Annotated in this window: 66 protein-coding genes (2 of these 66 only partly in view); 7 read left to right on the top strand and 59 right to left on the bottom strand. The window is 39.5% G+C overall.

Annotated features, from left to right (window positions below):
* The 13 genes from ED652_RS04515 to ED652_RS04575 all read right to left on the bottom strand — a co-directional run.
* On the bottom strand, positions 1 to 581 hold the 5' portion of the coding sequence (locus ED652_RS04515) for a hypothetical protein (RefSeq protein ID WP_122053626.1). It extends 793 nt beyond the left edge of the window; the window shows 581 of its 1374 coding nt (coding positions 1-581); it begins with the start codon at positions 579 to 581; its stop codon lies beyond the left edge, outside the window.
* Between the two features lie 624 nt (positions 582 to 1205).
* On the bottom strand, positions 1206 to 1466 hold the full coding sequence (locus ED652_RS04520) for a hypothetical protein (RefSeq protein ID WP_122053627.1): 261 nt from the start codon (positions 1464 to 1466) through the stop codon (positions 1206 to 1208).
* Positions 1467 to 1480: 14 nt separating this feature from the next.
* Positions 1481 to 2617, bottom strand: a complete 1137-nt coding sequence (gene dnaN, locus ED652_RS04525) for a DNA polymerase III subunit beta (protein WP_122053628.1) — start codon at positions 2615 to 2617, stop codon at positions 1481 to 1483.
* A gap of 183 nt (positions 2618 to 2800) precedes the next feature.
* Positions 2801 to 3889, bottom strand: coding sequence for a DUF3150 domain-containing protein (locus ED652_RS04530; RefSeq protein ID WP_122053629.1), 1089 nt, complete (start codon positions 3887 to 3889; stop codon positions 2801 to 2803).
* A gap of 71 nt (positions 3890 to 3960) precedes the next feature.
* Complete coding sequence (locus ED652_RS04535; RefSeq protein ID WP_162929901.1) at positions 3961 to 5178, bottom strand: AAA family ATPase; 1218 nt, start codon at positions 5176 to 5178, stop codon at positions 3961 to 3963.
* 235 nt (positions 5179 to 5413) lie between these two features.
* Positions 5414 to 5872 (bottom strand): hypothetical protein, encoded by a 459-nt coding sequence (locus ED652_RS23865; protein ID WP_174214615.1) that lies wholly within the window; start codon positions 5870 to 5872, stop codon positions 5414 to 5416.
* 28 nt (positions 5873 to 5900) lie between these two features.
* Positions 5901 to 6371 (bottom strand): hypothetical protein, encoded by a 471-nt coding sequence (locus tag ED652_RS04545; protein ID WP_162929902.1) that lies wholly within the window; start codon positions 6369 to 6371, stop codon positions 5901 to 5903.
* 28 nt (positions 6372 to 6399) lie between these two features.
* Positions 6400 to 6555 carry a hypothetical protein gene (locus ED652_RS23665; RefSeq protein WP_162929903.1) on the bottom strand — a complete coding sequence of 52 codons (156 nt, stop codon included), beginning with the start codon at positions 6553 to 6555 and terminating at the stop codon, positions 6400 to 6402.
* Positions 6552 to 6881, bottom strand: coding sequence for a hypothetical protein (locus tag ED652_RS04550; RefSeq protein ID WP_122053632.1), 330 nt, complete (start codon positions 6879 to 6881; stop codon positions 6552 to 6554). The genes ED652_RS23665 and ED652_RS04550 overlap by 4 nt, the downstream gene beginning before the upstream one ends.
* Before the next feature lie 126 nt (positions 6882 to 7007).
* Positions 7008 to 7343 carry a hypothetical protein gene (locus ED652_RS04555; RefSeq protein WP_122053633.1) on the bottom strand — a complete coding sequence of 112 codons (336 nt, stop codon included), beginning with the start codon at positions 7341 to 7343 and terminating at the stop codon, positions 7008 to 7010.
* A gap of 11 nt (positions 7344 to 7354) precedes the next feature.
* Positions 7355 to 7888, bottom strand: coding sequence for a Dna2/Cas4 domain-containing protein (locus tag ED652_RS04560; RefSeq protein ID WP_122053634.1), 534 nt, complete (start codon positions 7886 to 7888; stop codon positions 7355 to 7357).
* 231 nt (positions 7889 to 8119) lie between these two features.
* The gene (locus ED652_RS04570) at positions 8120 to 8854 is read right to left on the bottom strand and encodes a hypothetical protein (protein WP_122053636.1); all 735 of its coding nucleotides are present in this window, start codon (positions 8852 to 8854) and stop codon (positions 8120 to 8122) included.
* Positions 8851 to 9198, bottom strand: a complete 348-nt coding sequence (locus ED652_RS04575; protein ID WP_122053637.1) for a hypothetical protein — start codon at positions 9196 to 9198, stop codon at positions 8851 to 8853. Before ED652_RS04575 ends, ED652_RS04570 begins: the two co-directional genes overlap by 4 nt.
* A gap of 316 nt (positions 9199 to 9514) precedes the next feature.
* Here ED652_RS04575 and ED652_RS04580 point away from each other — a divergent pair, with 316 nt between their 5' ends.
* The gene (locus ED652_RS04580) at positions 9515 to 10237 is read left to right on the top strand and encodes a hypothetical protein (RefSeq protein WP_122053638.1); all 723 of its coding nucleotides are present in this window, start codon (positions 9515 to 9517) and stop codon (positions 10235 to 10237) included.
* Between the two features lie 72 nt (positions 10238 to 10309).
* Here ED652_RS04580 and ED652_RS04585 read toward each other — a convergent pair whose 3' ends face one another.
* Positions 10310 to 10612 carry a DNA-binding transcriptional regulator gene (locus tag ED652_RS04585; RefSeq protein ID WP_122053639.1) on the bottom strand — a complete coding sequence of 101 codons (303 nt, stop codon included), beginning with the start codon at positions 10610 to 10612 and terminating at the stop codon, positions 10310 to 10312.
* A gap of 2 nt (positions 10613 to 10614) precedes the next feature.
* Positions 10615 to 11001 (bottom strand): type II toxin-antitoxin system RelE/ParE family toxin, encoded by a 387-nt coding sequence (locus tag ED652_RS04590; RefSeq protein WP_122053640.1) that lies wholly within the window; start codon positions 10999 to 11001, stop codon positions 10615 to 10617.
* Positions 11002 to 11483: 482 nt separating this feature from the next.
* On the opposite strand from ED652_RS04590, the gene ED652_RS04595 reads away from it, so the two are divergent.
* Positions 11484 to 12179 (top strand): S24 family peptidase, encoded by a 696-nt coding sequence (locus ED652_RS04595; RefSeq protein WP_254051681.1) that lies wholly within the window; start codon positions 11484 to 11486, stop codon positions 12177 to 12179.
* 62 nt (positions 12180 to 12241) lie between these two features.
* Here the strand turns inward: ED652_RS04595 and ED652_RS04600 are convergent, their stop codons facing one another.
* The 3 genes from ED652_RS04600 to ED652_RS23670 all read right to left on the bottom strand — a co-directional run bounded on the left by ED652_RS04600 (position 12242) and on the right by ED652_RS23670 (position 13708).
* Positions 12242 to 12454, bottom strand: coding sequence for a hypothetical protein (locus ED652_RS04600; RefSeq protein WP_122053642.1), 213 nt, complete (start codon positions 12452 to 12454; stop codon positions 12242 to 12244).
* 324 nt (positions 12455 to 12778) lie between these two features.
* Positions 12779 to 13270 carry a hypothetical protein gene (locus ED652_RS04605; protein ID WP_122053643.1) on the bottom strand — a complete coding sequence of 164 codons (492 nt, stop codon included), beginning with the start codon at positions 13268 to 13270 and terminating at the stop codon, positions 12779 to 12781.
* A 267-nt stretch (positions 13271 to 13537) separates the two neighbouring features.
* Positions 13538 to 13708 (bottom strand): hypothetical protein, encoded by a 171-nt coding sequence (locus ED652_RS23670; RefSeq protein ID WP_162929904.1) that lies wholly within the window; start codon positions 13706 to 13708, stop codon positions 13538 to 13540.
* A 450-nt stretch (positions 13709 to 14158) separates the two neighbouring features.
* Between ED652_RS23670 and ED652_RS04610 the strand changes: the two genes are divergently transcribed.
* Positions 14159 to 15439, top strand: a complete 1281-nt coding sequence (locus tag ED652_RS04610) for a nucleotidyltransferase (RefSeq protein ID WP_122053644.1) — start codon at positions 14159 to 14161, stop codon at positions 15437 to 15439.
* A gap of 799 nt (positions 15440 to 16238) precedes the next feature.
* Here ED652_RS04610 and ED652_RS04620 read toward each other — a convergent pair.
* Positions 16239 to 17369: a DNA-binding protein gene (locus ED652_RS04620; protein WP_122053646.1), complete on the bottom strand. Its 1131-nt coding sequence runs from the start codon at positions 17367 to 17369 to the stop codon at positions 16239 to 16241.
* A 344-nt stretch (positions 17370 to 17713) separates the two neighbouring features.
* Between ED652_RS04620 and ED652_RS04625 the strand changes: the two genes are divergently transcribed.
* Positions 17714 to 18562, top strand: a complete 849-nt coding sequence (locus tag ED652_RS04625; protein ID WP_122053647.1) for a site-specific integrase — start codon at positions 17714 to 17716, stop codon at positions 18560 to 18562.
* Between the two features lie 34 nt (positions 18563 to 18596).
* Here the strand turns inward: ED652_RS04625 and ED652_RS04630 are convergent, their stop codons facing one another.
* From ED652_RS04630 to ED652_RS23675, 4 genes are all read right to left on the bottom strand, one after another.
* The gene (locus ED652_RS04630) at positions 18597 to 19313 is read right to left on the bottom strand and encodes a hypothetical protein (RefSeq protein WP_122053648.1); all 717 of its coding nucleotides are present in this window, start codon (positions 19311 to 19313) and stop codon (positions 18597 to 18599) included.
* A gap of 282 nt (positions 19314 to 19595) precedes the next feature.
* A complete protein-coding gene (locus tag ED652_RS04635) occupies positions 19596 to 21281 on the bottom strand; it encodes a DUF6884 domain-containing protein (protein ID WP_122053649.1) in 1686 nt (561 codons plus the stop codon).
* Positions 21282 to 21353: 72 nt separating this feature from the next.
* Entirely contained in the window at positions 21354 to 22076 is a 723-nt protein-coding gene (locus tag ED652_RS04640) for an HNH endonuclease family protein (protein WP_122053650.1), read from the bottom strand.
* 9 nt (positions 22077 to 22085) lie between these two features.
* Positions 22086 to 22262, bottom strand: a complete 177-nt coding sequence (locus tag ED652_RS23675; protein WP_162929905.1) for a hypothetical protein — start codon at positions 22260 to 22262, stop codon at positions 22086 to 22088.
* Positions 22263 to 22498: 236 nt separating this feature from the next.
* Between ED652_RS23675 and ED652_RS04645 the strand changes: the two genes are divergently transcribed.
* Positions 22499 to 22726: a hypothetical protein gene (locus ED652_RS04645; RefSeq protein WP_162929906.1), complete on the top strand. Its 228-nt coding sequence runs from the start codon at positions 22499 to 22501 to the stop codon at positions 22724 to 22726.
* Between the two features lie 233 nt (positions 22727 to 22959).
* Here the strand turns inward: ED652_RS04645 and ED652_RS04650 are convergent, their stop codons facing one another.
* The 12 genes from ED652_RS04650 to ED652_RS04705 all read right to left on the bottom strand — a co-directional run bounded on the left by ED652_RS04650 (position 22960) and on the right by ED652_RS04705 (position 33051).
* On the bottom strand, positions 22960 to 23196 hold the full coding sequence (locus ED652_RS04650) for a hypothetical protein (RefSeq protein ID WP_122053652.1): 237 nt from the start codon (positions 23194 to 23196) through the stop codon (positions 22960 to 22962).
* 49 nt (positions 23197 to 23245) lie between these two features.
* Positions 23246 to 23770, bottom strand: coding sequence for a hypothetical protein (locus tag ED652_RS04655; protein WP_122053653.1), 525 nt, complete (start codon positions 23768 to 23770; stop codon positions 23246 to 23248).
* Positions 23771 to 24210: 440 nt separating this feature from the next.
* On the bottom strand, positions 24211 to 24711 hold the full coding sequence (locus ED652_RS04665) for a hypothetical protein (protein ID WP_122053655.1): 501 nt from the start codon (positions 24709 to 24711) through the stop codon (positions 24211 to 24213).
* A 157-nt stretch (positions 24712 to 24868) separates the two neighbouring features.
* Positions 24869 to 25021 carry a hypothetical protein gene (locus ED652_RS23680; RefSeq protein WP_162929907.1) on the bottom strand — a complete coding sequence of 51 codons (153 nt, stop codon included), beginning with the start codon at positions 25019 to 25021 and terminating at the stop codon, positions 24869 to 24871.
* A 14-nt stretch (positions 25022 to 25035) separates the two neighbouring features.
* On the bottom strand, positions 25036 to 25401 hold the full coding sequence (locus tag ED652_RS04670) for a hypothetical protein (protein ID WP_122053656.1): 366 nt from the start codon (positions 25399 to 25401) through the stop codon (positions 25036 to 25038).
* Between the two features lie 121 nt (positions 25402 to 25522).
* Positions 25523 to 25786 (bottom strand): hypothetical protein, encoded by a 264-nt coding sequence (locus tag ED652_RS04675; RefSeq protein WP_122053657.1) that lies wholly within the window; start codon positions 25784 to 25786, stop codon positions 25523 to 25525.
* A gap of 160 nt (positions 25787 to 25946) precedes the next feature.
* Entirely contained in the window at positions 25947 to 26273 is a 327-nt protein-coding gene (locus ED652_RS04680; protein WP_122053658.1) for a hypothetical protein, read from the bottom strand.
* 10 nt (positions 26274 to 26283) lie between these two features.
* Complete coding sequence (locus ED652_RS04685) at positions 26284 to 26484, bottom strand: hypothetical protein (protein WP_122053659.1); 201 nt, start codon at positions 26482 to 26484, stop codon at positions 26284 to 26286.
* 647 nt (positions 26485 to 27131) lie between these two features.
* Positions 27132 to 29084 carry a hypothetical protein gene (locus ED652_RS04690; RefSeq protein ID WP_162929908.1) on the bottom strand — a complete coding sequence of 651 codons (1953 nt, stop codon included), beginning with the start codon at positions 29082 to 29084 and terminating at the stop codon, positions 27132 to 27134.
* A 945-nt stretch (positions 29085 to 30029) separates the two neighbouring features.
* Positions 30030 to 30902, bottom strand: coding sequence for an A24 family peptidase (locus tag ED652_RS04695; protein WP_122053661.1), 873 nt, complete (start codon positions 30900 to 30902; stop codon positions 30030 to 30032).
* On the bottom strand, positions 30896 to 31330 hold the full coding sequence (locus ED652_RS04700; RefSeq protein ID WP_122053662.1) for a hypothetical protein: 435 nt from the start codon (positions 31328 to 31330) through the stop codon (positions 30896 to 30898). Before ED652_RS04700 ends, ED652_RS04695 begins: the two co-directional genes overlap by 7 nt.
* A gap of 131 nt (positions 31331 to 31461) precedes the next feature.
* Positions 31462 to 33051, bottom strand: coding sequence for a DUF4942 domain-containing protein (locus ED652_RS04705; protein ID WP_122053663.1), 1590 nt, complete (start codon positions 33049 to 33051; stop codon positions 31462 to 31464).
* Positions 33052 to 33165: 114 nt separating this feature from the next.
* Between ED652_RS04705 and rdgC the strand changes: the two genes are divergently transcribed.
* Positions 33166 to 34080: a recombination-associated protein RdgC gene (gene rdgC, locus ED652_RS04710; protein ID WP_122053664.1), complete on the top strand. Its 915-nt coding sequence runs from the start codon at positions 33166 to 33168 to the stop codon at positions 34078 to 34080.
* 391 nt (positions 34081 to 34471) lie between these two features.
* Positions 34472 to 36124 carry a helicase C-terminal domain-containing protein gene (locus ED652_RS04720; protein ID WP_162929909.1) on the top strand — a complete coding sequence of 551 codons (1653 nt, stop codon included), beginning with the start codon at positions 34472 to 34474 and terminating at the stop codon, positions 36122 to 36124.
* Between the two features lie 339 nt (positions 36125 to 36463).
* Here ED652_RS04720 and ED652_RS04730 read toward each other — a convergent pair whose 3' ends face one another.
* The 24 genes from ED652_RS04730 to ED652_RS04845 all read right to left on the bottom strand — a co-directional run.
* Positions 36464 to 37318: a DNA replication terminus site-binding protein gene (locus ED652_RS04730; RefSeq protein ID WP_162929910.1), complete on the bottom strand. Its 855-nt coding sequence runs from the start codon at positions 37316 to 37318 to the stop codon at positions 36464 to 36466.
* 40 nt (positions 37319 to 37358) lie between these two features.
* A complete protein-coding gene (locus ED652_RS04735) occupies positions 37359 to 38144 on the bottom strand; it encodes an EAL domain-containing protein (protein ID WP_122053669.1) in 786 nt (261 codons plus the stop codon).
* A 61-nt stretch (positions 38145 to 38205) separates the two neighbouring features.
* Positions 38206 to 39606: a trypsin-like serine protease gene (locus tag ED652_RS04740; RefSeq protein ID WP_122053670.1), complete on the bottom strand. Its 1401-nt coding sequence runs from the start codon at positions 39604 to 39606 to the stop codon at positions 38206 to 38208.
* Between the two features lie 201 nt (positions 39607 to 39807).
* Positions 39808 to 40248, bottom strand: a complete 441-nt coding sequence (locus ED652_RS04745) for a hypothetical protein (RefSeq protein ID WP_122053671.1) — start codon at positions 40246 to 40248, stop codon at positions 39808 to 39810.
* Between the two features lie 358 nt (positions 40249 to 40606).
* On the bottom strand, positions 40607 to 40990 hold the full coding sequence (locus ED652_RS04750) for a hypothetical protein (RefSeq protein WP_162929911.1): 384 nt from the start codon (positions 40988 to 40990) through the stop codon (positions 40607 to 40609).
* Positions 40991 to 41001: 11 nt separating this feature from the next.
* A complete protein-coding gene (locus ED652_RS04755; protein WP_122053673.1) occupies positions 41002 to 41214 on the bottom strand; it encodes a hypothetical protein in 213 nt (70 codons plus the stop codon).
* Positions 41211 to 41570 carry a hypothetical protein gene (locus tag ED652_RS04760; RefSeq protein WP_122053674.1) on the bottom strand — a complete coding sequence of 120 codons (360 nt, stop codon included), beginning with the start codon at positions 41568 to 41570 and terminating at the stop codon, positions 41211 to 41213. The genes ED652_RS04755 and ED652_RS04760 overlap by 4 nt, the downstream gene beginning before the upstream one ends.
* Positions 41571 to 41634: 64 nt before the next feature.
* A complete protein-coding gene (locus tag ED652_RS04765; RefSeq protein WP_122053675.1) occupies positions 41635 to 42585 on the bottom strand; it encodes a hypothetical protein in 951 nt (316 codons plus the stop codon).
* A gap of 109 nt (positions 42586 to 42694) precedes the next feature.
* Positions 42695 to 43357, bottom strand: a complete 663-nt coding sequence (locus ED652_RS04770) for a TfoX/Sxy family protein (protein WP_122053676.1) — start codon at positions 43355 to 43357, stop codon at positions 42695 to 42697.
* A gap of 245 nt (positions 43358 to 43602) precedes the next feature.
* Entirely contained in the window at positions 43603 to 43938 is a 336-nt protein-coding gene (locus ED652_RS23685; protein ID WP_162929912.1) for a hypothetical protein, read from the bottom strand.
* A 7-nt stretch (positions 43939 to 43945) separates the two neighbouring features.
* Entirely contained in the window at positions 43946 to 44716 is a 771-nt protein-coding gene (locus ED652_RS04780) for a sigma-70 family RNA polymerase sigma factor (protein ID WP_122053678.1), read from the bottom strand.
* Positions 44717 to 44945: 229 nt separating this feature from the next.
* The gene (locus ED652_RS04785; RefSeq protein ID WP_122053679.1) at positions 44946 to 45704 is read right to left on the bottom strand and encodes a hypothetical protein; all 759 of its coding nucleotides are present in this window, start codon (positions 45702 to 45704) and stop codon (positions 44946 to 44948) included.
* Positions 45705 to 45784: 80 nt separating this feature from the next.
* Entirely contained in the window at positions 45785 to 46495 is a 711-nt protein-coding gene (locus ED652_RS04790; protein WP_122053680.1) for a hypothetical protein, read from the bottom strand.
* 20 nt (positions 46496 to 46515) lie between these two features.
* On the bottom strand, positions 46516 to 48150 hold the full coding sequence (locus ED652_RS04795; protein WP_122053681.1) for a phosphoadenosine phosphosulfate reductase family protein: 1635 nt from the start codon (positions 48148 to 48150) through the stop codon (positions 46516 to 46518).
* A gap of 207 nt (positions 48151 to 48357) precedes the next feature.
* On the bottom strand, positions 48358 to 48858 hold the full coding sequence (locus ED652_RS04800) for a hypothetical protein (protein WP_122053682.1): 501 nt from the start codon (positions 48856 to 48858) through the stop codon (positions 48358 to 48360).
* A gap of 77 nt (positions 48859 to 48935) precedes the next feature.
* Complete coding sequence (locus ED652_RS04805; protein ID WP_122053683.1) at positions 48936 to 49271, bottom strand: hypothetical protein; 336 nt, start codon at positions 49269 to 49271, stop codon at positions 48936 to 48938.
* A 78-nt stretch (positions 49272 to 49349) separates the two neighbouring features.
* Positions 49350 to 50984, bottom strand: coding sequence for an ATP-binding protein (locus ED652_RS04810; RefSeq protein ID WP_122053684.1), 1635 nt, complete (start codon positions 50982 to 50984; stop codon positions 49350 to 49352).
* 124 nt (positions 50985 to 51108) lie between these two features.
* Positions 51109 to 53181, bottom strand: coding sequence for a BRCT domain-containing protein (locus tag ED652_RS04815; RefSeq protein ID WP_162929913.1), 2073 nt, complete (start codon positions 53179 to 53181; stop codon positions 51109 to 51111).
* A 186-nt stretch (positions 53182 to 53367) separates the two neighbouring features.
* A complete protein-coding gene (locus ED652_RS04820; RefSeq protein WP_122053686.1) occupies positions 53368 to 53805 on the bottom strand; it encodes a hypothetical protein in 438 nt (145 codons plus the stop codon).
* 446 nt (positions 53806 to 54251) lie between these two features.
* On the bottom strand, positions 54252 to 55187 hold the full coding sequence (locus tag ED652_RS04825) for a hypothetical protein (protein ID WP_122053687.1): 936 nt from the start codon (positions 55185 to 55187) through the stop codon (positions 54252 to 54254).
* A 123-nt stretch (positions 55188 to 55310) separates the two neighbouring features.
* The gene (locus ED652_RS04830; protein WP_122053688.1) at positions 55311 to 55538 is read right to left on the bottom strand and encodes a hypothetical protein; all 228 of its coding nucleotides are present in this window, start codon (positions 55536 to 55538) and stop codon (positions 55311 to 55313) included.
* A 123-nt stretch (positions 55539 to 55661) separates the two neighbouring features.
* Positions 55662 to 55859 carry a hypothetical protein gene (locus tag ED652_RS04835; protein WP_122053689.1) on the bottom strand — a complete coding sequence of 66 codons (198 nt, stop codon included), beginning with the start codon at positions 55857 to 55859 and terminating at the stop codon, positions 55662 to 55664.
* 152 nt (positions 55860 to 56011) lie between these two features.
* A complete protein-coding gene (locus ED652_RS04840) occupies positions 56012 to 56641 on the bottom strand; it encodes a hypothetical protein (RefSeq protein ID WP_122053690.1) in 630 nt (209 codons plus the stop codon).
* A 118-nt stretch (positions 56642 to 56759) separates the two neighbouring features.
* Positions 56760 to 56863, bottom strand: partial view of a hypothetical protein gene (locus ED652_RS04845; protein ID WP_122053691.1) — the 3' portion only. Its footprint extends 604 nt past the window's final position; 104 of the gene's 708 nt are visible here — the last part of the coding sequence; its start codon lies off the right edge, out of view — the gene reads right to left on this strand; its stop codon occupies positions 56760 to 56762.

The raw sequence follows: 56863 nt of genomic DNA on the forward strand, positions 1-56863 counted from the left end.
TTAAATACATCATCAACACTGATATTATTCCAATCTTTATCAATGGCTTTTTGGGCATTCTGTTCAATTATTTGGTTTAGAGCCGTGCTACGTTGCATTTCAATCACTGTATCGTCAGCAACGTTTTCAATAATGGAGTTTGCCATTGCTTCACAAGAGCCAATACTACTTAGTAGGTCCGTTATCGAAAGATCAATACCTTCAGTTATAAGTTGATACAACGCAGGGTTAGATTTTGAAACATATAAGGAAGACAGGTAAATCAGTCCTTCTTTACTAGCCAACTGCTTCAAAATGGCATCGAAATTATCGTAGATTTTTTGAATTGTCCCGTCAGTAAACGCATTGCTCATGGCAAATGAAACCGAACCATTACAGGTCGTTGGAGCAACAACTTTAGCACTCATAAGTGACAAGTTTGGAAGAGGTGGAATATAAGAAGCATTTTGACTGATCTTTGAGGCGCCAAAAAACAAGTTTAGTTGAGCTTTATCATTTGCTGATGTGACAACAGCATTAGCATTTGAAGCCGCAAAAACCGCCGCGCTTACTAATAATGCTTTGTACAAATTCTTCATCATTTGGGTCCAGTGTGTCCTTTCCTTATATCACTGGTACGCGCCATTTACATATCCCCGCTTTCAACTTACGCCAAAAATGCGGATTTCGAAATTGAGATAATCAGCAACTTCGATCTTCTTTGCTTGAGTCGATATAGTCTCGCATTCATTTTTAAGGTGATTTTTTTGTGCCACCGTTTCAGTGTGGCCTCGCTATCAACTTATACAGCGCCATAGCTCTTTGAAATTGGCATTTCTATGATGCTTTCGATTAGTAAACCATTCTCTATAAAGAACTCCCTCTTCGACACCTATACATCCTTGATTTCCCGCTAGCCATGCTCGGTGCATTTCGCTTTTGGCAATGGTTTTCCTAAATTTTCTTGATAGAAAAAGCTGTTCATACCCAATGAAATAGAATCGTTTGCAGATTAATGTGTATAGAGTAAACACAAATCCCCCTACTTTTAGTTGTTAAAAGTCATTCGTTTTTATCGTATCTTGCAAATATGAAGAGCCCAAGACGATTAATCGTCTTGGGCTCTTAGGGTGTGTTACTTATTACGACTTCTAAGTTTTCCGTAAATCACTTTTGCAGTGGTTTTCGATACATAGAACCTCTTATGAGTAAACATAATTTCCTTCTTAATCTCGGTAGAGATGAATACTGTTTTTATCACCTTTTAGAAATTCATACTCATCGGTCACCCAATTATGAATATCTGGTAGGCTATTTAACCCCAACTTATTTAATTCACTAGTGACATGGTTTCGAGCAATTCCTTGCCCCCAATATTCTAGAGTTAAGTCAGTCTTCGGGATAAGTATTGTAAGCTGTATCCAATCGCGTGAATGACGGGAACGAGCTGACACATGAGCTGCTATAGCATATGTGGGTTTAATCATTTCGATTCACCTTCTTATAAGCGAGTGGGCATTACAACGTGGAAAGTTGATGTATTATCACTGTTATCACCGTGAATCACGGCAGACCCATTTGAGCCATTTAAACGAATGACAATTGAATCGTCTTCTATAACATTGAGTGCGCTTAAAACGTACTCTAAGTTGAAGCCAATTTCACAATCATCACCTTCATACCCTTGCACCTCGATTACTTCTTCGTAACTACCAATCTGCGATGTCGAATACAAATCGCAACCACTTGGCTTGAAGTTAAATCTTCCCCCTTTGAATTTAGGGTTGGCTAAAGTTATCGCTGAACGGATGCTCTCAGTAAAGTTAGCTCTGTCCAAATTAACTATGCCAGTGTGGGTACAAGGAACAACACGTTTCCAATCAGGAAAACGACCATCAATAATCTTCATTCTTATACTTGTACCATCATCAAGCGTTATGCTCATGAATGACGAAGTTAAATGAAGAACAACTTGTTTATCCGAAGTATCTTTCAAAATATTGTCTAAATAAGAGACACATTCATTGGACACTATTACGCTTCTTTCTTTCTCATATTCATGAGCTAGAAATTCACATTCACCTTTAGCCATTCTATGGCCATCAGTTGCAATAGCGTGGAGTAAGTTGTTTGCTAGGTTGTCAGTTTGAAAGCAAATACCGTTCAAGTAATAACGGACATCGCCTTTCGCGCTAGACGCTCGAACTTGGCCAATTAGACTCAAGAAATCTGCAGTCTGGACACAAATTTCGTCTTGAGCTGTAGAGTCATCTTCAATCACTGGCTTACTTAGCTCGGTAACACTAAGCTGAGTTTTTATTCGACCTGCATTTATCTTGAGTTCATCACCTTTCAGAACGATATTAACTTGGTCAAACCGCGTAGCAACCTTACCAATTACGGCTTTAAACGCGCTGTAATCAACCTGAAAAGAGAAGTCCTTACCATCACCATCAACAGCAAGTGCTTTACTCTTTTTAGCCGCGTGTAACCCGATACGCTCTAATGTCAAAGTGTTGTTTTGAACCGTTACAAATACCTTATCAATGTATTTATCAGAATCAGCTTTTGATCGCTCTGATAAAGCCGCGAAGTTGGTTAATTTGTTTAGTTCAGAAGTGCTTACATTAATTTCCATTATAATTTTCCTTAAATTGACCCTTTCGGGTTCATCTGTTTAGTAACCCGCATCTTCACAATTGAAGTGTCACATGAGCGGTAGTGACTTTTTGCTGTTATAGCAAAAACAGAAAAACACTCACTGAATGCTCTTTTGTTTTTGCAAACAAGCCCTCACGATGGAGGGCTAAGTTTGAATTAATTAATTGCAGTAATAATCATCGTCGTCACCTACGTCGCCCAATAAATCAAGAACACTCGCTGGTTCAGCGGAGGGCTCAGAAATTGGAGATTCGCTTATGCTTTCGTAAGCGTCGGTTTCCTGAACCTTACTTTCGATTGCATTAGTGATAGGTGATGAGTTTGAACCCTGTAATTCAGACTCAGACTCAGAATCTAAATAATCATCGAATACAACAGTTGAATCATTAACTGGCACTGAAACAACACCTTCTAATTCATCAGCCGTTTGAAGCAATTTAAGGGCAGTTAAAACCTTACTAGTTTCATCTAGATAGGACTCTCCCTTTACTACTGTAGCGGGTAACTCAGCGATTGTTTTTTTAATCAAAACAGACGCGTCGTTAAGAACACTCGTTAAGAACATGAATCTCATGCAGTACTCTTCCATTTCTTGTAGCTTGCTTCTTGTAAATCGAGTTATCACAGGACGAGTATTCGCCTTTTTTGCGGCTTTCAAGATAGATTGTTCATACTCTCTTGCTATGCGGCCTAAGCCTTGCACGGCACCAGTAGCAATCCCTCCCATAATGTCTTCTTGTGCTGAAATATTCATCGATATTTGTTCAATGATATGATCTTTGTCGAAGGCATTTTTTCGAACAATTTCACCAAAACCGGGACGAAGTGCCTCGGCAGCATCAGCAAACTTATCAAGCTCTTGCTGATAGTTTTGGACTAATGCATCTTTGATAATATTTCGTTCGTCTTGTTTAGCTTTAAGCTGTACATGAACTTCATTGTAGATGTCCAATGGCACAGCCCAAGTACCAAAAGAGCCAAAGCGTACACCCATCTTATCCATGTAGGTGTATACCTGTTCTTTGTTTTTACGTAGTTGTAAAGGGTACTCTTTTCCTAAAACAGCCTTACGGCCTAGTGTAGCTAGCTCACGTTCAACATCTTTGCTCAATCCAAGGTCTTTGTAGGACAAAGAACGCTTGAAGTCAGAACCATTAATATCGATGTTGATCAAAGCCATACCTTGAGCTTTAAGCGCGTCAGCAACAGCTAGAACGTCATTAGGGTTTTTCTTCTCTGTATTACTCATGAAATTTACCTTCTAATAGACCCTTTCGGGTTCAATGTGCCCTCTAACTATATGTTAGAGGGCTATCTTGTTTACTTACCGCCAAGCGAATCATCAAAAATCTGTTCTACCAATTGCTTTTCATCTTCGGAAATACCGTTAATAAAAGTTAATCGTAAAGCAGTTTTGAAAATATCCTCATTTAGCTTAGGTGCTGCATTTACGTAGAAACTCATAAGCTCCAACGTTTTCATACACCATTGCTTCAATGCACGCGTTGACATAACTGAATCCAGTGACACACCGTTAGCACTCATAGTCTTACGACTATTAATATGCGCCTTACGAATGCGTTCACATACAAGTAGCATTTGATCGATCAAACATGGCAGTGGTGCACCATTTTTATCGTCAGTTCCACATATCAGTTTTGTTAGTTGCTCAATCTTCTCTTTCTTCTGTGCTTCATCTGCTAGGGCTCTAACCTCCGGGTTAGAGTCGATGTAGGGTTTAGCAACATTCACTAAAATTCGCTTTTCAGCATCTTTTGGCAAATATGTTTTTTCGAAGAAGAAAAATCGTTCGTTCACAGAAGCATCACCACCACCACTAGATACAAACATACTTGAACCTGTTCCGGTGTTGTTGCTGTTTCCACAAACGCATACGCGCCAGTTCTTATGTGCGATAACTTTTTGACCAGTAACTTCAATTGTGAATCGTTTATTCTCTAGTACATCGTTCAACATTTTTTGTTGTCGAACTGGTAGTAGATCATATTCATCAATTTGAAGTGTCCAGCCGTTACGCATCGTTTGAACTAGAAGTCCCTCATGAAACTTCATACCGCCTTTTTCTGTTGGCAGCATTTGACCACCTAAATCAATTACCTCTGAGTCTTCACCCAAGATAATTTCGACTTTTGGTAAGCCTAGACGAGCATGTAACTGATCAAAGAAGCTTGTTTTACCTGTTCCGTGCAGACCATAAAAAAACGGCGGAAAGCCGGTACCTTTAAGGAAGTAATCTAAGCAGATCGCAACCTCTAACACATCAAATTGATGCATCAGGTCTAGCGTTGGAACGTGTGGGTGTGCGAATGCTTCATCCGTACCCGGAATAAGATACACACGCACTGGTACTTTGCGGTTAAGCGCCGGAATAGACTTAGCTTCCGACTCTGCAAAGCCAAAAAGCTTCCAGATTTGAGCATAACGAATTACATACTCAAGAGTCATACCATCGACTTCTTCAATATGGCGATTGCCTTGTGTAATTGGCGTTACTTTAGCAGCAGTTTGATTAGACATAATCATATTTCCTTGTTTATAGACCCTTTCGGGTTTTGGTTGCCAGAGCTGGCGAGGTAGGTTAATTGAGCCGAATCCTTACAATTAAGGGGTCACGTAATCGGCAGTGACGTTTTGCTACATGAGCAAAATTTGGGAAATATGATGTGTTAGATTCAATATAGAGTAAAAATAAACCGCTTTCCAGAGATTTTGTCCAATAAAAAAGGCTATTTAGTTCTCAATAGCCTTTTATTTAGTAGCGAGTTTTCCGGCTGTCCCGGACAGTACTAAAGCTTATATTTCCTGCGGGTTCTATTCTTCCTTCAAACAACGCCGCCGCTTCGTCTTGCTCTTGTCGTTCAAGCAGCCTTTCTTTAATTGATTTATCGCACTTTTTCCACTTGATAGAAATTTCGGATAATAGGTCTAGATCTAGACCTTCGTTCCAACTTCCTTTTTCTTGTATCCAGTAGCAGTAGGATAAAAAATCTTCATTGCGCTTGTCTAAGCCCCAATGCATCCAACTGACTAAATAAACGTCTTGGGAAAAATCACCCCAAGCACATCCTAAAGCCAGTTCTCCCCAGTGTTCTAACTCAGGATAGTGGCATTTTATTTTGGCAAGGTCGTTTAGTACTGAATCTGACCATTCGCCTTTACTGGTTTCATAACCATTTTGAAGGAATGTACTTGCATCAAATTTAAAAGACATAACAGTTTCTCTTCAATCGTCGATGTATTTAGATTCTTGGCTGCAGTGCTGCAATTGTCGTTTCGTTTTCGACCTCTAGCCCTAACCCCCAACGCGCTTTTTGATCTACTTCATTACGTAAATATCCGCTTTCGTAAACATAATTTAGAGCATCAAATAGACGTTTGTTTTTTTCGGTCAGGACTTCAATATCACCTTTGGTTACTAGTTTGATTTTTATAATTTCATAGTCGGGTGAATCTTCATGTTTAGCTACACCAAGCACTTCAACTATAAATGATCCACACACATCAAGGTCAACGCCAACACATTCAAGTACAGCTGTTGCACCTTCATCTATTAAGTCATTTTCAAACACATCACAGACTTCAATTGAGTTTAACCAACGTTCTTCAACAAGTGTTATCGCTACACTTTTCTTTATACCAACAGTGAAATGAATAGTTACTGCAAAGTTCGGCTTTGCTACGTGCATAGATTTATCCTCAATACTTTTCATACCCTAACTTGACAATTTCTTACCCACTTCATTCACGTTCCAATGAATCACGTTCATTTATCAAATCACGTAAGTATGAACGTTCATTGTGAGTCGATGAACCCGCCTCAACCTTTTCAGATAGTTCCTGAATCTTTGAGTCAAGCATATCTAACGCGGCTTTAATGGCTACTTCAAACGTCATGTTTTTCCATAGCCTTCACGTACAACTGAATCAATACAGTGGCTCAATTCACTCCCTGCACTTTGCTCAATCAAGTGAGTGGCCAAGCTGATCCAACCCGGTCGGCTAAAATGGGTAATATTGAACCCTTCTGCAAGAAGAATCGGTGCATCATTATCTGACGGACTTTGTCGGCGTAGAACTTCGCTAAGTTCTAATAGTGCTTTAATGCGCTTATCGCACATATTTTGGATTTTAATTTCACCACTAATCAAACGGTTAGCAATACCATGAACCAGTTCACCAGCTTCTAAACTAAACTTACTTTCTTCATTAATTTTTGACATTTATGTACCCTGATATTCAGTTTTTGGAAAATTACGAACAAATGCGATGTATTGATGTTATGAACAAACGGTCATTTTCAACCTCAACGCCATACCATGCTATGAGCATGAAAACTAATAAGCCCATTAGGACCAATCAATATCCAAGTAGCGTCTTAGATCCTCATTCTTTACTTCATCAGATAATTTATAAAGCATCGCTTCAATCTCTACACACAGGCTCGTAATAAGTGAACCAAGAACTTCCGATTCCTGCTCATTCAACCCCGTTACTTTATGTGGGTCTACTTGTTTGAGGTCCACTATAATTCGCTCAAAACCCGCAGAATCTATTCGATTTCCCCACTCGATACCGTTATCTAAAACAATATCTTTTAGTACTGAACTGCGTAGTGAGTGATAAAGACCACTATCATAGTGACCAATATATGTATCTGACCTAGATGTTAACGTTCCTTCCATTCATCCATCCTTTAGCTTTTAAAACAATGTTCTCTGTAGCCACAACGCTCACATTTGTAACTGTTAATAATCTTCTTGGGCATTTTATTGAAGTGTTTTACTAACTTCGCTTGCTTGTGTAGTTCTTTTATATCCCTATACAAAGCTGCAGAACTTTTGGCAATTACTTGCTTTTGTTCAGTTGCAGTAACCACAAGAGCTTTCGTCACGTTGTACTTACTACGAACAGCTATGATCGTCGCTTTTACTTGGACAATATCAGAGTCCTTTACTGCGCCGTTTCGCGACTTGTACTCAACAGTAGTGTATTTAAACAAAGAGGTTCGAAATACGAAATCAGGCTTCGCACTAAGCTTGTATTTGTGGTTAACGAAGACTTTTGAAGTCGGAAGGTCGTCGGTATACACCAACGCCCCTCGAAACCCGAATTTAGTTTCCGGCAGCGACGATTCATAAGCTTTGTTCGCGACATACATCAATAATTTCAGTAACAATAAAACTACAAATAATGAACCGCTAATTGTGATCAGGGAATCTACACTCATTTAAACAACCTCAATATCCAAAGTAGGATTCTTCGTAGCAAACCTGATTTATTTTGCTGAACCTTAACCTCTTCACTTAGCTGTTCATGTGCGATCTCACCCCGAAGACGTTGGTGTTTGTTGATGTATGTAGTCGGAACGTTATTCTTATTAAAATAGAATGACCTTGCGCAATAATGTACAGATCCTAGCTCTGACGCGGAGACATAACGCTTTCGCTTATTCATGTATTCACCAGTAGCGATTAATATCGTCAATTAGCTCACTTTCGTCTTGCTCGTAGTTGACTACTGACGCATCAAAGACCCCAAGATATTTGTCACTATCCACCTCGACCCCGAACACTTGAAGGTCAATGTTCGATTCGTTTGAGCAACCCGTGTCAGTTGTAATTGTCCCATCGTCATTCCAAGAACAGTCGAATTGATTTGAGTTTGGATTGAATCGTTTTCTTTTAAACAACTTCCCATTTTCAATTACGACTTCTCTAATGCCATCACCATCAAAGTTATCTACCGTTATCACTGAATCAAAGAGCGCTTCGCTATTCCAGAGCTGTCGTGTAATAACATCTGCTTCTACTACTTGTTCTTGCCATTGCCCTTCTAGACTTAATTTCTCGGACTCAGAAGACAGCTGGCCACTAGCATTCGTAAAATACTTAATGCTGTGTACGCCGTCCTCATTTTCGATTTTTTGACCAAATTCAAACCATGAATACTTTGAGATCGAATTGTCTACGTGTGCAGCTGAACATTCAGAGTGCGCCACAAGTGACCCGTTGCGCATGTAACCAATAGTGTCTTCGTTTCCGTTGCTAACTAAAACAACATCGCGGAAGCCGGTTCCATCGGTTTCAATTTTACTATTTTCAACGTTTACGCATAAAGCTAACGACTTCTCGTTGTCAGAGTCGCACCCCGCAAGGGTTAACACAGTGAATACGATAGAAATGAGTTTGTTCATACAAATTCTTCCTCAATAAGAATGAAATAGGGAATTTCTAGACCACTACAGTTAGGGCCAGCTTTACTCACGCGTTTAGAACGAACACCGCGACCATCACGTATGATCTCGTACCATTGTTTATCTGTGTCTTTATACGCGAGTACTTTTGTTCCTTTCGGGTCAACATGCTTGCAAACCTCTTTTAAACAATCGCTAAGTTGTACGTAGTGGCCATCTTCTGATTCATCGATAAACACCATGCACTCACGGCCTTTCGCTACCACTTCGATCACCGAAGCATTCGTAATGCCATCACACACAGAAAATCGAAATGGTTTTACTTCAACTGATACACTAGACATGACGTTTAATTCTCGTGTTTTCCTAAAATTTCCTAGTTCCTAAATTAGTTTATGCCTAATTATCCGTTACTAGCCCATACCTTTATGCTAATCGACGTTTCTACTCCCGCCAGTTAATCTCAACATTAAGTTGGTTGCAGAATCTCTTAAACAATTCACATATTAATCAGTAAGGTTTGTAAGCCTATCTTTCAAACGCTATATTAAAACTTTGCTTACTAGCAAAACGTCACTACCGCTAAAGTGACACTCCAATCGTGGGGCTGCGGGAAATTTAACTCTGAACCCGAAAGGGTCTACAAATAAGGAAAATTCCATGACAGAACAAATGTCTTTAACACTTGATACCGATTCAAACCCAACCTTACGTACCATTCGCGAGGACGAACTTTCTTCGAAGGTCAGCGCCTTACACTCGGACTCTGTAGGCTATATTTCAAATCGTTTCGTAACTTTCAATAACTGCGAACATTCTGACGGTAGCAAGCAGTCTTTTTCGATAATCGCCGGACACCGTGTATTTCACGGCGTACCGATTACCCGCGATTATTTGAAGTGGGGAGTGGTGCCGGAATTTCAGTTTGAGCTTGTAACAGTAGAGGGATACGCACAGGTATTTTTGGTCTTTTCAGGCAAAAATCGTAAATACCATTTGCTTGAAAAGTTCAACCGGGAAGAACTAGTAGGCTTGATGAAACATGTTGATTCTTCGGGCTTAACTCGACGCAATAAAGTTTTTCGATTCTGCATTACCGATGCTTTTAAAACGATTGAGTTCAGCAATGTCCTTGAGCATTCAACTACTCCACAAATAAACGTTGGTAGATTCAGTAAACGCGTTCCATTTCGTTTAACTGAATCGCTCATAGCGTTAGTGGAAAAAGCTGCTGTGGATAGTTCGTATTTTCTTGAATTACAAGAATGTGACGATGTGTTTAGGCTTGTTGTTAAGTATGAACGACTAGGTGGTGGTTTTACCGTCTGCTTCATCGACCCAAAATCCAAACCAGGAAATTTTGGTATATCGATAGAAGACTAGACCTTGAATTTATTAAGTGACACATAGCAAAAAGCCTCACTCTTCGGTGAGGCTTTTTCATTAGTGGTGACCCTAAGCTATCGCGTCAATGCCGTTCTTTTGTGCTAACAAAAGTAATTTAAGCGCAGCTCCTTTTGGATGGCTAGCGTTTTGTTCCCACTTTTGTACAAGTTTCTTACTCACATTTAGGTATTGAGCAAATACACTTTGGCTTAACTGGAAGCTTTCTCGGATACCTTGGACTTCAACACCATCTAGTTCATGCAAAGGTGTTAAACACATTGAATCGAACTGACGTAAAGTTGTTTTATCAACAGCACCAGAACCATGTAAATCACTTACTGTTTCATGCACTGAACTCAAAATATCACTCATTGTTACTCTCTCTCTTCTGGTTCAACCTCAACTAGAATCAATTGACCGTCTTCTAGTCTTTCATCCAACCAATCTTGTGCTTTGTTGAGGTATAATTCAGCAAGTTTTTTAAGCGCCGCTTCTTCTTTCTCGTCAATATTGCCTTTTGAGCCTTTATCAAAAAGATAAAGGAAGAAGTATTTGTCGCCTAGTTTCGCGCCGATCATGGTGCGGTATCCGCCGGATTTACCTTGCCCTTCCCGTGCAATACGCTGCTTGTAAAGGTGACCACCATAGTCGGCACTCACTAAACCTTTTTCCATGTCTTTACACGCGTCTACAAGGTTTGCGTCGCTTAAACCGGACTTTTTAAACTTTCTCTGAAATACTTTCGTTTTGTAAATTATCATTAGTTAACTTTTTTTATTTGAAAGAAGTGTACTCCCGCAGGGTACAGTTGTCAAATGTATACCCCAACAGGGTACATTATTGAGCAAATGAGTTAACTTTGGTTTCACTACCCGTTAATCTTGAAGCCATACAACGCCGAAATTCCCAACGTCACCATACCCTTTATACGGTAGTTTATTTTTACAACTGCATATTAAAGAGTGGTCTTCTTGCCAAGCCAAACTATCTGCTTGAGACTCAGTCAATTTCTCATTTCTACCACATTTACATTTGATGAATAATACACTCATTAGAAATCCCTCAACATTTAATATCAGTGACTTACATAAAGACTACCGTTCAAATGTTTACTTGCAAGCCACCAGCTACAGTGCTTGTTAGTTGTTCGTTACCACCGACCACAAGGCTAAACAATGAACACTTAGCATTTCGACCATTGCTACACTGTATATAACAACAGTACAATGTGAGTATGATAAGTATGAATAAATCAAGTGGCGGTATTACAGGTTTCGAAAACCCGTGCGCCGCTTTTCAACAAAAAACTCTCAACTTGAATGAGTTGTTCGTTTACTCAAAATCTTCAATGAAATTGTACACTAGCGAAAGTGAGTATTTTAATTTTGGAATTTCTAAGGACGATTGGCTTTTAGTAGATGCGTCGAGACAACCGTTACCGCAAGACCTCGTCCTGATTGAAAAGTATGATGAACAATTCGTAGCGATGTTTTCAACGCTTTCAACTCAAACTATCGATAGTGACGATTTCTTTGAGCCAATAACAGTTCTAGGTGTTCTTATCACCTCAATTCATCACTTTAGAAAGCCAAGAGAACTACCGGAGCACGAAAGCTTAAATGACCTAGATCTACACCATTTGCTGATAACTCAAGAGCACTCTACAATCCTCTGTCGAGCCGTTGGCGACTCAATGCTACCCTTTGTGTTCAATAATGATTTATTGCTCTTAGAGCGCCATCTAGAAGTAGAGCGTCATGATGTGTGTGTATTGAGTTGGAATGATAAATTGGTTTGTAAGCGAGTCGATAAGATTCGTCGCGTTTTGTGGTCAGATAATCCAAATTACAGCCCTTACCGTTTAACCAGTACTGATTATCTTAAAATGCATGGTGTTGTAAGTCGCAGCTTCCGATTACATAGAAAAATGTCTAATTAATATGGTCCTCTAAAACTCACAGGAAGTTAGGAATACTCCCCTACGGGAGTATTCCTAATTCGTTATTTATTAAATTCATCATAAAGTTCGTAAAACTCACCTTCTGTTGTTTCACAGTAAATGTGATCATCGCTTTTTGATGAAATATGTCTGTGATCAGTCAATATCAGCCCTAATTTACCTTCTGACGAAGCAATAAAAACAGTGTCTTTTTCACTGCGTTGATCTACGTGAAAAAATGCCAAGTCTTGAACGCTTGCGGCGATAGTTATCATAATCTGTTTCCTTCTGAATGCCCTTTCGAGCCTATGTTAGATTGGGCTAAACCGAACTACTTCGGCATCACCTAAGCCCGGTGATTTTCACTCATAACGAGTAAATCGGTATGTGGCTTGCCTATGTTACAGACAAGCAAAGACCCGTAGAAAACTTACATTCTCAACGAATTAATATTTGTGAGGTGGAGTGATCGCTTGTTGCGAGAGTGATTGGGAAGTCGAACGTTTCTTAAAACATATCAACTAGAATGATATTCTTCAATACATGGATAGTTGCTTTCGCTTACAACGAAAACAACTCCGGGGCAGACTTAGTTGAAACTAGGCGAAGTCTGTATGTTTCTTTCCAGAAACAAAATCTGCAATAACTTGTCTTCTATCACCGATACAGAGCTTATTGATACCAGCCAGATTTCGCTGATAAAAAGCTATTGCTTCATTCTGAACTCCGACAGTGTAAAACCCACCCGCTCGGTCAAGGCCACAGCCAACAACACTTGCTATGTCTGAGTCGTAATACTCATTTAAAATGTCTCTGTAACAACTTTTTTTCATACTAATAGCGCCTTGGTCATTAGAAATTAGACTGGTCATAGATGCAATGCTTGTGCAATCTGGATGCCGCTTTTGAAGTGCAGTTATTTTTTCACAAGTCATTTTTTCAGTGAACGAATTTTCACTGCCGGAAAGGTTATGTAATGCCTCTGCAACATCTTTTGCCAACTCGACCCCACCTTCAACTCTACCTTCGAGTAAGTTTCGAATCAGGGTAAACCCCTCTTGTGCTAATTGAACTTTATCAGTGATTATCATTGGTTTCCTACTCTTGATAGATGGATGTTCTTGTTGGTTTACAGAATTGTGACCAAATTCATTTACGACTCCGACTTATCACGGTTAACACGCCGACGATAAGAAGAAACCAGAAAGCTTCTTGATACGGACTAAAGGGCTCGGTTGCTTCCGTAAGTGTTCGAGCGTGTTTATTCGGTTCAACTAGTAGAAGTTTTATCGCACAAAACAAAGTTAAAACTAACCATACAAGCAGACCTAACTTAGCGTGTCTTTTCCTTAAATAACTCAAAACGCCCCCCACAAACCACCAGCAGCTAGAAAAAATATTACTGCACAGAAGGCATTGGCTATACGCTTGAAGGGGCTAGATGAAGAATTTAGAGCAATTATACTTGATACACCACCCATTAAAATCAAAATTACACTCAATCCCCACATGGCAGTTTGTTGTTCCATTTTCAGATTATCCCTTATCTCAATTTACATTCAGGCACTAAACAATAGCTTATGCCTTTTAAGCCCACTTGTACGAGAGTATTAAAGTTTCATACTCAGTTGAATCTAACTCATTGATTTGTAGTTGTTGAATTGGAGTGAGACATAAATAAAGTATCATACTGATATAGGCGTCTTACAATCAAATGAGTTATAAGTTATTGATTTATATTGCCAGTATGATTCTTTATTCCTCGGTATGAGACTTAATTACTCAAACACACCACTTTGAGCTAATTACACACTAAAGGATCAATTTAGACTCGCGACCCCGAAGCAATGAATCTAGGAATCAGAAATACTCAATAGAGATCGACTTCAATCTAACACAACACTATACTGTTATTATATACAGTGCCATAAATGAAAGATTGCGCTTTCACGTAACTCTAAACCTATTCGAGAATCCAATTGTTTTGCATCATCGACGGAACGCGTTTTTATTCAGAGTCGTCCGTAATATACAAACCACAGCACAGAAATGTTCCTATCCTCGTTAGCGCTGGACAAGGCATATCAATAGCAGCTAACCGCGCTTGCTCGCTACTTCAAATTTCGAAATTCACCCCGATTTGGGAAGAACTAGACAAACTGAGATTACACAATGGTCTGATTTACAGAGCTAATTTCAATTCCCTCTCACACATATCAGACAGGTTTATGTCTTGCATTGAACTCAATGCAATGGGCACTCGAACATATCGATATTCTGTCGATGAAATTTTTCTCGATTTTAGTCATTTGCACAGCATCAAAGTCCCACTTGATGAGTTTGCTATGGGACTAAGGAAACGGACGTACCGAGAAACTGGCGTTGCGACGGGATGTGGGATTGGGCCAACGTTGACGCTTTGTAAAGCTGCAAGTTGGGCCGCAAAAAACCTCGATGGATTCGCTGGCCAATGCTGGCTTGAAAGTGAGGAACAGATCGATGCGGTACTAGAAGCTATGCCGATTGATAAAGTTTGGAATATAGGCAGTAGCTACACGAAACATTTGAAGGCCGAAGGGGTGTTTACGGCACTACAACTCAAACGCTGTAATGCAGTCGATTATCAGAAGCGATATTCAATCAATATTGCCAACGTTATACACGAACTCAACTCAATATCGGTTCTTAACTTTTCGACGATCAGAGAGAAGAAAAAACAAATTTGGTCTACAGCTTCATACCGTGACAGGCTGAAAACACAAGAGAGCCTTTTTGCAGAAATAGCCTCTCACTGTAGTAATGTCATGCTAAAGGTACGAGGCCAACAGAGTGAAGCATTAAAGTTGAGTGTATTTGTCAGTACATCTAGGTTTGACTCATGCCCCCCCTTTTATAAACGTGTCGATATTGAACTAGAAGAAGGGTTAACAGATACCGGCTATGCTCTAAAACAGCTGAGAAAAATCTATTCAAAGTTGTTACCTCACTCTCTCTATCAACAACCAATTTACAAATTAGGTGTAGGGACGACACAGCTAAACGACGCGGAGAGAAAGCAATTTGAGCTATTTAACAACTTCGACAATAAGACGCCACTCAATTCAGCTCTTGATAGCCTTAATTTGAGATTTGGGAAAGGTGCGATCGGGTATGCCTCTCAGTCAAGAGGTTACCGGGAGAAAGACGGTGATATTGAGTTTGAAGAGTTAGAAAATTACTACACCGACATTAACGAAATTCTGACCGTGCAATGTATATAGATTGTTCGGCCCTAGCTTAAAACTAAATTGGTTTATCAAAAAGCCGCGTCCTCTTGGTTCTGTGTCAGGGTCAAGCGTTCCTTTCTATGTTACCTTAACTAAACTTGTTCATTTCCAAGTACCTAGAAAGTAAAAAGCCCCAACGTATTCCGTTAGGGCTTAGATAACAGACTGAATTAACAGTGAGCTATCGCGTGAGAACTTTAGCCTATCACCAGCTTGATTCGGTGTAACGACATAATTTATGAAAAAGGGCTAATTATGAAGCGATATTCAAACCCGTGGGAGCTGACTCATGCAGTTTACTATGTGCTTTACTAGCCCGTATTCGGGCCACCTCCAATGATACTTTATGCTCAATATACGACTTATTTTCAGCCTTATACGAAAAAGACCTTCGCTTTCTTTTTGGTTCTAATTGCCCAAGGTGATTTGAAACATACTCTGTATATGAAATATCGAAACAAGGGTAGCGAACTCCCCGAGATACCTTGAATGTATCTCGATATGAGACGCCACACCCTAGCTTCATTGTATGGACAAACTGTGGAATCGATACAATGAAATCTGCTCGTTCTTCGCCGTAGTAAGCTTTGAGCTCTCTTATTACGTATGACTGTGCCGCTAATTTTGGAGCGCGGTATGAAGCAGTACCAAATATCTTCTGGTGTACCTTTACGCGATCCCAAACTTTTGGGATGGATACCAGGTATGAACCATTGTCATTAGTTGGGGTGACATACATAAAACCTTTATTGATTCGTTTTGGCAAAACAACATCCTTACAGCTAATGAAGTCCTAAGATTCTAACTTGGCATTTTCTCGTTGCAGCAAGATATTAGCTTTACTCAAATCATCGTATTGCTCCACTAACTTGTTGTTTGTTTCCTTCAATCGGTTATTTTCATTGCTTAGGCTCGTTTTAAAACTAAGGGCTGAGTTTAGTTTCGTCTCTAACTCATTAAGTCGCTTGTTGTTGTCGTTGATGACCGTTTTCTGAGTGGCTACCTCACCTTGTAGCTGACCGTTTGATGAGGTCAGAACAGTATTCGTTTCGTTAGCAGCTTTCACTTCATCTTTGAGCTCTTTTATCGTGGCTTTGGACTCATTAAGCATTCTAAGATTCGCATTACCTTGACTAGTTGCTTCAATCAAGTCACGTTCTAGCTCAGTTCTTTTATCTGACACTTCAACTAGCTCGTCCTTCTTCTGAGACAAATCAGCTTCTAGCTTAGAGATAGTTCCCTTTTGTTCATTAGCCGACTTTTTAAGCGTCGTAACCTCTAAGCGCGAGTTAGACAACTCATTGGACTGCTCAGAGTTTTCTTTTCGTAGCGTTTTAATAGCATTCTTCTCTTCGTCCAGCTCTTCACTTAAACGACTGTTATCGAGCTCAAGGCGTTCTTGGGTAGAAGTTAAAGCTACGATCTTGTGTTTTGCTTTTTCCAGTTCATTTCGTAGGTCTTCATTAGTTTGTTGGAAAGATTCATTGTTCTCTTTTAGGTCCTCTATTTCGTTATAAGCATCTGACATTTCACCTTCAACGGAAGAAAGACGTTCGGATGCGGCGCTAGCCATATCCTTTGCTTGCTGTACTGCAGAGTTCAAGCGTTTTTCAGCAATACCATTCGCTAAGTTATTAATACGAAAAAATATTGTCTCCATATCTCCAAGCATCAAGTCTTTAGCTTCCGCTATCTCCGGCGGCAACTCGTATTGAGGCTCATCCTCACTTTCAACAAGAGCTGGTCGATATGTGTCTAAAACCCCGCGATGCAACAACTCTTCATAGGTAGCAAAAATATTCGCAGGTCTACCAGTACCGATGATGGCACGAAGACTAGAGCCGTTGATGTTTCGGCCTTTTTCATCAAGTTCGCGTACTGCGTTAATCACTTGTTCTTCTGTAAAACCTTTGCTTCTTGCCATTTTGGTCACCGTTACTGTCGAAAGTTATTTGTTATTTGTTATGTTAGAACAGAACATAACAAATAACAAAACATATGAGCATCTATGTGAACTAGACAAACCACACACCCAATGAAGTGACACTGTGACACTTTCACAGAATGGACAAATCCGCCCTGTCATGACCATTAAGTGATGTTTTATTACTCCGCAAATGTTATCATTTGCGGAGTAGTTTAATCACAAAAACAAAAAGGTATTAGTAATCAACCACTTAGGATAGTCACTTGCGCTCTCCAAAACGTCATTAAAATCATAGGAATGGCACTATATTTAATGAACGTTCAGGTAAGGTGGTTTGCTATATGTATTTTATGTCTGATATAAAAAATGGTGGCAAGACTATTTCATTCGCGCCAGAGAGCGAAATGGAGACAAGTATTATTATTGATGAAGTAAGAGCGTTAAATCCCATGGCTAGCTTTATACTAGATGCACAGCGTTTAACGGGATTAAGGTATTCAGACTGTACACGCATAAACCTTGCTCATATTAGAAAGGGAGCAAATCAAATTAAGTCAGAGTTTGTGATCACGCAGAAGAAGATCTACAGCAGCACGATGACTTGGCTAAAAACTGCAGATAAAGCCGCTAAATGGTCTGACCAAGAAAAGCATCAATACGCCATTAATAACGCTCAGTTACGCGTGTATATCAGCTCTCGCCTTGAAGACGTTTTTCTATCAGTACTAAAGATGCAAGAGAGTAATCCCTACTTCGATGCTACAAACCCGCAGACTTACGTATTCGCCAACTCACACCACAACTCGCAAGGTCGAGCTATGACAAAAGAGGTTGTGAACCGCTTGTTGAAGTCCGAAGAACTCGGCGCGATTTTGAAGAAACGGGGAATTTCTAATGCTAATTTAGGTACTCACTCTTTTAGAAAAGACTTTGGCCAACGTTTACTTGATGCTGATGCCAACGTTGTTGATATAAAGGAATTAATGGGGCAGTCGAGTCTTGAATCCACCATTAAGTACCTTAGTACTAGTGACAAAAAGAAACGCGACTTGATTGACAGTATCGGCAGCAGGTCGGTGCAACCGGAAATTAAAGGTGGTAATGACAGGATACTTGAGCTCGTTGATAAAGCACTAGAAACCGGTGCTAACGATTTGGTAATTGAAAGGTTATTAGCTCAACTTAAATAATAAAAAAGCCGCTGTTGATTAGCGGCTTTTTTGATTAATACATAACTTCTATTAACCTGAATTGAAAAGAGTTACGGTATACATGACTATTATATCCGCAGCCTCGATTACTCTGAACAGCTGTGTAGTAGATAGCTTGATTTCCAGTACACCCGGTTACGTATGATGTTCCAGTGATTTTCATACTGCAATACGAGCCCTTTGTTGATGAAGGGCCACATTGGGTAGTGCTACTCCTTACGCCACCGACTGTATAAGTCTTTGAACCACCATTGTAGGCATACTCTGAACGACCATCGAATCTCATTTTCTTTGGACGCATTTTGGATGTGGCGATTGGCAACTTAAAGTTCAAACGTGAGGTAGAAGTTGAGCTGCGAACCGCAACTTGCATCCAAACCCCTCTCGGCGGTTGGTACTCGATAGGCTTACTCGCGTTGTTCCTATCATTTATCTCTTTGTTAGTCCCTTGTGTATTAGCAAGGTGTATGCCTGGTGATCCATTGACTGAACTCCCCAAAGTGACATTATTCAATGTTCCTTTAATTTGAGAAGCGTCAACGCTAGGCTTGTAGTTCTGTCCCAAATCGTTAGTAATAAAGCCGGGATTGGTAGATGTTGAATTAACCGAATCCTCGAGCAAACTAGAGCGGTTTGAAGTTTTTTTAATACTGTCTACACTAGCTGAAACAGCCATGCTGCCTAGTGCTAAAGCTAAAAATATAGAAACCTTACTTTTAGTTAAAATCATATTTGCGATCCTCCGCCATTATGCACACGAAAAAAGCCCTATAAAAAAATAGAGCTGGAAGTCAATGTTAAATGAGCAAAGAAATGCATGTTTAGTAAACTTAATAGGCTATCTATAAACATTCAAGCCATATACAGCCTCTATCGAAATCACTAACTGTTTCAGAGGATAAATGCAACTGTATTCACATTTGGTCAGCTCATACAGAAGTCAAATATCTTAATTATATCTGATAGATTTAAATAGAGAATGCATAACGCGAAGCGTTTGTGATAGGAACACTTAAAACAAAGGTAATTGAACTGCCTGTCTGCTAGCATGATAACCTTCAATTGCCGTACACATAGCAATCGTTTCAGCGCGTTTTTCCAAAGAAGTAGGCTCATGGCATTGCTTACTAAAATGCTCAATGAACATCTTCTTTAGAGTGTTTACCAATTCATCTTCACCGATCATTGGATAATCAATCAAAAGGTTATTTAAATAGTCCTTTTTCTCTAATTCACTATCAAACGATGTATACCCTACGCTCATATTGATTTGGTTCTTATCCCACAGTTCAATGAATTTATCCGGGTCTTCCTCGATTAGATCTGTCGCGTACCCATGAAGTACAGGATCATCCCATTCGTCTGTATTTTTGTAATCTCGATATTGGGCACTTTGTTGCGTTTTGGTAGCCTTAATTTGGGGCGAAAGCATGTTTAAAATTCTAGTTCCTTTTGCAGCTTTTCTTGTTTTCGACTCGATGGTAAACAAAGCACTTGTTCTACAGCAATCAATTTGAATGGTTACATTGTAGGCCAACGCCAAGCCAAATCTTTCCTGCAAATGACCGCCCCTAGTAACCTCTGACATACCCAAGCAATGCATTTTAGTAAAATATGGCTTGTTGCCATTTTTTAACGACAAAAGCTTTTCAATTTCACACGTTGATAGTCTTGGCTTTATTTTCAGACCAGTGGCTTTATCTGTGATTGTTGATTTACAAGGAACCCCCAAGATCAACTTAGCCCCTTTTAATTCAGTCAAAATAGAAGTCGCTACATCTTCAATTTTTATAGAGTTGGTTTCATGAGCATAGTGGTGAATCGGTACTATCAAGTTTGTTTTTCTCGCGATATATCTAATCGCTTCACTATGTTTTTTAGCAATAGCGATACTTGTTTGGCTACAAAACGGACTATCTGGCATAACCAAGTACAATGACTTTAATAATTTTCTTGGTAGCGAATCAACGATCTTTCTGTATTCAGAAAAAACGTCTTTTGGTTCTATCTCAACCCCATCATTAAGCGCGGTCACTATTCCATTATCGAGGAAAACAGGTAGCCCCTCTTTCAAATCATTCACTAGCAGTGAATACAATTTCGGGTACTTGCTTGGCCCTACGTTAGCTAAAGAGTACCCCTTACTTTGTCTGTTTAAGTGGTATCCAACCTGATCCGATACACTACTGACCCCGGATCTAAAAATTGTCATATCATGCATACTGCTGACTACCGGCTTTTTCGCGCTGATTAGCAATCGTTTTAATCTTGATGCCATTTGAGTAGAACCCCGATGACCACGACATACATAGCGACTAGGAAATACTGACAACTCATTTTGAGTAAACATAATGTCAAAAATGTTTAAGTATTTGTTCGGCATTACAACAAACAAATTAGTACCAGCATATTGCTTCAATAGCTTTCTTGCTTCCGTTCTATGCTGCGATACGTAGGCGGCAACACCGTCAATATCATTTATGCCCGGAACTTCTTGGTTGTATGGTTCAATCAGCTCAGTGGCTTCAAGAAGACCATGCTTACCAGATAGGATTAATATGTTCCAATCTTCCAACGGGTTACTGTCTGTGTTTCGCTTTAAGGTCTGGAAAACGTTACCAGTATACAAATCAATAGCTCTGGCAACGTGCGGCAGTTTGCTGTTCGAACAAGCAATTATCAATGTGTTTTTCTTCATGATTACTCTTAAAATAACGTCAGATTTATTAAAAGAGTAATCCCGAAAGTAAGTGGCGCAATCCTATCTAAATCAGTACTTCGCTCCACATTGAGTAAGAACTTTTTTCATGAATCTTTCTTCGTTCGGGAAATATACTAGGCCATACTTTTTTACAAGTCGGTGTGCACGGATATTAAACTGGCAACGATATGAGTGAAGCGGCGGTTGCCACTCAGTAAATGATTTAGCACCTTTTGATCTATTTACACTACTTTGTGTCAAGATTAGGTTTGCGGGGTCATTTGCAAATTGTTCTCGTTTTAAAGCTGAGAAGTTATTAGAGCCTCTTGGCCATGACCAGCCTAAGCTTAAAATGTGGTCTACATCCAACTCTTTTGAAGAGTAAAGTGTTTTACCTGTATATGGGTCATACCATTTACCTGTCAACACTCTCGTTCCTGATGCAGAATAAGTAATTATTGAAGTCGATCGTTCCTTTAGAAGTTCATGTCTAGTATTTAACCCGTCACCATTACTATCGACCCAATGATTAAAAAGGCTTCTGTCATAAGAGCCTTCATCAATCGAATTTTTGGACTCACCTTGGATAAAGCCCTTCGGTAACCTACCAACTTCAAGGCACTCATCAAGTGTATCGAACGGCTTATAATTGTTGGTCTTTAAGTACCATTTACTAGTTCGGTCGTGACAAATTCCTGATTTACTCAGTTTTACGTTATCTGCATAAGATGAATGAGTAACAACAGCAGTTAAAAGAGTACAAAAAGCATTCCTAAGAGTCAGGCCAACCATCTTTAGCTCCTAAATATTCAATTTAGAGTTGTTAAGTAAAACTTCTAACACATCAATTTCTATTGTTACTTGCGTGTATCCAGTTTCCTTCGCATATTTTACCGCTTCACGCAGTATTCCAACTTGCGTTTGTAAGTGTGCCGCGTCTAGAGGCCACTCTTTAGCGTTCAAATCTTCCTTATCCATATTCGTATTTCTCCTTGGCCATGAAATGTGCCCTTAACTCTTTACGAGATTCAGAGATCTCTACTTTAACCGCTACTAGTTAGCGCGTAAGGGCAGCGAGTGTTGATGAATTGCGCACTGTAAACATCATGAGATATTGGTTGTTGAGTATCACCAACCATACATGAGCTAATGCTAGTTACTATAGAGCTTCGTATACCTTGGCTGTGGCTATCAATCAGAACTTTGAGGTTTTTATGTTATTTATGATCAAACAGTTCATTTTCTATTATTTTCTAAAGCCAGTGGTCGCGTATTGTGGATTGATTGCAATATATGGCTACTTAACCGGTAACCAGATCGAACCCATAATTGGGAATACGTTAGATCTTGCATTACAGATAGGTTTTGCGGGTTTCAATGCTGCTCAAGAAGCATTCCCATTGCTTTTAACTAAGCTACAAGAATTGGGTAACCCCAAGTAAATATCAGCAATGAGCCTTAAATTATGATAAAAAAAGCCGATCATGAATGATCGGCTTTTTAGTTAAGATTGCTTACAAGTAATTAATTTATAAACAATTGTTGCTATAGAGATGATAAACAAGCCTACAAACTCATAGTGTCGCACTAGAAGGTGGAGGATTGTTGAAAATCTAATTTCACCATTAACGATCAATTCAAGCATTGACTGTTCTCCTATTCATTTGGCGACCACCTAAGCAGCCTCTTTCTCCATAAAACGTAAAACAACAAAACCTTGCTCTAGGCGTTTCATTGATTTAAACGCGGCTTTCGCTGCAGGGTTAAGATTGTCGATCATCTTAGTCCGGGTTTCGTCTACTAATGACAAATGACTATTCATCCAAGGTTCGCAGTTACCACAAACAGCTAAATAGTCAGAGCTTGAATCTACGTTCGCACTCTTTTGACAACAGATACACGTTTTAGACATGATATTTCTCCTTATTTACCCTTTCGGGTTCAAATGCTAATACTTAGTTTTAGCGGCCCTGATTAGGACAACCACTAACTTCACCAACTTTCTCATATTCTGCATTACTTTCGTTACTAACGATTTTTAGACCAAATTCACTCATTATCGCCGAACTGTTCAAGCGACCTTCACTAATATGATCATTAGCAGTTGCCATAACACCCAAGACTTCAAACGGCGTGCAGTAATCTTCAAATAAGAAGAACTCTCCATCAAACTCGCCAGCGAAATCTTTCATGTGCATTTCACAAGCGTACTTGTTCAATAGGTGATCGACGTAAAAAGAACTCAAACGTAAGTTCAAGCCGATCATTCTTGCCGTCTCATCGTCCCAATCTTTGTTCGGGTAATTGATACGAGCTAACCAACAATGGACATCGATCACTTCACCACTTTCTGTAGTAAATCGACCATAACCATCATAATAAGTAAGTTTGATTTTTCCTGTTGGTGTAACAAGCCACCATTCACCTTCTGATTGACGAGGAATAGACTTACGATCATCAGAAGCTAGAAAACTAAAAAAACCCATAATATTATCTCCGTATATAGACCCTTTCGGGTTCATTGTTTAGTGTCCCGCAGCTCGACTATTCGAGTGTCACCTAAGCGGAAGTGACGTTTTGCTACGAGAGCAAAATCCAATTAAGAAATACGCTCTCTAGAGGAACGTATTGCTTAATAGACTAAGTGAACGACTTAGTTCAAACGAGGTTAACCTTAATAACTGGCTTGTTTCCTAAAACATAGGAATCGCCAAAAACGGTACGCCCCATAAACGTGCTAGTTCTAATGTCTTTCTTGCAAACAGTAGTAAGTACACCATCATGTAAGATCGTATCTCCGGCCTTAACCGAGTCAATGTGTATCTCTATTTTTTGCATCGTCTTTCCTTATAAATAAGACCCTTCCGGGTTCAATTTTTCTGTGAGTTAACAACTATCATACCGCAGTGCTTCGCGAACAATATCCTTACGCATACTCCCTTTCCCACTCAATAATGGCTTCAATTTCAGAATCAAAGCTTTCTTGATCAGGGCAAGTGACTATCGTGACATCCCCTTCTGAGTAAGAAATAATCTTGAGCTCCTGTGGTAACGTCATGCAGCTACGTAAGCCGTCATTGTAAAGGTACTGACCAGGTTCACTATTAACATTCTCAAGATAGAACATGGCAAAGCTTGAAGCCGTATCTCTTGTAATCATGTTTCCACGACTATTTGTTTCAGGCTTAAACCAGTTCTTATCCAATAAGCTTTTAAGAATTGAGATCAACTTGTGACATCGAGCAACGTACCATTTGTCCTGATTGGGTTGGGACCATTTAGCTCCCTTTTCAATCCAGTAAACGTGTCCGAAAATATCACTCACCAACTCATTAATTTCCGTAATGTTGAATTTACTCAAACTAGAAAACAACTCATGCGCGTTACTTGGACGACTGATAAATGCTTCTACTTTTTTATTGTACATCGTGCATATTCCTTCTAATAGACCTTTTCAGGTTCAGAGTTAGTAAACCGCGACTCCACTATTGGAGTGTCACCTAAGCGGTGGTGACGTTTTGCTACAAGAGCAAAATCTAATTAGAAATACGCCCTTGAGGACGCATTGCTAATGTAGACTTGTTTTACGCAATATACACAACTTCGATTTGCTTAATATCAGATTCAACTTCGGTAACCTTTCGTGAATCATCAATCTCAACACTGTTAGTTTTCGCCTCCGGTTCCGGTGGCACACATCGGTTTTGACAGATAGAGTCGATACAATTTTTACACATAGCAACTCTCCCCTTTAAAATGTGTATGAAGTATTCAAAGACAACACGACGTATAAATCGGTATCTTCCGGCGTGATCACATGATCACCGCTATTTATACTTGGTTCATTTTCTAACTTTTCATTGACAGTAGATTGGCTAGCTTCAATCAAATCGTACCAACTTGATTCAATAGCTTCCTCATACGCCTCTGAAAGCGTTGTATTAACCGCTTTGTTGTAGTTATTTGCTGTCAGCCCAACCAGTTCATGACTTAACATTTTAACCCTGTAGCTTGATGGATAAGCTTGGCCATCAAGTAAGCAATTTGCTTTTGACTCGCTGGCAAAGAAACCAAAAAGACCGAGGGCAAATAGAGCCAGTAAATTAATCTTAGACATAGGATTTTCCTTATAAATGACCCTTTCGGGTTCTGAAAGTTTTTGTTTCTAATCGGTAGCAGGTAAGCTTATCGACACACCGAAGGTGTACCGACAAGCCAAAGTACCTAATCAATGGAGATTACATACAAAATGCCAGCTCACGACCTTTCGTGAATAGGTTTAGCGTATTTGGAATCAACGATTCCATACTAATAAGTTGATTGATTAAACTGTCACTTGGTTCAACACCACTCATAGCAGATAAACCACCAACTTCCTCAATTCGTTCCATCAATTCGAACGGTTCAAAATGAGAGTCTTCACAGATGTCCATGAGAGCTAATTGAATCTGAACGTCAGTTTCAATGATTGTTAGTTCAGCCATTAACATAGAGTTTTTCATAGTATTTTCCTTTTATAAGACCCTTTCGGGTTAAATGTTTGATGTACCGCAGCTCGACAGTTCGAGTGTCACCTAAGCGGTAGTGACGTTTTGCTACAAGAGCAAAAATCTAATTAGTGAATATGCCCTTATCGAGCATATTGGTTAATCAGACTTAAAATCAAAATTGACCATCCCATTCAGGCACCAAAGCATACCCGGTGATTGAAATATCAAGTTCTTGATTGACTGTTAACATTGGTGAACACTTTAAAGGTACGTATACACCGTCGTATGTACGCGCTTTGACCATTCCTTGTTCCAGCGATTCAACCTTTCCTTCGTCATAGAAGCTTTTAGCTAATGCATTTAGCTGCTCTACATCAACGATAGCTGTTGATTCCCCGGCCTGCAGAATTTCGCCGTTACCGATAACGCAATTAGCCCTAGATAACGTCGATAAAAATGTGCTCATGAGCAATAACGAATAAATAGCTAAAGTTCGCATACTTACTCTCCTATATACGTTCTTGTACAGACAATAGAAAACTACCAGTACGGCCCTGCAACCAAGCTCGATGTATCTTTGTTTTGGCCAGAATTTTTCTGACGCGTTTACTGATCGGCTCTTTTCCTTCTGCTGCAGACTTATAGCTACTGATTCGTATAAATTCGAAGCTATCTCGATCCAGCTTTTGAGCGTAATACTTCATTTTCATAATTTTTTCCTTCTTAAAAGACCCTTTCGGATAACTGTTAGTACACGAAACTCAACTATATGAGCGTTACTTAAACGTTAGTAACCTTTGCTTGATAAGCAAACCTAAACACAACAGTTGCTTAGGTTTACTTACCCTTAGTCAAGGGTAAGTAACCATCACATAACGTGACTATCTTTACGTCAAACACAACCCAAGACCATCTTAGTTCGAGAACTCAGAATCAAAAAATCTAAGGCTAAATTGGCAAAAGTACTGTTTCTTTCCTGATCTGATACAAAGTAAAACTCTTTGTAATGAGGACGTTGCAATTCCAACGTGATTAACTTGCCATTTAGGTGAAGGCTCTATTACTACTCTATTATCGAGACTCTAGAAGCCCTAAGGAACTTCCAATAGGCAAAACACTATCTCTTAGCAATGTACATTAACCATGTAGATACCCTTTCGGGTTATATCGAAGATGCCGGGTTCAACGTGAAATACGATTACATACAAAAAATAATCACTAAAACGCCGCGAACGGTAGCAAAAAGAAATGTTGGTTTATAAGTCGTTTGACGGGTAGGTACGTAGTTGTTGCCAAAACTCATTGATAACAACAACCACGTATATTACATAATTGCTTAAATAGCTAAAATGTCAAGTTAAACATCTTTCTGTTCAAGATGTTGGTAGTAAGCTAACTGACTTTGAACGTCGCCAGCGTCTTTACCATTTTCATAACACCAAGTTGTATAAAGCCCAACAACATTGTATTGATCAACATCACCAAGTTCTTTCATTGCTTGTCGAAAGTACTCTTTCAAATAATCTTTAACAATGTCTTCTGGTACTTCTGTTCTTTGAGAGATCGCCTTTTGAAGATTCAGATCATCAACCTCACGGTTTAATGGACTGACAACCCCAAGAAGTTCACCTTCAATCTCAAATGATACTAAGTATTTATATTTTTCTACATTTAGCATGTTACTTAAACGACGTAGCGGTGATGATACATTTGATTCTTCCTGTGCTTCTAGGTACGTAACATCTTGCAGCTTGTTACTGATCGTCGGCGTAGTTCTTCTCGGCGCAGTATTAGCAGCCTCTAGTAACTCTTCTCTCTGCATATGGACATCGAAGATTTCGTTTTTATAGTCTATTTCACAGCTATAACCATACAAATACAGCTTGTGGCGAAAGCGGGAAGTTACTTCTGCAGTCAAGAATGGTTTAGGTTTACCATTTTGTATACTGAAAATAAGCTTTCTGAACTTTTTTACTTCAACCGCTAATAACTCATCGCGCTCTTTCTTGTTAGCAGCGGGAACGCCGTGAGGAAAAAACAGCTTGTCAAAAGAGATCTGGAAGAAGTCTGATGTTTTATTGAACTTATATCTAAATTGCATATACAAGTTGAATAGCATCGTTTTCTTACCAAGAAGCGCAGGTGGTATCAGAAAATGAAAATCCCTATCTTTCAGTGTTCTGAATACGTCACGATTCAGTGAAATGTTGTAGTCTACAGACGAATCTATCACTGATATTTTACCGTTCTTACGATAAATCAGTTCTTCTCGACTGAACTTTTCGAAAGGTCGGAACTCAACTAGTCTCGCTTTTTCTGGCACATTACTATTTTCATCTTTCAAATTCATGTTGAATTTCGTGATGTCTTTAATCGAATAAATGTCCTCAATGCCATAAAAGTCTACGGTAGTAGTTCTAATACGCTCTAAGGCTTCACGAACCCGATTTCTTTGAGGTGTGCTGATACTTTTTACTTCCGGGTAAACAACAGCCGCAATATCGTCTATGTGAGCGTGTAAGTTGTTTTCCATGTTGTAGCCGTTACCGAAGTCATGATCTTCTTTGTCTTTGACAAGAGAAAAGTAAGTAACACTTGTACATGCCATATAAACAGGAATGTCCTCTTGTTTCATTACTGATCTTTGTTTACCTTTCTCCGCCGTCTTAGTCGTAATTTCGTAGCTTACTTCTTTTACACCTGGGCCATCGGTTTCGACATTGACATGTAAGTTACCTTTTAGGTGTGAAACATCAGAGTCAGGAAGAATGGACATTAGGATGGCCATCATGCTTTGGTTATTAACACTAAGTTGTATAGTTTTATCGTTTTGTACACCGCGTGTCGTAGTTCGGGGCCTTAGTGTTGACTGAGTATGTACGTGTGGAATTGGTGCGCTGATTGGAGCCTCAAGATTATCCTGTTTAACCCACTCTGAAATGTCATTAAGTGATTCAACATCTAAGTTCACTTCGAAGAGCATTTTTTGTGTAGGGGATTCAATCAGAATTTTGAACTCTTCAAGTGACTTAAAGTTTCCATGCAGTGTTGTTTTGCTTTTAGAGCCGCCTTCTAGTTTTCCGACTTCTTCAAACAACTGCAGTCTGACAATTGGTGCAGATTGATTAATTAGTTTATCGATAAATAACCTAATAAATGGAGCTAGCTGACTAAGCCTAATGTGCTTTGATTCTTTCAGTGCTTTATGAAGTAACCGGTACGCTTCTAATACTTTAGCACTGTCATCATGCTCATTAGATGAATCAAAAGAGATCATCATTGATGGTCTACCGCGTCGCTTAATCGTCACTGTTTCACTCTCAGTAATCTGCCTCATGTAATCTTAGCCCTATTTTTCACTTATTTTTTAAAATGTCAAAAGCCAATAAACTATTATTATTATTGATCTTTTAATGGATCTCTTTAGATCTAAGAGATATCAATACAGGGTTGTTTAACAGTAAAAACGGGGTTTACTGGACTATTCAGTATTGATACTCAGTCTCAAGCCTTGGTATTGGACCTTTTTTATCTACTTTCGCCCTTATGAACAGAAGCAAACTAACCCAACCCGCTTTAAAATTGACTTAATGAAGTATTCCACAAACCATTGCTACATAAGGGTTTGTCATTACACTTCAAGAGTAGCGATTAAATTCACTTAGCTCAAGTGATTTAATTCAGCGACCTATTTTTATGTACCGAAGATTAAATTCGTACCGCTGAACTAATAAATTCGTAGTGCTGAACGATTAAATTCATACTTCTAGAAGAATAAATTCATACTGCTGAACGATTAAATTCGCATTCCTCAATGAATAAATTCATACTGCTGAAAAAATTGATTCGATCGGCACACTGAATTAATTCAGTCCTTAGATCGTATTAATTCAGTCCTTAGAAAGAATAAATTCATACTGCTGAATTAGTCCTGAATCGCATAAGAATTAGACAAAATCAATGCTTACAAACAGTTAATCAACAGCTTATCCACAGATTGGGATGCAAAATAATTTATTCCGCGACCTAAAATGATCTTTTTTTGGGATTTACATCACAGCTCTTTTGGCTTGATCGTAAGTTTCAAAGCCAGTTATCTAGCTACTTTACCCACCATACAAGAGGATAGATAGCGTCTGAATCGGGCATAATTTTCTTTGAGGTACGCAAAAAAAGCTCTTCACTGTGAATTAAATTGAAAATTCAGTGAACAAAGAACTTCTTTTATTTGTTTTTGCTATTACTTATCAATTAGTTAGAACATGACGATCACTCCTACCCATGAAATGATCGCCAAGTACGGGCCTAATGCTTGATACCCTTTAGCTCTGTTGAATAAAATCTTATTAAGGATAATCAGTGACAAAATGGCCATTCCAGTGATGATTAGGCTACCTGTTGTCGTGAATATTAGTGAGAGCGCCGCCATTAGCTTGATGTCACCCCCCCCTAAAGCTTGCTTCTCTACAATGCACTCGCTAAAAAAGTTGAGAAGAGATAGGCAAAAATAGGTGCCAAAAACGCTTAGAAGCCCTGTAGTTAGGTCAATCCCTATGACTTTTTGATCAATTAATATGGCTCCAATTACAGCAACAGCTAAATTAAGTTCTTCGGGAATAAGCTGGTGTTTTTGGTCTATATAAGCGATTGCTATAAAGATGGCTGTTAACGCACTGAACAAAAGCGCTGCTTCTTTGGTATCGCTTATAAACGCGATAGTGCCGAACGCTAATGCCGTTAACACTTCAACTTTGATGTACTGAGAACTAATACCTGCGCCGCAGTATGCACACTTGCCTTTAAGCGTTAGCCAACTAATGATCGGGATGTTGTGTTTGGCTTTAATCTGCGTGTCGCAGCATGGAGCTTTAGAAAAACCTCCAAGATTAGCCCCTTCAATGTTACTTATCGCTTGAGCTTCACTAACTAAATCTGGAAAAAATTCGGAAGAGTCGGCTAATGCCCTTTCCTTGAGCATTGAAGGTAGTCGGTATATGACCACGTTTAAGAAAGAACCGACAAAAGCCCCAAGTGCTATTAAGGCTATAACTCTACTTGTAGGTTCGTTCAGAACAGCAATGACAAGATCGATTGACTCGTTGATTGCTATGAAAACTCTATCTAACATGCTTGATCCAATTGATTGTTCTTACTCCCTTCTTCTAGTGAAGATTTGAGAACATCAATAAACAATTCGATCTGCTCTTCATCTAGCTTGCTTTTGCCTGTTAAAACGACTGCAGAGCCAAGCATTGATAGGATAATTTCTTCTTCGGTGTCAGCGATTTTGATGATGTCTATTTTTTCGTTTGAGTTTAGTGTTTTACGGTTAGATACTTCGTAGGCCCTAAATAGTGCTTCGACTAAGGTGAATAACTTCATCGATATGCTAATAGTGTTTGATTCCGGGAACTTTTGAGCAAATCGCGTGTAATGCAATAAGCAGCTACGTAGCTTCTCTTGGCTGCCCCATCCAGATTCGTGTGTCCAAGGAAATTGAAGTATTCGGTTACTGCTGTGAAATTGAATGTTTGTCGTAGCGTTCTTGTTATTCATCTTTATCTACGAAGCTCTTATTTTCTTATCGTTGTAACTAGGTTATGCCCTTTGAAATGTGCTTCGAGAAAAGAGACAAAAAAAGGCGAAATTACTGAGTAATTTCGCCTTAGGTTTATGAGCTATTTAGACTACTTGGTGATAATGACAATCGACATTTTAATCGATACATGAAAAAGGCTTTCATCAATATCTTCTTCGTAAGTGATACCTGTTAGATGTTTTTTTGCACTATTTGGTACTACTGCTAACAGCCTTCCGTTTTCAGCAAGACACTTTTTAGCCTCAGTGACATGTTTAATGGCCTGATTACCTTTAAATGGTGGATTCATTACAACTAAATCTTGATCACTTATAAACTTGGCACACTCTAAGAAGTCTTGTTCTATGACTGTTCCCCCAACTACTTCTTCAATATAGTCAGCATAGAGAGCTTCACGGTCTACGGCGGTTATACTTAACCCTTGGTGTAAAAATGGCTTTAGTAAACTTCCAGTTCCTACGCTTGGCTCTAAAAGGGATTCCCCCTTTTTTGGTGACGCCAATTCATGAATGCGTTTTGCTACGGGGTCAGGCGTAGGATAAAATTGAGCGGCTACTTTTGAAGGTACAAAACCGCTTGTTGAAATTTCGTCAAGTATCCATCGCGGATCTAATGCGAATGTGTATCTCGTTCCCGCCGATTCACTTATTCCACCAGCAGCTCTTAGTACCGTGTCTAATACGTCTCTATTTAATTGATAGTCACGACTCCAAAGGTATGCTATCTCGTAGCGTCCGTTAGTTCTTCTGACCTCATTCAATATAAAACTTCTTAAACTACAACAAACATTATGCGGGACAGAAATATAACTTTTTGGTAGAGGCTTCCAGTTTAGCTCCGCCTTTTTAGTGTTTTCCCGAATGTCATTTGAGAGTGAAAGTCCGTAGTGCAGAGCTAATATGTCGTTCATTACTAGAGAAAGTCGCGGAGAAAGCTCGATATGTGTTGTGCCTTTCAGGTATGTTCGAAACTTAAATTTATTTCCATCAGCATACCTCCATTTGCCGCGATGATTGGCCAATGCAACATCTATCAAGTTTTCCGTGTCGAAATGGTAGGAATTGAAATGCTCACCGTTTAACTCTGCTATCACTTTCCGAAAGTCGTGAAGATACTCAATGTTAGACTTTGTGGTAGAAAAAATTATTCGTTTACGGAACTGATTCTTGCAGTTTGTAACGTGATTAGGTGACAGGTTTCGAAATATCCCCGCTACTCTTCTAATTAGGAACTCTTCTCGTTCAGATAACAATGTCTGAATAGTCGCGATAACTGTTTCTTCTTCAAATCTTGGGCACGTTAGCTCTTCTATATGGGCGTCCCATTTGCCTTTTTCTTCTGCGGGTAGTTGTTCAAAAAGGTCAATTTCGTCTAACGCTTTTTTCCAACAGTCGGCATCTAACATTGATATTGCTACGCTTAGGTCTGGTTTGTAATCTACATTTCGATTGTTTTTAGCTTTATGAGATTTGATTAGGTAACCCAAAGCAATTGCGTTTCTTGTTGCTTGAAAATCATCGTAGAACTTCTCTATGCTTCGTTTTAACATCGAGTATTCGTACAACAACGCTTCGAAAGCTTTCACGTTAATGGGCTTAAAAAAGCTCTTAAAATGGTCATTATTCACTGGTATGTGTTTTAAATGTGTAAGAGCGTTTGTGGTAGAGGTTGTTTGCATTTGATATGTACCGAATAGAATCACTTATCAAGTAAGTTCTCACGATTTTCCCGTCCTGCAACACTTCCAACCAGGCATAAACTAATGGCATGTATTTAGCTTTGGTTTTGGATCATGATAAAACAAATTCTGTTATATAAAGTTAAAGATGAGACGTTCCGGTTGCCTCTTAACTTTCATGAGCTCATTGAAAATAACATGGCCTTTAAAGGTTGTGCTCCAAGGGATACCGAGCAAGATGGATTCATTATTGTTCAGCCTACTTCCTTATATTCGTTTGAAGTTCGAGACACTGGCTTGAACGTCTCAGTCGCCACATTCCAACGTCAAAAAAAAGTGATCCCATCGACGGAGTTAAAGCGTCGAGTTAAGGCCCGGTTAGCGCAATTGAAAAGTAAAAACGTGAACCTAAATAAAGATAGTCGCGATGATGTTGAGTATGAAATGAAACGTACAATGGCTGAAACGGCATTCAGTACTTTTAAACCTTACTTTGTCATCTTTTTTCATGATTTACAGATTATAGGTATCAATGCCTCCGAGTCGCTTGCAGATGAGATCGTATCTTTCATTAGAAAACGAATGTCAAATAGTAGCTTTCCTGTCGTTCCCTATGGGAACAAAGCCATTCAGTCTTATTTGCTTTCTTGTATCGAAGATAGCGAAGATGCTGTAGTTGGTAGTGTCGCTCATATGCTGAATGAGAGTGATAAAAGTGAGATAAGCTTTAAAAATAAGTCTAACTCTGAGTTAGAAGAAAAGGCTAAGACGCACCGTGTTACCAAGCTCTCACTAGAACTAGCGGATATACATTTGACACTAAGTGATTCTACCCCTCTGTCCCTATCTTCAATGAAAACAGTCTGCGAACTTGAAAAAGTAAAAAAATCAATGGATCACGACCAAAAATTGGAAATATTCGATTCAAATATTCGAGTAGAGTTAAGTGCGATCCAACAAGTAATTTATAAGCTTATTAAGCTTGACGAATCCGTTGCTACCGACAGTGAAGAAGTGCCTACTGGATAGGTACAGGGTTAATGTAGTAAAAAAAGCTTTCCGTCTTCAATTATGATTCTGGTTTTCAAATTACCGCTCTTTACGGGTATGAAGACTTCTTTGCATGAGTCACACACAATATAGTATTTGTCGTTACTTTTTCTCTTGTATGTATCTTTGCTTGTGCACACTGGACACTTTGCATTGTATAGGACATCGTTTCTATCATCGGTTTCCAAAACTTCTTCATAATTATCTGTGTTGTGTGGAACAGTTAGTAAGTCCATCATTTCTCTCTTTTCTTAGGTGACATAAAAATCTTATAACCGGCTTCTAGTCTTGCAACTGAACAAAGTCACTGACTTGCGGCACCGAAACACCATGAGATTATTAATCTATGTTCCCTTATTTTGGTCCCGCTATGTGTAAGTCCACTAAAGAAGAAATAAGCCTAATTCAAAAAGCTCTCTCTAAATTACAAGAGCAGGGGCTATATGAACGCCGTGAACCGCAAGCCAAATTACTGAATGACATCAGGCTAGCTTTGAATAGTGATAAACCTGTTTTTGCGTTTGAATCAAGTATCGGGCTTGGCCGTAAACTGGTTTATCTGTTAGCGACACTCGTAAGAGCTAAGTTAACTGGTAAGCAAGTCGTGGTATCAACCTCTAACCTTGCTTCTCAGCAAGCTATCATGGAACAAGCTAGAAAGTTGCAAAAGGTTTTCGATTCTAGCTTTGAAATTGATCTACTGCTGCCGGGCTCTAAGTCCATTGAAGCAGACTTGCATATCATCACACATACGGACTTTGCGAATGGCGTTATTTTCGGTGGCAACGGAGTGCTCCCCCGCCCTACTCAAGCAATCTATATTTTTGAAGAGGCGCATCGTTTAGAGGAAATGATCTCCGACGCATCTAAATCGGTGTTTTCGTTTAAAGAAACTTATGAGCTGCTTGATTCACTGAATGTTAATACTGACAAGATAACAGGTGTAGTAGTGCAACTTCACAAGTGGGTTATTGGCAATCATTCAAGCTTGTTTGTATCTAGTTCTAATCGCCATTTCGAAAAAGGCATCTTGCCAACTGATTTGTATACGATGTTAGATAAAGCCAAATTTTTAATTGACCAGCTTGGTATGTCACAGGAAAAACTTAATGGCCTATCGGAGCTTTCGAATAACATTTCAGGCTTACTCCAATGTTCAATGAGTGAAATACCTTTGGCTAAATGGGTAAGCTTTGCCGGGGAAGATAATTACAGCTTGTCAGTCCAGCCGATCTCAGTCGCGGATATTATGGAGCGCTTCGTATGGTCTTCTAATTGCGGGGTACTGCTAACGTCATCAACATTACAAATGGTTGATAGTTTATCGCCGTCGGGTGTTTCACATCTTCGGTTTCTAAACTCGTTAAACTTGGACTATTCGACAGCTTGTGTTTCTTCTTATGAATACCGACCTGAAAAGATCTCCCAAAGTATTTTATCTGTACCTAATATCCCTTTCGATGTAACAACCAATGAGTTTTTGCCTTGGTTGAAGCACTCTCTTCTTAGCTATTGTGACGGACATACCGGAACAGTGGTTTTGTTTTCAAGTGTTGGGATGATGGAGTCAGTTAGAAACTCTATAGAAGCGACATGTACAACAAGAGGGATACTTATTCAGTGTCAAGGTGATCGAAGTGTTGAAGAAATTGCAACTAACCATAACAAAGCGATAGGTCTTGGTTACCGTTCGATTATTTTCGGGTTAATGAGTGTCTTTGAGGCGTTAGGTCCTCTCGATAACACGAGTAATGTTTTATTAATTAAACTTCCATTTTCTATCCCGGACGTACCGCATTTAAAAGCCAAGTGTGCCTATGAGGAAACGCTAGGTCGTTTGTCATTTTACTCAGTGACTTTGCCTCAAGTATCCCTTGAGATAAACCAATGTTTATTGAAAACAGCTGCTTTAGGTGAACATGCGAGTCGCTGTGTAATTTTCGATAGAAGAATCGTAAACAAATTGTACGGGGAATCACTAATACAAACGATGCCACCGTTACAGTTAGAAATTGAATATTAGGGAATTAAATATGATTAGAGTTATTAGTAAATTAAACAAAGCCAAGCTAACCCTCTTTATCGCCAATGTAGTCAACTTTATCGTGGTCGTTACCGTTGTGATGAATTGGTTGGGCGGGGTTAACATAGACAATTGGACCTACCTAGCATGTACCGTGCTTACCTTGGCTATCTCATGGGTACCAATTATAAGCACGGGTTTTTTGATTGCTTTCCTTAACCATACTGGTGCAAACGACTTACTAGTATACGCGGGAGCAATGTCACCATTAGCCGTTTACTTGATAGTAATTCTGGTTTTTCCAAATAGAATTACTGTCCCATCAAAGCTATAGGCCCATTATGTTCGATAAACTAAACATGATCCTTCAACGAGTGGCTTGTAATCTTTTAAAAGGGTGTGCTCCACTTGGATAGTCCTATCATGAGTACCTATTTTTTGATAGCTAATAGGACTGTCCTGCTCTGTTAAAACGATAATCGGAGAGTGAGATTTCTTAGGGTCGCACTGTACTAGACCATTGTTATTCTTATATCTAACAACTGATACTGGATGTACTCTGATCTCAGTTTTTTTGTAAATGTTTTTGGCGTTCTCTATGCGCTCAACATTCTTTCTCGCTTGCCATTCCGGGACACCGCCGTTGATTGTGTTAATAATCGATAATGCTTCATCGGTATCAACCTTCTTCAAACTCTTTTGAGCATCACACCAAGTAGTAGTAATTCCTAATGTATTGAATGGTGCTAACGGGGCGCGCCTACGCAGAGTTTGAAATAAGATACCTGGAAATAGCTGCTTTGTTAATTTTCCTCGCTTACGTGATTCTGGCTCACAAAGAATCAACTCATTTTGCAACTCCTTCCTACAGTTCCAACTTTTTTCTGACAGAAGAATTGCTTCTTCGTATATGTACTTAGAAGACTGTAGTTGAATGATGCCCTCAAATCTCTTAGGCATGTTGATAGTGTAGCTGTGAGCACTTTGTGGCCTAATGCAAAGTTCAATACTCCGATTTTTCGATATATTGACCATTTGTGGTGTGATCGTTTCGGGTAGCTTTGCACCACGAGGAAATTGAGGAATATCTTGGATATGATGTTGTACTAATTTCAGCTCTGACAAGAGAGTTATTAGTTGGGAATCAATTTTTTTTATGTCCTCCATACGCTGTAAAATAGCGCCCTTTTCCATAAGACTCGCCATGACTTTTCACCTTCATTTATCAAGTTGTTTATATTGGTGTTAGCGGCTCGGGTCTACCGAGAAAGTAGCCTTGATAGTAATCAAAACCTAACCTTTTCATTTCAGTTAAAGATTTTTGATCTTCTATTCCTTCAATGAGGGTTTTCGCTCCTATCATTTTAGCTGACTTTACAGCACGCATTAGAGGTCTTTTATTGCCATTCATATAACTATTCAATAGAGCCATATCCATTTTGACAATTTCAGGCTGTATATGCGCGAGTCGCTTATAGTCGCTATCGTTATCTAAAAAATCGTCATAAGCTACATTGAAGCCAAACTTCTTTAACGTTCTGGAAGCTACACCAAGGATATAATTTGAATCGTATGGACTTTCAACGAACTCAATAACGATCTTATTAGGGTTTATGTTCATTGACTTGAGGTATCGTTTGCTAAAGAAGTCATCTACATTTCCTACAGCTACGTCCTCACAACAAATTGGCGATAAATTGATAAACAGCATCCAATTTTTTTTATTCCGCTTACGTGCTATTGAAAAGTTATGAATGTGAATCATTCGGCACAAGTTACTGATATTGACTAAATCAATTTCAGATGTGTTTGAATTGTGAAATATGAGGTTTGGTGGAATGTTGTCGCCATTTATATCAAAAACCCGTACAAGCGATTCTAAGCCGACTTTCTTGTTATTGGCATCGAAGATAGGCTGATAGACGCTTGTTAGTGTCATATCGTTGTATTGGGCTGTATATGTCCCATTTGGGGTTACAGAAAGCGTATTAGAGTTTCTATTGGGTGTTTTTAATATCATAAAGCAATTCGCGTAAAATAAAAAACGCCCACTTAGACTTCCAAGTGGGCTTTACGTGTTACTACTTAGACTTTCTTAAACGAATCAGTGCGAGTAAACCTAAGATTGAAAGTAAGCTAGTTGAGCCGCCACCGCTACCGCCGCCAGTAGATGTTGATCCCTCCCCCTCGTCAGGGTCGGTTGGATCGGTTGTGTCTGTACCATCAGGCGTCACAGTTAAACTAATTGGGATAGTAGTATTGTCAGTATCATTTAGATGAAGCACAACATCGCTATCTTCGGTTTGAGCCGTTCCGTTAGGGTTTAGCGTTAATGTAAGCTCACATGAATCATAAGTGTTCATATTTGCCCCACATCCAGTAATCGTAAAGTTATGAGTATCCCCTGTTAGACTAGGTGATACTGAGTCCGTAAATTGGGTAAGGTTCTGAACCTTAAAATTGCTAACAATAGTGTTGGTTGAGTTTTCATCAATGTCGAATTTCATTGTTGAAGGCGCTGTTACTTTATTAATTGCCGTTGCAATATTCTCTAAGTACGAACCAATGTTCGTAAATAGGTTTTGTGAGTGATCAAATGATTCAGTAGAAGCGATCATAATGGCTTCATTGCCAACCAGTAGCGGAGTACCAGAGTCGCCTGAACTTGCCGTACCCGTAACAACCGTTGGTTTAATAATAAGGCGGTCTTTGATTCTAATTTCACAATTGCTAGTGCTAACCCCACAAGCAATTGAGGTATCAGAAGAATCTACCGGATTGTTAGGGTTATAGTCGTCTTGAGTAAAAGGTAGTTCAAGGGTTGTCTCTTGCATTATTGACGGCACAGAATTGTTTTCGTCACGCCCCCAACCTCTGAATGTAAAAGAATCATCAGTCTCAACATTGTAATTGTTAGTTTCTGAATCAAATATAGGTAAGACAGACGCTTGGTGTTGCTGTGGGATTTTGTCACTTAACTTGATCAAGGCTATATCACGAGCACCAGTTTTACGAGTCCAGTCTAAATCTTGCCATGTGCGCTGATTTGCGAATTTAGAAGCACCATATACAGCTTCAAGGTGGCTCAGTTCGTTAATCACTGAGTTGTATTCAGACTCAAATGTACCGTAAACGTCAAGGTTTGAGTATGTTGTTGTGAACTCTTCACCGTCATACTCAACTCCTTTGAAAACCGAAATTGAATTAGATGCACCACCATCTAACCAAGGAATGTACTCACTGTAATTAGCTGTATAAGCACTATCTCCAGTACAGTGACCAGCTGTAAGAATATATTCACCTGCGATAAGCAATCCTCCACAAGTGCTAGTATCTCCCGAAGCTGTTGTTAGCTCGAAACGCACTGTATGGTCGCGATAGTTAGCCTGTGTTACATCACTGCCATGACGTACAGCATGAGCGTTCATGCTCGTTAATGCAGCCAATACGCAAATTGCCGTTGTAGTTTTGCTTAACATCATCTGTCTTTTCCTTGAATTAATGTGTTTCGTTATGCTTCTAATATCTCATTGATTTTTTATGGCGCAAGGTCAATATATTATGCTTTTCTCTAGCCGAGAAAGAACATACAAAGTAAAACCGTGAACAGCACCGCAAAACACTTATCGATTAACAACCCAAAGTAGTAATTGAAAATGTTATGTGCTGATTCTTTTAGAAATTTAAACATGCAAAACCCCATAATGTTTGTTGAATCCGTCAGTGACCTTAACGAAGTCCTTTGTATCCAATAGCTTTTCAAATGCAGAGAATGGTACGAAATATTCATATTCAATATCTGAAATACCACTCTGGATGATGAAGGAAACATCGTCAGGAATATAACCCAGATTCAAAGCATCGCGAGTTAACACCTCTCCTAATCGATTCCCTAACAGTTCTAATTCATGAGCAATGAAATCTTCCCACACATCAACCCAATTATTTTTATTTTGGGTTAGCGCAAAGCTCATGCATTTAGATCGAATTGTTTCGATTACTTTGTAACTTGAAGAGTTAAGACCTACCCAAAGGCTATGTTCGCTTTGTGCATCACGGATACAAGTTGAAATAGTTCCATAACTTGTATTACTGATTGATTCTACGGCTTTAGTGTTTTGCATATGCGAACTCACTTCTTTTTACTTTTGATATAAGTATTTCATCACGCTTTATCGACTTCGCAACTACATCATTGGTAGGTATAACATCCATCATTATCGGGTATAACGGGTTGCTAACCTATTGAGTGTAGTACGATTAAAGCTCAATTTCGTTTAGGTGACGTTTTTAAAAACTTCGTTCCAAAAATTGAAGATTTTGGCTGAAAGTATTAGGAAAGGTTTGTTGATGTTTTGAGTTCGCTTTTCGACTCAATAATTATGACTGGACGCTAGCTATAAGCTAACGTCCAGAGTTTGATTAGCGCGCTAAACCGTTCCTGTTTAACGTAGTTTATGCCCAACAACCAATGGTTAGCTGTTATTCAAAAGTATCAAATAACTTGTTTGTATTCGCGTCACGGTCAAACTCAATTAGCGAGATACGATTTACCGTCGCGAAAGCCATGATTAAGTTGAAAGTATCACTCATGGTAGGGACTTTGTTTATATTTACAATATCGGCCCCCCCGGCTTTTAACTCTTCTGGTTCAACCGTCAGTAACTTAATAAAGTAACCATACTTACGTTTCATCACTTGCGGGTTATTCGTTTCAGATAGATTTACGTTTTCACTAAACTCACTTAACTTTTCTTGATCTTCATTCGTTAAGTGGGAAGTTGATAATGCCAATGCAACGTACAGTTCCATGTCTCTTTTTGTACAAAACTTCTCAATTTCTACTTGTATAGTCTCAATCATCATTTAATTCCTATTTATTGGTACATACCTTCAAGAATTTTTTCAGCAAATCTTTTGCCCTTAATTTGTGCTATCTGCCATATATACTCGTTAGCTATGATCTGAGGCCAAAGGGCTTCTTGTACTAATAATTTTATTTCGTGGCCGAGTTGATCTGGTTTGTTTACATAAGGTTTTAATCGCAGTTTCCCAACGACTGTTAGTTCATCAGGCGTGTTCCCTTTCATCTGATTCCCTCAATTTTGCTGCAATGCTCTATTAGTTGATCCATAGATACGTTTGTTACAGAGTTTATAATGTAGTGCTGATAAGGCATCTTTCTGTTCCCTACAACTTCTGCATCACCACCAAGCCATCGATACATTTGAGCTATTGAGTCAAACCTTATTTGGGCTTTAAACCCTAACTTGGGGCTGAGACGCACACCTTTATAGCGACTCCACTTATCGCGAGGGATAGATTCAATCAACTTACGTAAAGGCGTCGATACGGTAGGACGGGCTTTCTGGTAATGACCTGTAGTATTAAAACGAATCAATGCAGATGGATTTCGGATTAGGTGCTTCATTTCAGATTGCTTCATCAAATTAATGCCTTATCTGTTGAGGATATAGTGTTAATTTCGCACGGAATATTGCTCCCGCAACCTAATCGAAACCATTCATCCAACCTGTTGTTATTTCATTTTGAATTTCACAAAGGCGTGACTCGACACTAGCTTTTGGTAAGGAAAATTGTTTATCCAATTCGTTACATCGAACTGTTGATTGAAAATGGCTAGAAATAAATTGGTTGAACCAATTTGATTTGTTTAGATCGGGAAAAAAAATATCTACAAAGTATGGCTGAATGAGCATTGGCTCTGAACGTTCGCCCAACAGTGCTACACGTTCGGCACGCCCGTTGGTGATTACTATGTTTGACGTTGATTTGGTCGGACTTGTACACCCAATAGCTTCAAGAGTTATGGCCTTTTCATTACTTACATTCAGTGCCACCCCTGATATTCTTTCAATAAACGCCTTTTGGTTTTGGCAAGGCACGATGCCACCGATTGTAACTTTTGATGCCAGAGTGCTTGCAGCTTCCGGTTCTAACTCGCTATGAAGTAACAGCACATCTACACCCCAACCTTTCATTAACGAAGGTAGTTTGGGATCTTGAACCACATCATTAATTACTTGAGTGCGATATTTTTCAGTAAGTTGATCTTGAGGAACTAACTCGCAACAAACATGATTGTATTGAAGCTCCGCTATAAGAGAGCTTGTTAGTAGCTGATTTGTCTCTAGAGTATTAGAGCTATGTTGGGTTAACGTTAGCGACGGTAGAGTAAAAACAATACGGTTTGTTGTACCTAAAATATTGTCTATTTCAATTTGAGTAGTACTAATAGAAAGTATCGCTAACTTTACTTCGTTGTATTCAGATGTCTTGTAGCTTTTCGAGCTTATGATACTGGTATCTTCATTTTTTCGAATAGCTGCAAACGCTTCGGTAAGGTTCGAGTTCTGCCCAAATTCAGTAGCTAGTAGCTGTCCAGCTAGGCTTGGCATATTGAGGTTTAATTTGATGAGTGCTTGATCGTGTATTCGCATGTTCAATTTCCTTTTTTTGGGAACTATCTCATTTGAACATTGGATTTAAACAGCGCAAGCAACAGGTGTGCGTGGCGATTCAGGCTGAATCACCACTTAAATCAATGGGTTACGTTTCGTTGCATGTTTCTAAGAACATGTTGAATGAATAGTTAACGTAATACTTAGCGTAACTGTTCTTTAATTCTGACTTTTCCGATGTTTGAAGAGTTGCAACATGAACTCCACGAATAGCGGCCTCTAGCTTAAATAAGATTGATTCTGATATTAGTGAACCATATTTCTTTCTAAGTAATGAAAACGCTACTACCGCCCCGGTATCTCTTAAATCCGAAGGGAAATGAATATCTATCTCTCGAAGCTTTCTAGCTAAAGAAGATCGTATATTTGGCATCTGAGACAATGAAGCATCTTTGGCTATGGCATTTGCCCGAATTACTTCTTTTTGACCCGTGTAAGCGCTCTCAAAGAGCTTCAAGAGTGTATCGGAGTTATTGCTTTGATGTTCATGCAGCTGGTAATAGCCAGAACGTATATCGACCCCTCGCTTGCGATAGGAATACATTGGTAACTTTAGATCGGAGATATTTTGAATTGTTGAAGGTGTGCCGCGAATTAAAATAGTAAGGTCTTCGGTGATAACGCCAATAACTACGTCATTTATTGTGATACTTAAACCAAAAAAAAGTGATCGGTACTGAGCATTCCCAATCGGAGAAAGAATTGTCTCAAGTCTTTTGAATGTTTCAAATACGTGTGTGCTGTAACCCATTATGCTCTCCCAGGTACACTTAAATTACCCGCCCGTGTCTGCCGATGCTTTAATGTCGTATATGCTTAACGTGGGATAAGTGGACTGATAGTTCGAATTTAATTCAATGTATATTCGAATTTCGACCTTGCAACTTGGGCATTTCGTAAAGTTATCTCCAACGTTGATAAGAGAAGCTATAGTGGCTTCTTTAATTACGGCTTCGCATTTCGGACAGTCCATAGTATTCACCAATGTAGAAAAACTTATTCCATTCCAAATCTAGCCCATTGACTGCGTTTACTTGTTGTAAATACGCAACTTAATGCGTCTGGACTGTGCATGATTTCAAATTTGTAGTTACATACTAAGGAAGCAAGAATGATGCTTTCTTTTGTCGTATTTGAAGTAATTCGTCTAGGGATAAAAAGCAAAATATCTCCAGCCTCGCAGCTAGCGGCTGTCGTCGAAGCTTCTATATGGCATACCTTACCTTTTTCGATAGATTTGGCGTCGGTGTTATCCGCGTTAGCTCCTGATGCCAAAAACAAAGAGTATGAAACGGCTAGAGTTGCTAATGCGAAGATGTTCTTAAATTTCATATTTCACTTAACACCCGATGAGGTGGTCCTGTAATTGTTTAATGGCATTTCTTTGGATTTGACGTATCTCTTCGACTGGTTCATCTAATCGTTTACCAAGCTCTACTTGTGATTGCTTCGATATATCTTTGAAACCGTATAGGGCGAAAACACAGGCACGTTCTTTCTCACTCAGTATGTTGGTTTCCGTAATGATGTTTTCTAACTGCTGAACCATCATTTCGTGGTCTACTTCTTCGGAGTAATCCACTTGTAAAGGTTGACTCTGATGTTCGTCATCGGTGCTGTCGATCGAGATAAATTTTCTTGAGTTGTATTGGGATATGGTGTCAATTTCAGCTTTTGAACAACCAACTTGAAGTTCAAGTTCTTCATCTGAAATATCTTGGTTCAAGAAGAATTGTGCTTTTTTGTATTTGTAGTAGATCTTTTTTGGGGATGGTACGGCTGAATGATTGTTGAGATCGAATTGGTTTAAGCGGTTATTAATCCACCACGGAGCGTAAGTAGAGAAACGGAAACCTTTATTTGGGTCAAATCGCTCTATAGCAACAGATAGGCCAAGGTTAGCTTCTGCGATTAGTTCGTTAAGTTCATACTTAGGGTTTTTCCGCTTAAATGCTCTAGCGTATTTTAGAGCAAGCTTTAAATTTCCTTCAACAAGCTTGTTCCTAGCGTCAGCGTCGGTTTTGAGGATTGGATACAGCAATTCTTCTTCCTCTCTAGAAAGAATTGGCTTTTCTTCAATCTCTTTGTAATAAGTTTCTAATGACAGCATATATATTCCACTCCTTGAACATATCGCTAAGACGCAGCAGGGTAGTTTTTCGCGCACGGACTGTGCCAAAAATGCGGTCTACTTCATAAAATCTTAATAATGAGTGGCTTATTAATGAGAAATCACTGTTAAGAAGTAGGGTGGTCAAAGTAATTAATGGAGGCTTTGACCGACATTGTGTTTTGTTAAGTTACTGTAATAATGAGAGATTCAGGCTGAATCGGTAATGTTATTTGAATAGTTGACCTAATATGCCGTCAATGCTTTTAGTTTGCATTGATTCATTGGCTACATTCAGAGCCTTTACATTGGTTGGTTTTTTATATCGGATGCCGAATGCTTTATCTAGATCGCTGTCTTGGGTTACATTCTTGCTTGGTTTCACCGGGATATTGTCGAGGCATCTAATCGCTGATTGGTGTCCTGTTTGAATGACCCAAGAGTGGTAATTCTGTTTTTGTCCGGCTTTAGAAGCGAGGTTTCTTACTAGCGGTTCCCAACTATCATTTTTTGCAATCTTTGAAGATAGCTTTTGTATGATGGAGTTACATGCCGCCATGTTCTCCTTTTTAGCCATCAATGTTACTAGTCGTGGTGATAAATCATCGTAACTTGGGAAGTCTTCTGGATACTCTAGAATCATTTTTATTAGATCTTTTAATAGTCCTGCGCTATCAGTGACCATTAGCTTCATTACACATTCTCTAGTGTGTAATGAAGCATCTGTTCTAATACGACGTAAGAAGTACTGCTGTTGTCCGATTACAGAGATTTTCGATATTGTTTCAGCAACATCGTTCGAATCAAGATTCACGACTTTAAATGTAGTAAATAGGTAGTTGATAATATTGTGGTAAAGCTTCTGCGATGTAAGCTTGGTGCTATCCTCCTGCTGATTAGCCCACTGTTCGAATGTAGAATACTGATCGCTTGAAAGTAGCTCATTGAGCTTTATTGTCAGAGCATGTTTTATGTAACGATTTTTCATATCAACCTCCAATTGAATTACATCTAGTATCTAATGGGAATTAGAGGCTGCAAGTCTACTTCTTGTAAGTTACCAAAGAGCTAGCTAAACAGTTCGGTAAGTATTCCCGGTATTGCTATCGACAGCTCCGCATCGCTAGAGACTAGTTTTGATGCATTAGCTAAGGGTTTACCCTGCCTAAGTTGTCTTGAAACTCTCAACAAGTTGATTGCTTCTGTACATCTTGTTCCTGTTACCCAACCTATGTGCTTTTTACGTCTTCCGGCTCTTTTAGCGATAACCTTTATATCGCTCACTGTAAGCTTCGTAGCTGCCTTTCTAGGGTCGAGTGACAGTATGGCATTAACTTGAACGTTACTACCGCAGCACATAGAGGTTAGGGTGTACCCGCTCAGTGATAGAACAGACTCATTAGAAAATTTTGTATTGTGATTACCTACAATTACTCCTATGTGTTTTTGGATAGATTCAATGGAACAATTTGTGGCTCTTAATATGCAATCTTCAATATGATTTTCCGGTAGAGCGCTCACTTGGTCTAAAAATAGCTTTAGTACTTTGGATGTTTTGATTCGGCCTTGGATCTCTCTCAGCATGTCACTTGTAATATCTTTAGGCTGAATGTCTCTAAAGAAAAAAGTAATAACCTCAATACGCTCATAGTTGGTTACAGCCCCATCGCCGCATTGAAGATCAACCCAATGTTCTAAACGTTTCAACCTGCCTATGTCTTTGTATATCAGTTCCAAACCGAGTTGCTTGGATGCTGTGTAAAAAGGTGAGTTTCGCATAGTGACCTCGATACTTACGTTTAACCTAGCTTGCCGCCGTTAAACGCGTTTTCATTTAAACCGAGACGATAGATGTTTTTTACCCACGCCATTCTACGTTTGATCGTTTCGAATTGATGTTTTGGTGGTGTGATAAGGCCAGATTTCAGCCAACGGCTTGCACCGGATACATAGCAGTTATTTTCAGACCACTTTTGAAGTAACTCTTTATTCGAGAACATGCTGATAAACTCACTTTCTGGTGCGAACGTCCAAGACCGTTCCATTTCTTCGTCCAATTCAATGTCATCTACATTGTTAGTATTCAGACCCTCATAAAACAAATGGCCGAGAGTGCTAGGTTTTAATGCTTCACTTTCAGTGTTTCGCTTGTAGTTTTTGGGAATGTCATATCGAGCGCCATTAAACACTATGTCTACATAAGCTTTTAGTGCCGCGTGTGGTTCTATTTGTATGCCTCTTATCATCCATGAGTAATCAATAAACGCTATATCTTGCGGTTCAAATATAATGAACTCTGGCTTAGTACGTGCCTTACTCGGTTCTAGGTGCAATCCATCGACCACTCGCTGCTTTTCAATTGCAGCTCGTTCTTGCTCCCGAACTTGTATAGTTAGACCTATTCGAAGAATTTCCAAGAGGTAAGCACCAGAATGGCTTGAAGCTCGATAGCGAGTGTAGTTTGAGGGCGTATGAGGGATGTAGCTGCGATTGAAAGCATCGATGTTATTAGCGATCATAAAACGTCGATATTCGCCTAAGATTGCTAGGTGAGGATTTGTTTCATAAAGCCCTTCATCAATATATTCCTTATTTGAAGCAAAGCAGTTCCAGCAGCCATCTCTTGAACCACTACAGCTTGAGCCCTCGTTGATTCCAGCAGAGCACTCGCCACCGTTCAGTTGGTTGTAAAATTGAAGTGTATTATAGAAACCATCGCTTGTTCCCTCTATTACTGAACCCTCGTTTTCTTCGCAATATAGTAAGTAATCCCAAACGTCTGTTTCCGTCCAAGAGTAGATAGGGTAGAGCTTGGTTTGTCCTTTATAAGTTATTAACTCAAACTCGTTAGCACCGACTTTGTTGAGGTTGTTGGCTCTTGATTTTGATTCTTGGTATCTCGACCCTAAAATTCTAACAAATGATAGTCCTAGTTCTTTAGCGATTTTCTCGTATGGGGATAAAGCACGTTTTATTGCGTTGATTTTCCAATCTGAGGCGCACCCATTTCCAGTTCCAAGTCTCACGTCCCACTGTGTAGCATAACCACCTACAATTTTCCCTTGCCATGAAGAGACGACCGACGGCCTTGCAATGACAACTTCCAGTTTAAAGTCATGCTTGTTCGCGTAAGCAGCGAAAGTGTCGATTAACTTTTTAAGGTAGTCATCCTTGATCGGATTCTCGCATCGTGTGTTTGAATAGGCGATCATAAATGGAATGGTTTTAAGCTTAGGATTTTTGCGAACCGCGTTTTTCCAACTAACCAAAGATATAGAAGTGGTAGTTGTCGAGTCTTTCCCTCCCGAAAGAAGAGAAACAGGAATCATGGGAACATTCAGAAACGTCTCGGTAAGATGGTTAGACACACTGCCTATTTTTCTCTTTAAAGCATCTTCTTTTGACTCTTTAGTTACAGCGTTTACCCAATTCATATTCCACCTACTTACTCTTTTTGGTTAGTAGATTTATGCTCTCATGGGTTTGTATTGACGCAAGAGCACTAAAGGGTAATTTAAACCATTGATAATTAAGATGATTCAGGGTGAATCGGAAAGGTTGTTATTCTGGTGGTTAAAGGCTTGAATGACAGTTGGGAGTACGTGGCCAGTTAGATAACTGACCACGTTTAAGGATTAGTATTAAGTATTTGCCATGAAGATCTTCACCGCTTCATCAATTTCAAGTTCATTAAGAACTTGACTGAGGCCGTTTCGAATTTTTACTTGTTCAATGTTCTCTTCTGTCGGTAAACATTTCACTTCATAGATAGCCTTGTCGATAACAAACATTACTTTTCTTTTTAGTTGTCGTTTAAGATCGGTTTTTGCTAAGTAACGGTTGACTAAATGACAGCATAGATTTTCAAAGTCAAAGTTAACGTCGTCTAGGCCAAGCTTTTTGTATTCCGCTCTTTGAGTATCACTTACATACAAATCTTCAACTGTGGCACAGTGATCATCTAGCATTTTCTCAGTGATGGTTTTGTCTGTGATATGAACAAAATCACATCCACCATGCCCCTCATTTCGCACTGTACCAATGCGCTTTGAATTTACATAGATGTTCGCACTAAAACAGTGAGTTTCTTGGCTATTAGCAATTGAAACGCTGATTGATTTAAGTTCAAGGTTCTTAATCATTGCCTTTGTCCTTTGGTAGTGAATATTGGCTTTCACTACCAATTGTAAGGATGAATTTTTCGTCGCAAGTTCGATAACTAAAAGCTGAATGCCATCTGAAAGTCATCTTTAAGATGTAACTCTTCACTATCAATATTGCTTGAATAAGCGGGACTAGCGGGAAGGTTAGGTAGGGGAGTAGTATGGATGCCTGATTCAACAAACTCATTGATGAATGAGTCAACATCAAAGTTAATGTAATCGTCTAAGTAAAGACCTTGGACAGACTTGAACCCTGTTTCGCTCTTAACACATTCCCCTTTTAAAGATATTCCTACCAATGCACCATCCCCGTCGATATGCCACTCTGTTACTGTTACTTTAATTTTCCCAAACCCATTAATATCGACATCACCGCAGAAAAGTTTTTTCATGATTGAATCCTCTTTATTGGTTTATTTATGGCGGTAGCAAATCGTTACCGCCGGTTTAGTTATGTGGGAGTAGGGTAGTTATTTACTAATCTCAATTTGTCTTAGAAGTTTTTCGAGTTGTTTAGACCAGTGCTCGATGAATGTTGAAAACTCGGGGTTCTCACTAGTACATTTTGCAAAGGCAATGATCATTAAATTAAGGCTTTGGAGTGAATGACGAGCTGTTTGGCTTGCGTCGATTTCGCCGTCTGTTCCCATTTGACTAACTTGTTGCATCGGTAGCCAAGTCGTTTTGTAAATAGAATGAGATTTGTTGATTCTGATTAGTATTTGCTTTTCATTAGTTTCAAAGTCTAAGAACGTACCCCCGGTCAGCTCATTGGTTTCCTCTATAACATAAGGTCTAGAAGATTTTCGTTCTAAGTATTCATTGCTATCACTGATACCGACTTCATTTGCTAACGTAAGAAGCTTACTCATTCGATCTGCAATGTTTTCCTTATTTTTAAGGTCTTGATTAGCAACTGAGTTAAACATGTTTTCTAATCGCTCTACGGCCTTCTCTGCTGCTTCAAAATCCACAGCTTCGCTAGCACCGCTCCAACGCTGCTTGAGAGTTTTGCTTGCAATCGGTAGGTATGTTTTAAGAGCTTCGGTGATCTTTAGCTTTAGTTCCGGGTTAGGCTCTACACCACGCTTAATCATTTTCGTTCCAAACGCATCATCAAATTCACCATTAAATTTAATTTCAATGCCAATGAATCTATCTTCGGCTATTGCCGCTCTACCGAAAGCATTGTGATATGAAGAGTACCCAATTTCTCGACCAGATCGTAAGAAGCTAATTCTTCCTTGGTTCTGTTTTAATCGCAGTGCTTTAGCTAGCGCATCGCCGCCCTTACCAGGTGTGCGCGTAATTTCGTTGGGCATTAATGTAATTGTCAGCTTCACTTCTTCGTCACCACGCTTGGCAATAACAAAGTCTTGTGCGAAATACTGTGGTTCATAGTTACGAATACGAGCATGTTCACCGACGTATGCTTTGGTCAGCACTTCATTGTTGTATGACTCTGGTAGCTGCATAGTTGGATCGAAGTGGCGTATTGGATTGCCGCTTAGAGAAATTTCGAATCCTGCGTAGATGAACTTTCTAAACATACGCCCTAGTTCACAGCGTATATCGTTATTTACCGCACTTAGGGTACGTTTTGGAAGCTTATCAAGCTTATCCCAAACAACTACTGTGTTAGCGTCCTCACGAACAAAGAGAGCAACATCTTTCGGTAGTTTCGTAGCAACCGGCTTCTCTATATCAAGAACATCATTGCTGTTCATTACAACGTCTAAGTCGTAGCTAGTAGAGTAGTAATCCCCTTCGCTACCTTTGACACGGCTATAAATGGTAATGCGCTTGCACACGCAGTACGCACTTACTTTTGCTCCTACGCCAAACTTGCCTATCCCTTTATTTTTTAGCCAATTAGTACTTTCACCCATGACCAAATACTTGTGCAGTACGTCTAAATCCATACCGTGTCCATCATCACTGAAGACCAGCTTATTAATGCTCTTGCCAGTTAAGATTTGGTCAATTTGAAAATAATTGGATTCGGCTTGAATTGAGTTATCGATCAGTTCAGAGATAGCTTCTGTAAGTGTGTATCCTGCGCTGCGCTGTGAAATGAGAAAAGTGTTAATGTTGATCGGTAGCATGAGTAAATCCTTAAATGTTTTAGTCAGACGTTTTGCTGACACATTTAGATTTACATGAGTTTTTATCGTCGCAAGGTAGGAAGCCCCTGAGTTTAAGTCAGGGGCAATATTGGTTGAAGCAAGGTTAGAAAAGAGTCGGCTGTTCTACGCTCTCATCGGTAAATCTAGGTAGCGTAATCTTTCCGGCATTAACGGTTTTGCTAGAGCTTGTTTCTTTGGCTTTGCTTAACTTAACATCGACTTTTAAATCAGCGTTTTTTTCAGTTGTATTCGCATGGGCTTGATGATCGTCAGCAACGGTTTCTACACTGGTTGGGCTTTCAACCATTTCAATGAACTCGGCTTCGGTTAGAATCTTTGCACCTTTCTTTAATGCTGACTCGATTTTTTTTGCTCCAACCTTTTCACCCGTGATCAAGTAGTCCGTGCCTTTCACTACACTTTTTTGCACCTCACAGCCTTGTTCTTGTGCCATTTGAGCCATTTTAGAGCGTGGCATTGAGCAAGTACCAGTAAACACGACGTTCTTACCATTTAAAGGTGTCTGAGCGGCTGTGTTGGTTTTAGCTGCGAGTTTATCTTTTGTATGTACGATAACGGAACCAAACTGAACTAATAAGAAGGGTAGCAACGGGTTGGTAGCAAGAGCTTTTGTGATTGATTTGCTTATAGTCGCACCGAATCCATGTATTGCTTCAATTTCCTTAGAAGTTACGTTTTGGATTTCATCGATAGAATAGTGCTTAAATAGCTTTTTACCTGCACTACGACCGAGGCTACTGATACCGAGAGAAGCAATTAACTGGTAATCGTCAATCGGCTCTGCTAAGACACGCTTTAGTTCTTTTAAAAGATTACTTGCTTGTCCTTCACCAAGACCACAACTTACAAAATCTGTCTTTTTCATCTGGTAAATGGACTGAACAGAATTGAAGCCATGGTTGACCAGTTTGGACACTGTTTTCTTACCGAACAACTGTGCTTTAACAAGTTCGAAATGGTGTATGATCGTTGATTGGTTCTTACCTACACAATCGTCGTTAACGCAAAACCAATTAGCCTCTTTTTTGGTGACACGCTTTGTTTTTCCATTTACTGACTCGTTCACTTGTACATCACGCTTTTCAATCTCACCGCCACAATGAGGGCAGCAAGTAGGTAGGTTCAAGTCGTCAGTTCCCAAAATAACGCTTTGTATAGCTGGTATAACTTCTCCTGCTTTTATTACTGATACTGTCGCGCCGACTCCAATCTTGTTTTCAATAAGTTTGCCTACATAATGCCCCGTCATTTTCGACACTAACGAGCCATCTATCATGACGGGCTCAATATGAATTAGAGGCGTAAGAACAGACGTTCGACCGATTGGGTAGGTTATGTCCGTAACGGTTGATAGGACGCCTTCTGAACGTTGCTTTTTCGCTATTTGCCAAAGGTTATGTTGCGAATTTGAACCTAAGTATTCACGTACTTTTTGATCCGCTGATTCAAATACAACGCCATCGAACGGGTATTCAGATTCGCTTCTTAGTTTATTTTCGATTTCATTGTAGTTTGAAGAAAAGTCTTCAATTCCGACCTCTACGCTTGGCATATCTTTGTACAGTACGAGTTCGACAGCTCCATCTGCGAGTATCTTTTCAGACTCTTCATTTAGATTTTTTGCTGTGACAATGCCTGATACAACAGAACGAGGGTGCGACATGTGGCTTAGGTGCTCATCAAAGTAGCTTTGTTTCATTACTATTTCACCGACGCCATCAGAGCCGGAGTCGCCCTTGATAACTAAGCCGCTATCGAGTAAGGACGTAATCACGCGACCAATAGAACCATCACCTCTTGTTGCGAGTAATGGAGTCGTAATATAGCGACATGCGACGCCATCTAGTTTGATAGTAGAGCGAATCTTTGGATTGGTGATGCCAACAGCTAACGCCGCTTTACGGATACGCTCTAACCACTTTTCGACTTCATCACTTGAATATGATTTCTCGGTACTAAGCATTGGGGTAGGGTGTGTGTATTTCTCACCAACAACTTCTTCGGGTTCAACGGTGTTCAGGAAAGGGTGCTTTGGGTCTTTTCTCTTCAACTCTTCAACAAGAAGGTCATATTCATCATCTGAAATACTAGGATTTCCGCTACGGTACTCTGCGTTTAGCTGCTCTAGTTTTTGTGCCAGTTCATTGATAGACATATAGATTTCCTTTTGGAGTTGGTTACTCATCTATACTGTCATTGGCTTTTATCGACGCAAGTTTTGATAGTTGTCCTTTAGCCTTTGTCATGGTTCGTCGGTAACTTTGTAAGATACTTTTATGATTAATAGATTGCTCATTTGCACAATTAATCCACAAAATCTGTGGATAAAAATTAACCCGCGTTATTGTGATTTATCTAAGCTGTTGATCACCTGAACTTGCTCTAAATTATTTTCATCTAATGCTTCGTCACTAACGTAACCAATAGCTGTCTTATCCGACGCCACCGCTTTTAATACTTGCTCGTAATCAGTAGCAAACAATCTACCAAGGGTTCGTCCGGCTTTGATTTGTTTCGCCCAATCAGACTGTAACTCGCTATTACTTTTCCCGGTAACTACTGAATGGAAGTTGTTTCTTCCCTCTGTGCCCTCGTCTAAATCGACTACTGTAATGGTTTCGCCGCTGTCTAGCGTAGTTTGCTGTGCAACGAAAATGCGGCGTATGTCATCGAGTGAAAGACCAACGAACTGTTCGCCCTCAGTGTTTGCTATAACTACAATTCCAGCTGTAGCATTGAAACTACTCAACAACAGTAATATTGAAAGAATCATTTTCATTAATTTGTCCTGAAACATGTTGGTCGTGGTAAAATTAAAAAAACGGTAAACGATATAATTTAGTTTATGCCCTTTGCAGATAGGTGCATAAAGAAGGCGCGATAAGCCTTATCGCTCTTCCGGCTGTAGCGGCGGCTAGATAAGTATCGTTATAAAGAATGGAATAAACCTACATGTCTGATTTCAAAGACAATCTATTGAACGCGGTAAACTCTATGAAAAATAACACTAAGGATTTTGGAACTAGGTCTGGAAACCTTGTATGTCCAAGTTGTCGTGCTGAATTTAAGTCAAACAAAGAAAATACGGTTTCGATCCCGGCGCCTAAAGGTTCTGGTGGTTGTAAAGCTCGAACCACATGTCCTAAGTGTGGCTATGAGGGATGTTCGTATAGGGATAAACCTAGCCCCGAACGAACTCCCTTCTCGTTTTAATGTAACTGCCTGTTAAAGTTGGTCGAGTGTTTCAATGTTTTCGAAGTTTAGAAATGACTCGGCCATCCACTCTTCATAATGGTATCGATTCGATATTTCCCCACTAAATAACTGACCCTTATCACCAACTAAAAACTTGTTATGTGTATGGCCAACAACGATGTATTGCTTGGTTTTTTGAATTTGGAATACTGCTGCTAAAGCGATAACGGCTGTGACTTCTTTACCTACATATTGACTAGCTTCACTTGGTTCTGCATCTACCCACAACGTCGGACTTGCATAGATATTGCTTTGAGAACCTTTAAATATCGCATCCACCAGCTCTACGTTAGATTTCTTATCTTGAGTAAAGTATTCCCCGTCATTACCGGGAAGGTAGTATTCGCGCCCCGCACGTAAGTTGTAGAACCCACGTTTATATTTGTCTGCTGAGTTAGCACTATCTACGTTGTCAGGGTTGCTTAACTCAGCGATAGCAACGGTTTTAAGGGCGATTTGACTCCAGGTGGCGCGGTTCATTGTATTGGAATGGTCTTTTGCCCAAAGCTTGTCACTTAAAATAACCGATAAGCTGTAATCTTGCTCTGTTCCCAAATTATCTAGTTGAAGATCTGTTAGTGGAACAATAAACGCTCTCAAATCGCCGTCATACATCGTTTCTGTCAGAGTTATAGGGAATTTCACATATACCGGCTTTCCGGCTAACTGCGCTTGCTGTAGCGCGATAGAACCAAATACTTGATTCTGGTATTCGATTTGACCTGTTGTGAAATCACGTTCTAAATTGATTTTCGAGTGGGTATCTAAAACGCGCTCTACGTTAGTCTTGTTTAGGTTCGATGCGTTGATCGCTGCTGATTGTTGAAGTTCACTATCAGTCGTTATTGATTGGCATCCAGTTGTTACCAATGCGGTAACAGCGAAAGTAATTAGCTTGTTAATCATAGGGATTCCTTTCTAAGTTCTTCTTAAAATTAACTTACTTTTAAGTTACCACGGGATTTATTGTTCGAAAGTTAGATCGCGATTTGAAACCGCTCTAAAGAGAGCGGCTTAAATCTTCGGAGCTTAGTAAATCATTGGGCGTTCAGTTAAGTGAGCGTAAAGCGATGAAAGCTTTTCAGACTTTGCTTTGTTTCGCTTTTTAGTTGGCTTGTCGTTGCGTGATTGAGCTTCGGTTTCACGTTCTATCGCTTTAGTATGCTCTTTAGCCACCTCTACAAAGTCAGGGTCGCTCAAGGCTTTCTTGCGTAGTTCGTTAATGCGCTCAAGTGTTGTTTGTATAGAAGAAGACATAAATCACCTCAAAAATATACTTACAACCTGCATCCTAAGTTTAGGAAACTATTGGCTAATTTCTATTGCAGGTTTCTTTATTCACTTAAATTTCATCACGACTTTTACGCCTCGCAAGTATTGTTAATGAAGCTCCCAATTTCTTACGGTGTAGCTCTTTGTAAAACCCATATCTTTCAGCTCTTCTTCAATGAGCCCTCTTGCAATTGACTCCCCGCCGAAACGTGCATTGAGTAGTGTATTAGGAATAGATATTTCGACCTGTAGTCGTTGACCATTTAACCGAGTCTTTGCCGTCACTATCGCTTCTGTCATTTCCATTTCGATACCTCGCCTTGTTAGATACCTGAATTTCATCATAGAAATTGTAACTCGCAACTTGGAAACACCGGGGCTGACGTTTGTATGAAGTGCACTTGTAAAAAAACCGTCAGCAGGACGGTTTTTAGGGAAGGTTTACTTTTATCCTGAAACTAAGCGTTACGTTTTTGGTGCGCAGTGCCCGTTGATTTGCTCGGCTTGGCTTTACTCTCGTTTGAGATCGTGTGATGTATGGAAGTAAATTGACTGTGAAAAAACAGTTTTGTCTTAACCGCTATCACCGCGAGTGAATCGGTGTATTTCTTTATGTGTAACGACAAACTCTTATATCGATAATCAGTTCGATACTTTTTTAGCATAAAAAAGTTAAGTGCGATGATTCCAAACAAGATAAGAGCGAGTCCAAACCCCATAGACTTAACAGCAAGGTCTAGTGCTTGTCTGTATCCCGGCCCCGAATCCGCACCACCAAAAATCTGAATTAAGGTGTGTAACTCCAAAAAGACTTGGTATGCATTGTAGTAAAGCCAAAGCAAAGAAATAGTGCCAATTCCTTTAGTTATAAGCATTGGTAATCCGATGTAACAAGCAATAGCACCAAGCGTCATTAGAGCGACAATTGGTGACCCATAGTAGTCAATTGCTGATATGGATTTTTGCACCCCAAACATATCGAAACTGAATGCGGGGATGAATGAGCCAAGAACAATAATGCCAAATGCCAGTGTTCCAGTTAGATTCAGGATTTTTTTATATGATCCTTTATAGTAAGCCTTATCCATGTCTTGAAATTCCTTTGTGTTGAATACGCCCTGATAAGAGCTATTTCATGTTCGGTATTGGATCGTTAGTAACGATTATGAGACTGATTGTATTTAGTTTATGCCCATCAAATGTGTACTAAAAAAGTGGTAAAGTTTTTCCACGCCGACCGATAGAAGCCCCGCGTAACGATATTGAGTGAGTTGGGTCTTTACGGTTTATATCTGCCCAAATGTGGACAG

Source organism: Vibrio sp. Evd11 (assembly GCF_900382755.1).
GTDB classification, from domain to species: domain Bacteria; phylum Pseudomonadota; class Gammaproteobacteria; order Enterobacterales; family Vibrionaceae; genus Vibrio; species Vibrio lentus.

Excerpts from the sequence above, each read along its gene's own strand:
- ED652_RS04520 (WP_122053627.1), bottom strand. The coding sequence starts at position 1,466 with ATGATTAAACCCACATATGCTATAGCAGCTCATGTGTCAGCTCGTTCC.
- dnaN (WP_122053628.1), bottom strand. The coding sequence starts at position 2,617 with ATGGAAATTAATGTAAGCACTTCTGAACTAAACAAATTAACCAACTTC.
- ED652_RS04530 (WP_122053629.1), bottom strand. The coding sequence starts at position 3,889 with ATGAGTAATACAGAGAAGAAAAACCCTAATGACGTTCTAGCTGTTGCT.
- ED652_RS04535 (WP_162929901.1), bottom strand. The coding sequence starts at position 5,178 with ATGTCTAATCAAACTGCTGCTAAAGTAACGCCAATTACACAAGGCAAT.
- ED652_RS23865 (WP_174214615.1), bottom strand. The coding sequence starts at position 5,872 with ATGTCTTTTAAATTTGATGCAAGTACATTCCTTCAAAATGGTTATGAA.
- ED652_RS04545 (WP_162929902.1), bottom strand. The coding sequence starts at position 6,371 with ATGAAAAGTATTGAGGATAAATCTATGCACGTAGCAAAGCCGAACTTT.
- ED652_RS23665 (WP_162929903.1), bottom strand. The coding sequence starts at position 6,555 with ATGACGTTTGAAGTAGCCATTAAAGCCGCGTTAGATATGCTTGACTCA.
- ED652_RS04550 (WP_122053632.1), bottom strand. The coding sequence starts at position 6,881 with ATGTCAAAAATTAATGAAGAAAGTAAGTTTAGTTTAGAAGCTGGTGAA.
- ED652_RS04555 (WP_122053633.1), bottom strand. The coding sequence starts at position 7,343 with ATGGAAGGAACGTTAACATCTAGGTCAGATACATATATTGGTCACTAT.
- ED652_RS04560 (WP_122053634.1), bottom strand. The coding sequence starts at position 7,888 with ATGAGTGTAGATTCCCTGATCACAATTAGCGGTTCATTATTTGTAGTT.
- ED652_RS04570 (WP_122053636.1), bottom strand. The coding sequence starts at position 8,854 with ATGAACAAACTCATTTCTATCGTATTCACTGTGTTAACCCTTGCGGGG.
- ED652_RS04575 (WP_122053637.1), bottom strand. The coding sequence starts at position 9,198 with ATGTCTAGTGTATCAGTTGAAGTAAAACCATTTCGATTTTCTGTGTGT.
- ED652_RS04580 (WP_122053638.1), top strand. The coding sequence starts at position 9,515 with ATGACAGAACAAATGTCTTTAACACTTGATACCGATTCAAACCCAACC.
- ED652_RS04585 (WP_122053639.1), bottom strand. The coding sequence starts at position 10,612 with ATGAGTGATATTTTGAGTTCAGTGCATGAAACAGTAAGTGATTTACAT.
- ED652_RS04590 (WP_122053640.1), bottom strand. The coding sequence starts at position 11,001 with ATGATAATTTACAAAACGAAAGTATTTCAGAGAAAGTTTAAAAAGTCC.
- ED652_RS04595 (WP_254051681.1), top strand. The coding sequence starts at position 11,484 with ATGAATAAATCAAGTGGCGGTATTACAGGTTTCGAAAACCCGTGCGCC.
- ED652_RS04600 (WP_122053642.1), bottom strand. The coding sequence starts at position 12,454 with ATGATAACTATCGCCGCAAGCGTTCAAGACTTGGCATTTTTTCACGTA.
- ED652_RS04605 (WP_122053643.1), bottom strand. The coding sequence starts at position 13,270 with ATGATAATCACTGATAAAGTTCAATTAGCACAAGAGGGGTTTACCCTG.
- ED652_RS23670 (WP_162929904.1), bottom strand. The coding sequence starts at position 13,708 with ATGGAACAACAAACTGCCATGTGGGGATTGAGTGTAATTTTGATTTTA.
- ED652_RS04620 (WP_122053646.1), bottom strand. The coding sequence starts at position 17,369 with ATGGCAAGAAGCAAAGGTTTTACAGAAGAACAAGTGATTAACGCAGTA.
- ED652_RS04625 (WP_122053647.1), top strand. The coding sequence starts at position 17,714 with ATGTATTTTATGTCTGATATAAAAAATGGTGGCAAGACTATTTCATTC.
- ED652_RS04630 (WP_122053648.1), bottom strand. The coding sequence starts at position 19,313 with ATGATTTTAACTAAAAGTAAGGTTTCTATATTTTTAGCTTTAGCACTA.
- ED652_RS04635 (WP_122053649.1), bottom strand. The coding sequence starts at position 21,281 with ATGAAGAAAAACACATTGATAATTGCTTGTTCGAACAGCAAACTGCCG.
- ED652_RS04640 (WP_122053650.1), bottom strand. The coding sequence starts at position 22,076 with ATGGTTGGCCTGACTCTTAGGAATGCTTTTTGTACTCTTTTAACTGCT.
- ED652_RS23675 (WP_162929905.1), bottom strand. The coding sequence starts at position 22,262 with ATGGATAAGGAAGATTTGAACGCTAAAGAGTGGCCTCTAGACGCGGCA.
- ED652_RS04645 (WP_162929906.1), top strand. The coding sequence starts at position 22,499 with ATGTTATTTATGATCAAACAGTTCATTTTCTATTATTTTCTAAAGCCA.
- ED652_RS04650 (WP_122053652.1), bottom strand. The coding sequence starts at position 23,196 with ATGTCTAAAACGTGTATCTGTTGTCAAAAGAGTGCGAACGTAGATTCA.
- ED652_RS04655 (WP_122053653.1), bottom strand. The coding sequence starts at position 23,770 with ATGGGTTTTTTTAGTTTTCTAGCTTCTGATGATCGTAAGTCTATTCCT.
- ED652_RS04665 (WP_122053655.1), bottom strand. The coding sequence starts at position 24,711 with ATGTACAATAAAAAAGTAGAAGCATTTATCAGTCGTCCAAGTAACGCG.
- ED652_RS23680 (WP_162929907.1), bottom strand. The coding sequence starts at position 25,021 with ATGTGTAAAAATTGTATCGACTCTATCTGTCAAAACCGATGTGTGCCA.
- ED652_RS04670 (WP_122053656.1), bottom strand. The coding sequence starts at position 25,401 with ATGTCTAAGATTAATTTACTGGCTCTATTTGCCCTCGGTCTTTTTGGT.
- ED652_RS04675 (WP_122053657.1), bottom strand. The coding sequence starts at position 25,786 with ATGAAAAACTCTATGTTAATGGCTGAACTAACAATCATTGAAACTGAC.
- ED652_RS04680 (WP_122053658.1), bottom strand. The coding sequence starts at position 26,273 with ATGCGAACTTTAGCTATTTATTCGTTATTGCTCATGAGCACATTTTTA.
- ED652_RS04685 (WP_122053659.1), bottom strand. The coding sequence starts at position 26,484 with ATGAAAATGAAGTATTACGCTCAAAAGCTGGATCGAGATAGCTTCGAA.
- ED652_RS04695 (WP_122053661.1), bottom strand. The coding sequence starts at position 30,902 with ATGTTAGATAGAGTTTTCATAGCAATCAACGAGTCAATCGATCTTGTC.
- ED652_RS04700 (WP_122053662.1), bottom strand. The coding sequence starts at position 31,330 with ATGAATAACAAGAACGCTACGACAAACATTCAATTTCACAGCAGTAAC.
- ED652_RS04705 (WP_122053663.1), bottom strand. The coding sequence starts at position 33,051 with ATGCAAACAACCTCTACCACAAACGCTCTTACACATTTAAAACACATA.
- rdgC (WP_122053664.1), top strand. The coding sequence starts at position 33,166 with ATGATAAAACAAATTCTGTTATATAAAGTTAAAGATGAGACGTTCCGG.
- ED652_RS04720 (WP_162929909.1), top strand. The coding sequence starts at position 34,472 with ATGTGTAAGTCCACTAAAGAAGAAATAAGCCTAATTCAAAAAGCTCTC.
- ED652_RS04730 (WP_162929910.1), bottom strand. The coding sequence starts at position 37,318 with ATGGAAAAGGGCGCTATTTTACAGCGTATGGAGGACATAAAAAAAATT.
- ED652_RS04735 (WP_122053669.1), bottom strand. The coding sequence starts at position 38,144 with ATGATATTAAAAACACCCAATAGAAACTCTAATACGCTTTCTGTAACC.
- ED652_RS04740 (WP_122053670.1), bottom strand. The coding sequence starts at position 39,606 with ATGATGTTAAGCAAAACTACAACGGCAATTTGCGTATTGGCTGCATTA.
- ED652_RS04745 (WP_122053671.1), bottom strand. The coding sequence starts at position 40,248 with ATGCAAAACACTAAAGCCGTAGAATCAATCAGTAATACAAGTTATGGA.
- ED652_RS04750 (WP_162929911.1), bottom strand. The coding sequence starts at position 40,990 with ATGATGATTGAGACTATACAAGTAGAAATTGAGAAGTTTTGTACAAAA.
- ED652_RS04755 (WP_122053673.1), bottom strand. The coding sequence starts at position 41,214 with ATGAAAGGGAACACGCCTGATGAACTAACAGTCGTTGGGAAACTGCGA.
- ED652_RS04760 (WP_122053674.1), bottom strand. The coding sequence starts at position 41,570 with ATGAAGCAATCTGAAATGAAGCACCTAATCCGAAATCCATCTGCATTG.
- ED652_RS04765 (WP_122053675.1), bottom strand. The coding sequence starts at position 42,585 with ATGCGAATACACGATCAAGCACTCATCAAATTAAACCTCAATATGCCA.
- ED652_RS04770 (WP_122053676.1), bottom strand. The coding sequence starts at position 43,357 with ATGGGTTACAGCACACACGTATTTGAAACATTCAAAAGACTTGAGACA.
- ED652_RS23685 (WP_162929912.1), bottom strand. The coding sequence starts at position 43,938 with ATGAAATTTAAGAACATCTTCGCATTAGCAACTCTAGCCGTTTCATAC.
- ED652_RS04780 (WP_122053678.1), bottom strand. The coding sequence starts at position 44,716 with ATGCTGTCATTAGAAACTTATTACAAAGAGATTGAAGAAAAGCCAATT.
- ED652_RS04785 (WP_122053679.1), bottom strand. The coding sequence starts at position 45,704 with ATGAAAAATCGTTACATAAAACATGCTCTGACAATAAAGCTCAATGAG.
- ED652_RS04790 (WP_122053680.1), bottom strand. The coding sequence starts at position 46,495 with ATGCGAAACTCACCTTTTTACACAGCATCCAAGCAACTCGGTTTGGAA.
- ED652_RS04795 (WP_122053681.1), bottom strand. The coding sequence starts at position 48,150 with ATGAATTGGGTAAACGCTGTAACTAAAGAGTCAAAAGAAGATGCTTTA.
- ED652_RS04800 (WP_122053682.1), bottom strand. The coding sequence starts at position 48,858 with ATGATTAAGAACCTTGAACTTAAATCAATCAGCGTTTCAATTGCTAAT.
- ED652_RS04805 (WP_122053683.1), bottom strand. The coding sequence starts at position 49,271 with ATGAAAAAACTTTTCTGCGGTGATGTCGATATTAATGGGTTTGGGAAA.
- ED652_RS04810 (WP_122053684.1), bottom strand. The coding sequence starts at position 50,984 with ATGCTACCGATCAACATTAACACTTTTCTCATTTCACAGCGCAGCGCA.
- ED652_RS04815 (WP_162929913.1), bottom strand. The coding sequence starts at position 53,181 with ATGTCTATCAATGAACTGGCACAAAAACTAGAGCAGCTAAACGCAGAG.
- ED652_RS04820 (WP_122053686.1), bottom strand. The coding sequence starts at position 53,805 with ATGAAAATGATTCTTTCAATATTACTGTTGTTGAGTAGTTTCAATGCT.
- ED652_RS04825 (WP_122053687.1), bottom strand. The coding sequence starts at position 55,187 with ATGATTAACAAGCTAATTACTTTCGCTGTTACCGCATTGGTAACAACT.
- ED652_RS04830 (WP_122053688.1), bottom strand. The coding sequence starts at position 55,538 with ATGTCTTCTTCTATACAAACAACACTTGAGCGCATTAACGAACTACGC.
- ED652_RS04835 (WP_122053689.1), bottom strand. The coding sequence starts at position 55,859 with ATGGAAATGACAGAAGCGATAGTGACGGCAAAGACTCGGTTAAATGGT.
- ED652_RS04840 (WP_122053690.1), bottom strand. The coding sequence starts at position 56,641 with ATGGATAAGGCTTACTATAAAGGATCATATAAAAAAATCCTGAATCTA.